Consider the following 56,643-nt stretch of genomic DNA (forward strand, 5'->3'; position numbering starts at 1 on the left):
TACATCACGCCAAAGGTGCCGATCAGCGACAGCGGCACCGCCACCGACGGAATGATCGTGGCACTGGCGCGGCGCAGGAACAGGAATGTCACCATCACCACCAGGGCGATGGCGATGAGCAGTTCGTGCTGGACGTCGGTGACCGAGGCGCGGATGGTCTGCGTACGGTCGGTCAGCACAGTGACATCAAGGCCGGCCGGCAGGTTGTCGGTGATGCTCGGCAGCAGCGCCTTGATGCGGTCAACCACTTCGATCACGTTGGCACCCGGCTGACGCTGGATGTTCAGCAATACCGCCTGATTCTGGTTGGCCCACGCGGCGAGGCGCTCGTTCTCGGCGCCGTCGACGATTTCCGCCACGTCCTTGAGCCGTAACGGCGCGCCGTTCTTGTAGGCGAGAATCAGATTGGCGTAGTCCTCGGGCGAGGTCAGTTGATCGTTGGCGTCGAGCATCGACACTCGGGTCGGGCCGTCGAAGTTGCCTTTCGGCTGATTGACGTTGGAAGCGCCGATCAAGGTACGCACGTCCGACAGGTTCAGGCTATTGGCGGCCAACGCTTCCGGGTTGACCTTGATGCGCACGGCCTGGCGCTGACCGCCGGCAATGCTGACCATGCCGACGCCGCTGATCTGGGCGATTTTCTGCGCCATGCGCGTATCGACCAGGTCATTGAGTTTGGGCAGCAGCATGGTTTTCGAGGTGATCGCCAGGGTCAGCACCGGGGTGTCCGCCGGGTTGACCTTGTTGTACACCGGCGGTGCTGGCAAATCGGTCGGCAGCAGATTGGTCGCGGCGTTGATCGCGGCTTGCACCTGCTGTTCGGCGACGTCCATGTTGATGTCGAGGCTGAAACGCAGGGTCAGCACCGACGCACCGCCGGAACTGGTCGAGGCCATTTGCGTCAGGCCAGGCATCTGCCCGAACTGGCGCTCGAGTGGCGCGGTCACGGCACTGGTCATCACGTCCGGGCTGGCGCCGGGATACAAGGTCATGACGCGGATGGTCGGGTAATCGACCTGTGGCAACGCCGATACCGGCAGCAAGCGATAAGCGATCAGGCCGGCCAGAACAATGGCCAGCATGCTCAGGGTGGTAGCTACCGGTCGGAGGATGAACAGCCGCGAAATGTTCATGCGCCCTTCTTGGCCTTGTCAGTGACCGCAGCGTCTGGCGTCTGGGCGGCGGACTTGCCTTGCAGGTGTTCGGTCGGGGTGGTTGGCACTTTATTGCTGTCGTTGACCACTTCCACTTCACTGCCTTCTTTCAGGCGGTCAGTGCCTTCCAGTACCACGCGGTCGCCAGCGGCCAGACCTTCAGTGACCACGGTGTTTTCGCCATCACTGGCGCCAATCTTCAGTTGGCGAATAGTGACTTTCTTGTCGCCATCCAGCGCATAGACGAAGGTGCCGTTGGTGCCGAACTGAATCGCTGCCGACGGTGCCAGTACCACGCCTTTCAGCGTGTCAGCGAGCAAGTGCACGTTGACGAACTGGTTGGGGAACAGCGCCTGATCGCGGTTTTCGTAGCGGGCCTTGAACTTCAGGGTGCCGGTGGCGACGTCGATCTGGTTGTCGAGACTTTGCAGTACGCCGGTGGCTTGCAGTTTGGTGTCGCCGCGATCCCACGCTTCGGCCGGCAGCTTGGCGCCGCTGCGATAACGCGCAAGCACGGTTTCAAGGCTGTTTTCCGGCAAGGTGAAAGCCACACTGATCGGTTGCGTCTGGGTGATCACTGCAAGGAAGGTGGTGTCGTTAGCGGTAACGAGGTTGCCGACGTCAACCTGACGCAAACCGACACGGCCGGCAATCGGCGCGCGGATCTTGGTGAATTCGAGATTGAGCTTGGCGTCGTTGACCGCGGCCTGATTGGTCTTGACCGTGCCCAGATACTGGCCGACCAGTGCTTCGGCGGTGTCCAGCGTCTGTTTGGCGATGCTGTCCTCTTTGTACAGACCGCGATAACGCTCGACGTCGACCTGGGCGTTTTTCAGTTGCGCCTGATTCTGCAGCAACGTGCCTTCAGCCTGCAGCAAGGCGTTCTGGTATGGACGTGGATCGATCTCCGCCAACAGGTCGCCGGCCTTGACCATCTGCCCTTCTTCGAAATTGATTTTCACCAGTTCGCCGCCCACCCGGCTGCGCACATTGATGGTGTTCAGCGCCGTCACCGTACCCAGCGCTTTGTAGTACAGCGGAAAGTCGCCGGTGACCGCCGGCGCCACGCGCACCGGAATCGGCCCGGCGCCGCCACCGAAGCCCGGCCGCATCATTCCCGAACGCCCGGTGTGCCCGGCTGCAGCCTTGTCAGCGCCCTCCTTGTGGGCTGAACCGGCGGGCCAGAATTTCCAGCACAGAACGGCGATCACCAACAAGACAAGCAGGCTGATCAGCCAGCGACGGGAATTACGGGGGGACGATTGCATGGAGTGATTAACCATTGGGCGCGTGGGCTTCTATTACGGGAGGCTGAACGATAAGCACTGATGGGGAATTAGCAAAGCAGCTTTACCGGCAATTTACTTACACCTTACGTTTCAAGGTGTGAGGCAAAACACTGATACACAAATGAAAACGGCCTGGACAGGGCCAGGCCGTTAACAATTGTAAAGCGTTGTGGCAGAGCTTACTTGAGGACGGCCAGAGCAGCGTCGTAATTAGGCTCTTCCGCGATTTCGTTGACCAGTTCGCTGTGCAGCACGTTGTCGTTTTCGTCCAGAACCACCACGGCACGGGCGGTCAGGCCTTTCAGCGGGCCGTCAGCGATGGCCACACCGTAGTTCTCGATGAACTCGGCGCCGCGCAGGGTCGACAGGTTCTGTACGTTTTCCAGGCCTTCAGCGCCGCAGAAACGCGCTTGGGCGAACGGCAGGTCAGCGGAGATGCACAGCACCACGGTGTTTGCCACTTCGTTGGCCTGAGCGTTGAACTTGCGCACGGAAGTGGCGCAGGTCGGGGTGTCGACGCTTGGGAAGATGTTCAGCACTTTGCGCTTGCCGGCGAAGTCTTTCAGGGTCACGTCGGACAGATTGCCGGCAACCAGAGAAAAGGCTGGCGCCTTGGAACCGGCTTGTGGCAACTGGCCGTTGACTTGAACCGGATTGCCTTTAAGGGTGACTTGAGCCATGACTTGAGTCCTTCTGATGTTTTGATTGGAAAGCATGCAAGAGGCCGAAGTTAACCACGAAATGTTTCAAGCACCTATGCCCTTTGATGAAATTGTTGGGTGCCTGCGCGAAAAATTGTATACAAAACTACCGCTATTCCCACTGTGGGAGCGAGCCTGCTCGCGAAGGCGCTGGATCAGTCAGCATAAATGTCGAATGTGACGACCTCTTCGCGAGCAGGCTCGCTCCCACATTGGATTCTGTGGTGTTACTGGTCTTTTATTTAGGATCCCTGTCGATTCACCGCTGGCTCGTTCGACTAAACAACGAATCCCCACAATCCTCGGAGTCACCGCCATGCGATTCATGATCCTTGTCAAAGCCAGCGCCGATTCGGAAGCCGGCATCATGCCCAGCGAAGAACTGATCACCGCGATGGGCAACTTCAACGAAGAGCTGGTCAAAGCCGGCATTCTCATCGACGCCGACGGCCTGCACCCGAGCAGCAAAGGTGCGCGTGTGCATTTCTCCGGTGACAAACGCACGGTCATCGACGGGCCGTTCATCGAGACCAAAGAACTGGTGGCGGGTTACTGGATCTGGGAAGTGAAATCGAAAGAAGAAGCCATCGAATGGGTCAAGCGCTGCCCTAACCCGATGCCGGGCGAGTCCGATATTGAAATCCGCCAGATATTCTCCGCCGAAGACTTCGGCGCCGAATTCACCCCCGAAGCACGTGCGCAAGAAGAACGCGTTCGCGAACAAGCCAAGAAAAACAGCTGAACCGGACATCCCATGTAGGAGCTGCCGAAGGCTGCGATCTTTTGATCTTGTTTTTCCAGATCAAACATCAAAAGATCGCAGCCTTCGGCAGCGCCTACAAAAGCAGTGATATTCAGATCGCCTGGATATTTGAAGCTGCCAGTCCTTTGGCCCACTGCGTAATCCCGAACGCAACCCTCTGGCCTTCTTTTAGCGTTTTAACTTCACTGGAACTAATCGCAGAAACGTGCGCATACAGATCCTCGCCCCCTCCATCTGGTGTAATAAAGCCGAACCCCTTTCCATCGTCGAACCACTTCACTGTTCCCGTAACCGTATTCATATTCGTCTCCTTTCATTTTTTTCGCGCATGCCAGATTTCTGCGCGTCACCCAGCAATCAAACGCCTTCCCTCTCACCACGACAACTGTCAAACCTGACAGGGTGTAAATATCACCAGTACTCACGTCAACTTCCAACCCGAACGCTTTAGTACACGCTCTTCTTGATGGTTTGATCGTTCCCACGCTCTGCGTGGGAATGCCTCAAGGGACGCTCTGCGTTCCAGCTTGCGAATTTGACGCAGAGCGTCAAGGGCTGCATTCCCACGCAGAGCGTGGGAACGATCATTCAAGAGAGATCAATTCTTGAGTTCGACGTGATCCAGGGCTTGATTCACCGCGAGTTCACCCAGCATTACGATTTGTCTTGATCGTTCCCACGCTCTGCGTGGGAATGCCTCAAGGGACGCTCCGCGTTCCAGCTTGCGGATTAGACGCAAATCGTCAGGCACTGCATTCCCGTGCAGAGCGTGGGAACGATCATTCAACAGAGATCAGTTCTTGAATTCGACGTGATCCAGGGCATGATTCACCGCGAGTTCACCAGCATTACGATTTGTCTTGATCGTTCCCACGCTCTGCGTGGGAATGCCTCAAGGGACGCTCCGCGTTCCAGCTTGCGGATTAGACGCAAAGCGTCAGGCACTGCATTCCCGTGCAGAGCGTGGGAACGATCATTCAAGAGAGATCAGTTCTTGAGTCTACGTGATCCAGGGCTTGGTTCACCGCTAACTCCCCCAACATGACGACCTGTGCGATCCCCAGTGCAGTCTTGCGGTGCGAGGTTTCCAGCGATGCGGCGAAGTTGATCAGCATTTCGCTGGCCGAGCCGAGGGTTTCGCTGGCGTTGGCGAGCAGGGATTCGGTGTTGTACCTGGGATTGGCGAGGTACATGGGTTCCGGCTCGTTGGCGCTGGACATGATGGGGGCGGAGGGGTTGAGGTAGAAATCGAGGGCGCGGTCGGCGGCTTCGTGGAGTTTTTTGCTGTCGACTGAGGCGTAGGGGGATGTAGTGTCGGCGTCTGATTCTGGGGGATTGGGTGTTGGTTTTTTCATGGTGTAACTCCACTGGAAAGTTGGAGCTGCCCCATTCGGTTTCCGGACGAAGAGGTGGCAGCTGTACGCAGGTTGGAAACCCGGGCAGCGGCGACCCGGTCGACCCGAAGGTCTCCCGCGCACAGCCGCCATAACGGAGTGCACACATTCGAAGTGCGCAAGGATACGTTATGAAAGGCGTGTACGCGCCACTAATACCCGTCGGGGTTTCCAGTCCCGGTCGCTGATTTGGCAGCGACGAACACAGGCTAGAGACCCGACGTCCGACGGACAACCTGAAAACCTTGTGGGAACGTTCCGCAAATTCCAAACAACGCTTAAACATCCCGAATTGAAATACGCACAGGTAGGAGCTGCCGAAGGCTCGGGCCGCGATCGGACGATCTTTTGATTTTGCATTTAAAAAACAAGATTAAAAGATCGCAGCCTCGTGTCACTCGACTGCTCCTGTCGCCAGTGCGCCGTCCCCTTGCAGAGTCAGTTGGCGGGTGATGCGCAGTGATGGTGGCAACCCCTATTTCCGCTGGTTCGTCGGCAAATAAACGACGGCTGAGGACTTTTCGACGCGAAACAGGTAGGGTGCGCAAAATCAAAGTGCCATCACTGGACCGCGTCGCAGGTTTTCAATGGAGTTGTACACGCAATGAGTTGCTGGACCGTCCTTGGCCTTACGGCCGACGCCGATACGCGCAGTATCAAACGCCAATACGCTGCCCTGCTCAAACAGACCCGTCCGGACGAAGACGCCGAGGGCTTCCAGCGCCTGCGTGACGCCTATGAGCAAGCCCTGAATTACAAGGAATGGGCGCAGGCCAACGAAGACACAGAGAGCGAAGACGACAGCTGGGATTTGACCGGCCTGACCGTGGTCGAAGTCGATGCCTTGCAACAGGCAACTCGCTCGCTGCAAGGCACCAGCCTTGCGCAGTTGCAACAACGCCATGCCCTCGCCGTTGAGCAGGGTTGCGCGCATATCCTCGAAGAAACCCTGCTGCAGCATTGCATCGAAAACCCGCAAACATCGGCGCCGATGGTCGATTGGGCGGTGCAGACCTATCACTGGTTCAGTGCCTGGCAGCGCCTGGAACTGGATGAGGAATCCATCGAACATTTGCTCAATCAGCAGCGCGAACGTATTACTCGACCGCTGCGTGATGCCCTCGATCTTGAGGACAGTGCAGCCTTTTTGCAGGCCTACGCACAGTGCGCGCAATGCCTCTGGCTCGACGCTGAAGTACACCGACTGTGGTTCAACCTGTTCCTGAGTCGATTGCTACTGGACAGCGAATACTGGTCTTGCGCTATTTTCGAACAGGTTTGCGCGGGCCAGGGCTGGCATTCCGGCCCGGCCAACCGTTGCCCGCAAGATGAATGGAAGCGTCTGGTCGCGCGCCATGAGGCACCGATTTTTATCGCGCAACAGCGTCAACTCGCGCAAGAGCCGCCCGCCACTGCCGAACATCGCGCCGCCCGCCTGTTGCTCGGCAGCGGCCCGTTCAGCCAGCGTCGCGCGCTAGCCCGGCGCCTGCGTGAGAAAGATTGGGAGCATTGCCGACATTTGAGTTCGGCGCTGTATGCCAATCATCCGAAGGTCTGCGCAGAGTTGCCCGGTGGCACCGCGTTCTTCTGGCGTGACTGGGAGCTGAGCCGTGGCGAATGGCCGACCTACCTTGGCGTGGTGCTGGCCTGTCTGATCGGTGCGTTTACTCATTTCATCCCGCTGGGGCTGCGCGTCACCGGGCTGTTCAATATCGTCATGACCTCAACGATCGTGTTTGGGGTGATCGCTGCGGGCATCAACTGGCTGACTCACGAATTGGCGCACACCCATTGGCTGCTGGATGACCGCCTCAGCGCACGGTTGTGGCCGGGGTTCGCCAAGGAGGCTGCACCGTTCGGCATACTGCGTGATCTGATTCCCTGCGCATTGATGGTGGCTGGGCTCAGCTGGTTTTTCGGCCCCATCGCTGGCGTCGTCTATGCTGCGACACTGGCCTGCGTGGGTTTGATCCGTCGCCGTCAGGTCAAGCCACACACGTCCTGGGAAAAGACTAACCTGCCGGCGAAAATCGGCCTGACGCTACTTGGGGTTGTCGCCCTGGTGCTGGTGCTGGGCGTGTTCAAAGTGGCCGCCAGTCAAGGCACGGTCAATCGCAATCAGGGGCTACAACCCTGGGCCGAGCGTTTGTGTAGCCGGTTGCCGGCGAGTTCTTTCGATTGCGGCGCTCCCGCCACCCGTGAGCAGTGGTATCCCGCGGAGGCACGGCCATGACGTCGAGATTCATGTTTGTCAGCGGCGTAGTGGTCGTTCTGGTGGTGATGGGGCTGTCGAGCGCGACCCGGCCGTTCCTGAAACTCGATCTGTGGCTTGATCAGCGCGAATCCCCGGTGACCGCCCAGGTCAACGCGTTGAGCCCGATCATTGCCTGCGTCAACCGTGTCGATGTGCACTGGCGCAACGCCTACGACAAATTCGAACGTCCGCGGCCAACAAGTGATGCATTCGGGCATTATCTTGCTGAGGCACGGGATTTCGACAACACGGATGCGTACACCGTGCAGGACATCCAAAAGGATCTCTGCCTCAGTCATATCAACGAAAAACTCGAACTCTTGGCCTATCAGCCAGTGCTTTCACAAAAAGTCCGTGACTACGCGCAAGCACTGCAGGGAGCAGCGGTGATCTTTACGCCGGAGCGACTCGACAGAAGTGCGAATTTTTATGCCACGCCGCTCGCCCGGTTGTCCCAGGGCTCGGGGCAAATCCAGGCCGCCAGCAATGCCTACATCAATGCATCGACAGCCTTGCGAGAGGAACTGCTGCCACTGGACGTGGCTCAGCGCCCCGAGCAGCTCAAGCTGCTGGAAGCGCGGGTAGGCAAGGAGATTCATTGGTCTCTGCTGGCGTACATGATTCAGGCCCGGGAGACACTGGACCTGCTCGAAGACGGGATGAAACACCGCACGCTGACCCCGCAAGCCGTGGCCGATACCACCGCCGATCTGCAGCAGGCGTGGGATCGCCACGAGCCGCTCATGGGCCTTCGTTTGGGTGGTTTGCGAAACAAGGACGATGACGCGCGTGACTTGTGGGATTACATCCGCGCGCCCTCGCAAACGTATCTCGACGCGTTGAGAACCCTGCACGAGGACTGGCAAAACCACGCCGAACCGCAACGCTTGAGCGACGACTACTACGCCGTCACTCGCGGTTACGACGTCCTGCTCAGTCACTACAACCGCCGGGCGCGCGCCGACTTCTGAGGGTGTGCACAGGCCGGAGAATCCTCGCGGACCTCCGGCCTCGTGCGTTTACTTGGCAGCCTTGAGCTTCAGATACGACTGACGCAGGTCTGAGGCCCAGCCATCGATCACAGGTTTGACATCATTGGCCGTCATCGCCTGCGAATCATTTTCCAGTGGCTTGCCGGTGCCTTTGCGTACCACTTGCGCGACGACCTTGTTATTCGCGCCATCGAGGAACACCGCTTCGGTGGCCAACGTAGTTTCCTGATCGCGAATACCGCTGGCCGTGCTGACCGCTGCTGCCACCAGGGCAATCGGAATCACCTCATACGCGTGCAGGCCTTCGGTCTTGCTGCTCACGGCGGTGATCGCCGCACGCACCACAATCACGCCAGGGCCTGGGCCGGTGGCCAACGGCAGGTCTTTGCCGATCTCACGCTTGAGCGCCTGATCGTAGTAGGAAGTGATGCCATTGAGGGTCTGCTGGGAGATCTTCGCGGTCGGCTGCGGTTTCGGGTAGAGCTGGGTCGGCTCGATATAAACGCTGGTGAATTTCTTGACGTCGACCTTCGGATCGATCCAGCGCATGACCTCGGCACCGGAGGGCGATTTGGCCTCTTTGAGCTGGCTGTAGTCCTTGAGGAAGCCGGAGTACTCTTTCGGGTCGACGGTTTTGCTGGAACAACCTACCACTGCGAGGGTGGCAAAACACAGTGTGCCCATCATCACTGCTAGCTTCATGCTGTAACTCCTGTCAGAAGGCCGAAAACTTTGCCCGGGGGAACTACAGGTATAGCTAAAACCTCAGTAATTGCGATTGCAAAGCACAATATTCACGCAACGCTGCGCGGCGCATCACAACGGTCATTTGACAGACACCGGTCATCCGGCAAAGCTGCACCGGGCTTGAACGCACGCCCGACGGCAAATGCACCTGGACTACGGAAGTCGCAATGCCCAAGCATAAAAATAAAACAGCACAACCTGACCCTGATTCGCCTCGATCTACACTCTCAAAATATCTGTTCCCGATCACCATTGGCGTGCTGCTGGCCGCCGTGGCAGGGATCGGCTGGTTTCTGTTCAGCCCTGCGCCCGCCCCCGTAAAACCTGCGCCAATAAGCGTGTCAGCAGCCGTAAAGCCGCAGCCTGTTGTGGTGAACAAACCGGCGACGATGGTCGATGAACAACAATGCCAGGGCTGCCACAGCGAACAGGTCAAGGACTGGCAAGGTTCACATCACCAGTTGGCGATGCAGCCGGCGAGCGCTGAAACGATGCTCGGCGATTTCAATAACGTCACATTCAAAGCCGAAAGCGAGACCACACGATTCTCGCGCAAGGGCGATGAATTCTGGGTCAATACCCCTGGCATCAATGGCAAGAACGCCGACTTCAAAGTCGCCTACACCTTCGGCATCGCGCCGTTGCAGCAATACCTGATCGAGGTCGGCGAAGGTCGTTTGCAGGCGCTCGGCGTGGCGTGGGATACCGAGAAACATCGCTGGTTTCATCTCTATCCCGGCCAAGGCGTCAACTTCAAGAATCCGCTGCACTGGAGCAAGCCAAGCCAGAACGCCAACTTCATGTGCGTCGAGTGCCACACCACCGGTTTCAAGCGCAATTTCGATGCGGCCAGCAACACCTTCAACAGTCAGTGGAACAGCCTCGGCGTCGGTTGCCAGGCCTGCCATGGTCCAGCATCGAACCATCTGGAATGGACGCAGAAAAAAACCGATCTGATCCATCAGGGTTTTGACGTCGACCTCAAGGACAAGAACGCCACCGTCGAGATCGAAACCTGCGCCCGCTGCCACGCGCGCCGTGCGCCGTTGGGCGATGGCTACACCGTCGGCAAGCGCCTGATGGACGACTACCTGCCGAGCATCCTCACCCGCGAACTGTATGCGCTGGACGGCAAGATCAAGGATGAGGTCTTCGAACACGGCTCGTTCCTGCAAAGCAAAATGTTCGACAAGGGCGTGCGTTGCAGCAACTGCCACAACCCGCACAGCAGCGAACTGAAAGCCCCGGGCAACGCGGTGTGCCTGCAATGCCACAACACCGCCGGCAAGACTTCGGTCGAGGGCGTTGATGGCAAGGGCTTGCAGGCGAAGAACTACGACTCCATCGAACACACCCGCCACACCATGGGTCAGCCTGGCTCGCAGTGCGTGGATTGCCACATGCCGGGCAAGTTCTACATGGGCAACGACTTCCGCCATGACCACAGTTTCAGCATCCCCAACCCGGAGCGAGCGCAGAAACTCGGCACCCCGGATGCTTGCCTGACCTGTCATCAGGGCAAGGCTGGCGACAAGGTCACCGCGCAGTTCAAGTTGTGGAGCGCCTCAAGCGCAACCCAGGCTCCGCGCTATGACGAAAGCCTGTGGCTGATCCGCAATGGCCAGCCGGGGGCTGCTGATGCGCTGTACGAGCAGTTGCAGCGCAGCAATTTGCCAGCGATTCAACGGGCGACGTTGCTCGCGGAGTTGCCGCTGTATCCGAGCGAACAGGCCTTGAAGCTGGCCACGCTGGATCTGAAGAACCCGGCGCCTCAGGTGCGCGAAAGTGCGGTGCGGGCGATCAGTGCATTCCTGCCGCCGCCAGAGCGCGCACCGTTGTTGGCGCCGTTGCTGGGCGATCCGGTGAAAGCCGTGCGCATCGTTGCTGCGCGGGATCTGTTGAGTGTTGCGCGCAATGGCGGTCTTGGCGCAGCGCAAGCCAATTGGGATTCAGCGATTGCCGAGTACGAGGCGGTGCAGAAGAGCCTGCTGGAGCGTGCCGAGGCCAATCTGAATCTGGCGATGTTGTATCAGGCCAGTGGCCGTGGTTCGGAAGTTGAAGGCTTGTTACGTTCGGCACTCAAACGCGACCCGGATTTCTACCCGGCACTGGTGACGCTGGTGCAATGGCTGGAGGCCAATGGTCGTGGCCAAGAGGCGCAGACACTGCTGGATGACAGCCTCAAGCAGCATCCAGAGGCCGCGCTGTTGCAGCACACTCGCGGTCTGTCGCTGATCCGCGCAGGCAAGGCTGCCGAGGCCATGTCCCCATTGAAGAAAGCCGCGCAACTGGAGCCGCAGAACGCGCAGTACGGTTATGTGCTGGCGGTGGCGCTGCATGAAAGTGGCAAGGTCGATGAGGCGTGTGCGGTGCTCGAAGGTTTGCTCAAGGCTCAACCGGCGAACCGCAATGCGCGGTTGTCGCTGATTCAGTGGTATCTCGACAGCGGGCAGGAGCCAAAGGCGCAGGTGCTGTTGCAGGGGTGGAAGAAGATGAACATGGGGGATCCGGCGCTTAAGTGATTGGCTGGAGATTGGCTTCCCTCACCCTAGCCCTCTCCCAGAGGGAGAGGGGACCGATTGGGGGATATTCAAGAGATACGCCGACGTGAACGATTGACGTTGAATCCATAATCGACTCGGTCTTTCACGTCGGTGTCACTCGCCAGACAACTCGGTCAGTCCCCTCTCCCACTGGGAGGGAACTGATTGGGGAATACTCAAGAAATACACCGACGTGAACGATTGGCTTTGAATCCATAATCGACTCGGTTTTTCACGTCGGTGTCGCTCGCCAGACAACTCGGTCAGTCCCCTCTCCCTCTGGGAGAGGGTTAGGGTGAGGGGCTTTTCAAGGTTCAACCGATTTACCAGGAAGAAGTCTCACCACTACGCAACGCCATCTCGCGCCGGCTGTTGATGTGCATCGCCTTGATCAGCGACACCGTGCCCACCAGCAAGATCGCCGCACCCAACAGGAAGTCGATGTTGTACAGCTGAAAATCCTGCACCGGCCCGATCAGCAGCACCCGCACGATCGCAGCGCCCAACAGCGTGGCGAGGAAGTCGATCCCAGGTTCATTACGGTAGAACACCAGCAACAACGGCAGGCACAGCACCAACAGCAGCAACAACACGACAACCTTGAACGAACCTTTGCGCTCGACGCTAAACGCACATTCGTGCGGGCCGTAAGCCTTGTAGTCGTCATCGCGGATCATCGAGTTGTTCTCGTTGATGTAGTCGACGCGGTTGTACTTCTGGATCGGTGTGAAGGTGTTGGACATCTCCATCAACGTGGTGATGTTCTTGAAGCGCAGGTCTACGCGCTCGCTGCCCTTGAGGTAATAGAGCACCGGTTTATAGCCGTAGCGATAGGTGTCGAAAGGGAATTCGGTGACCTGACCCTGCATGCCGATCGGGCGCGGTTCGAGTTCGGCGTAGGCGCTTTTGTTGGTGGCCGACAGGTTACGGCTCAGCGGTTGAACCTTGACCTGCTCAAGGAAGATCGGCGTGACGCCGTAGGACCACTGCAAGGGTTCCAGACGCAGGCGCAGTTCATTGCGACCCAGGTCGTAACGGTTGAAGGTGCGCTCCGAAACCACCAGGGAACCGCTGAGCATGAACTCGCCGCGCAGGTTATTGGTCACGCGCAAGGTCAGTTGGTCCTTGCCCAGCAACGCCGCTTCCGTGGACGGTGGCGTGCCGCACCACGCGGTGCTTTCGCCGACACCGCCGAGCTGGCCGCTGCGGTTTTCCTTGAATACGTAAAAGTAACTGGCCCACAGCGTCACCATCAACAGCAACGCTGTGAGGCCGAGGATTTTTTTGCCCGGACTCACTGATCAGACTCCCTTCTTCGGTTCCATCGTCCAGCCGAAAACCCGCTGGCGACGGCGACTCTACCAAAAGGCCACCATCGACCCAAGGGAAAATGCCTGATTCGTCAGGTTTCTAGGGGTTTCCCCGGTGTACATCGAAGATCAAAAGATCGCAGCCTGCGGCAGCTCCTACACGCGATCCACTGTGGAGCTGCCGCAGGCTGCGATCTTTTTTAACCGTCAACGCCGACGGAAAAGCGGACGCGGCTCGATCACCGAACGCCCATACAACACGCTCATGCCGGCCAACCCCTTCAGCGCATCCTCGGCAGATTTGTCCTCGCGCACCGCAAAACTGTCGAACCCGCACTGGCGCATATGGCTGAGCTGATCACGCAACACGTCGCCAATCGCACGCAACTCCCCTGCCCAGCCGAAACGACTGCGCAGCAGATACGCCTGGCTGTAAGCGCGGCCGTCGCGAAAACTCGGGAAGTCCAGCGCGATCAGCGGCAACGATCGCAACCACGGCACCAGGCTTTCAACGTCATCGTCCGGGCCCAGCCACACGGCGTGGGTCGACGGCGATTCCAGCCAATGCCCCAGCGGCAGCATCAACAAACCATCAGGCCTTGGCGTCGATGGCTCACGCACCAACGTCCACGGATCGTCTGTCACTATCCGCGCCACGCCCTGCTCCAGCCGCAACAGATTATTCATGCCGTGGCCTCCAGCGTCTTCGGATAGACCCGCTCCTTGAATGGCTCCATCCCGATTCGCGCCACGGTGTCGACAAACAACTCTTCGTGCTCGCGATAGCGCACAAACGTGCCGATGATCCGCTCGATCACCTGCGGCACTTCGGCAGCGCTGAACGACGGGCCGATGACTTTGCCCAGCGCGCTGTGCTTGCCTTGGGCGCCGCCGAGGGTGATCTGATACCACTCGCTGCCGTTCTTATCGACGCCGAGGATGCCGATATTGCCGATGTGGTGGTGACCGCAGGCGTTCATGCAGCCGGAGATGTTCAAGCTGATATCGCCCAAATCATGTAGGTAATCGAGATTATCGAAACGTGCCTGAATCGCCTGGGCGATCGGGATCGATTTGGCGTTGGCCAGTGCACAGAAATCGCCGCCGGGGCAGGCAATGATGTCGGTGAGCAGGCCGACGTTGGCGCTGCCCAGATCGTGTTTGCACGCCAGTTGCCACAAAGCAAAGAGGTCGGTTTTCGCCACGTCGGGCAGGACGATGTTCTGCTCATGGGCGATACGAATCTCGCCAAAACCGAAACGTTGCGACCAGTCGGCCACCGCCAGCATCTGCACACCGGTGACATCTCCCGGCGGCGACGCCATGCCCGGTTTGGTCGACAACACCACACTGGTGTAACCCGGCACTTTGTGCGTCTGCACGTTGCGCGCGACCCAACGAGCAAACGCCGGGCTTTCCGCCAGGCGTGTGCCGAAGTCCAGATCGGTGTCGGCCAGGGTGTGATAAACCGGCGGCACGAAGGCACTGGCGACCCGTTGGTATTCGGCCTCGGTCAACTGCGCCGGGCCGTCCTTGAGGTGCTGCCATTCCTCTTCGACTTCCTTGGCAAACGCCTCGATGCCCAGCGCCTTGACCAGAATCTTGATCCGCGCCTTGTACTTGTTGTCGCGCCTGCCGTGGCGGTTGTACACCCGCAAAACGGCCTCAACGTAGGACAACAAATGCTGCCACGGCAAGCCTTCGCGAATCTGCAAACCAAGAATCGGCGTGCGTCCCAGACCACCGCCGACGATCACTCGCAGCAACATCTGCCCGTCGCGACCGGGGTAAAGATACAGGCCGATGTCGTGCATCATGATCGCCGCGCGATCCTGCTTCGCCGAGCAAATGGCAATCTTGAATTTGCGCGGCAGAAACAGGAATTCCGGATTGATCGTCGACCACTGCCGCAGAATCTCGGCCAGTGGACGCGGGTCGATCAACTCGTCCGCCGCGACCCCGGCGAACGCCTCGGTGGTGATGTTGCGCACACAGTTGCCGGAGGTCTGGATCGCATGCATGTTGACCTGCGCCAGACGTTCGAGAATATCCGGCACGTCGCTCAGTTCGATCCAGTTGAACTGCATGTTCTGCCGCGTGGTGAAGTGGCCGTAACCGCGATCATAGTCGCTGGCGATGCTCGCCAGCGTGCGCATCTGCTTGGCGTTCAACGTGCCGTAGGGAATCGCCACGCGCAGCATGTAGGCGTGCTTTTGCATGTACAAGCCGTTTTGCAGGCGCAGCGGCAAAAACTCCTCTTCGCTCAGTTCCCCGGCCATGAAGCGCTCGACCTGATCTCGAAACTGCGCAACGCGCTCGAACACCAGCGCCCGGTCGTAATCATCGTATTGATACATGCCGCCACCTCATCAGTTATTCCTGTGGGAGCGAGCCTGCTCGCGAATGCGGTGTGTCAGGCAACTGCATTGTTGGCTGACACACCGCATTCGCGAGCAGGCTCGCTCCCACAGTTTTCTTCAGAGCACTATGACGAAGCAGCGCAGCACGTTACAGATTCACCTGAGGCGATAAAAACCATATCAGGGCGCGGCAGAACGCCGCAGTCAGCCCTTCAATCTGATCCGCACAAATCAAAGATTCCTGAGCCTGTTTTGTTTCTGGCGGGGTTTCTACAGTGCAGCTCATGCCAGACCGGGTGGCCTGGCAAGACTTTGCAACCGTGGATGAACTGACCATGAGCACAGCAACAATCGGACAGGCTTATAACTACAAGGTCGTCCGCCAATTCGTCATTGCCACAATTTTCTGGGGTGTGGTGGGCATGGCAATGGGCGTTTTGATCGCCTCGCAACTGGTCTGGCCAGAGATGAACCTGGATCTGCCGTGGACCACCTTCGGCCGCTTGCGCCCGCTGCACACCAGCCTGGTGATTTTCGGTTTCGCCGGCAGCGCGCAATTCGCCGCCAGTTACTACGCGGTGCAGCGGACCTGCCAGGTGCGGCTGTATTCGGACAAACTCGCCGCGTTCACCTTCTGGGGCTGGCAATCGGTGATTGTGATCATGCTGATCACCCTGCCAATGGGCTACACCACCACCAAGGAATACGCCGAGATCGAATTCTCCGGCGCAGTATGGATGGCCGTGGTCTGGGTCGCCTACGCCATCGTGTTTTTCATCACCGTGGTGCAGCGCAAGACCAAGCATATCTACGTCGGCAACTGGTTTTTCGGCGCGTTCATTCTGGTGATCGCCATGCTCCATGTGGTCAACCACCTGTCAGTTCCGGTGGACTGGTTCAAATCCTATCCGGTGTATTCCGGGGCTACCGACGCCATGGTGCAGTGGTGGTATGGGCACAACGCGGTGGGCTTCTTCCTGACCACCGGGTTCCTCGGAATGATGTATTACTTCGTGCCGAAACAGGTCAATCGGCCGGTGTATTCCTATCGCTTGTCGATCGTGCATTTCTGGGCGCTGATCACCCTGTACATCTGGGCCGGCCCGCACCATTTGCACTACACCGCGCTGCCGGACTGGGCGCAGTCGCTGGGCATGGCCATGTCGCTGATCCTGCTCGCGCCGAGCTGGGGCGGGATGATCAACGGCATGATGACCTTGTCCGGCGCCTGGCATAAGTTGCGCACCGATCCGATCCTGCGCTTCCTCGTGCTGTCGCTGGCGTTCTACGGCATGTCGACGTTCGAAGGGCCGATGATGGCGATCAAAACCGTCAACGCCCTCTCCCACTACACCGACTGGACCATCGGCCACGTGCACGCCGGCGCCTTGGGCTGGGTGGCAATGATCACCTTCGGCGCGACCTATCACATGGTGCCCAAAGTGTTTGGCCGCGAGCAGATGTACAGCACGCCGCTGATCAACCTGCACTTCTGGCTGGCCACGATTGGCACGGTGTTGTACATCGCCTCAATGTGGGTCAACGGCATCACCCAAGGCCTGATGTGGCGGGCGATCAACGAGGACGGCACGCTGACCTATTCGTTTGTCGAGGCGCTGCAGGCCAGTCATCCGGGATTCATCGTGCGCTTTGCCGGCGGGGTGTTCTTCCTCACGGGGATGTTGCTGATGGCTTACAACGTGTGGCGTACGGTGCGGGTCGCCGACGTCGCACTGGCCCAACGTGAAGCGCAGATCGCCTGAGGCAGGGAGCCGCTCGTGATGGAGATTTTCTTTGATGTGTTGGGCGTGGTGTTCCTGTGGCTGGCGGTGGAGTACTGCTTGCGACGGGAGACGGCGGACAGTCTGGATGAAGCGAGCATGGTGCCGTTTGCCGATGACCCGGAGGTGGCGCGGCGGGTGGAGCTGGCTACCGGAAAAACCGTGAAAGCGGTGGCGCCGGAGGTGGCGAAGCCGGGGTGGGTCAATCTGGAGATGTGAGGTGTGTCAGGTGGGTTGCCCTCACCCTAGCCCTCTCCCGGAGGGAGAGGGAACTGACCGAGTCGTTTGTTCGGGTTACACCGACCTGAAATATCAAGTTGAACTCAGGTTCTGAACAGCACTCGGTCTGCCCCCTTTCCCCCCCCTCGCCCCAGAGGGAGCGGGAACTGACCGAGCTGATTATTCGGGTTACACCGACCTGAAATATCCAAGGTGAATGCAATCTCAAAACCAATGAAGATCGGCTCCCTTTCCCCTCGCCCCCTTGGGGGAGAGGGCTGGGGTGAGGGGGTAAGCTCTTGATCTTAACCGCGTTCGCGAGGAATCAAGCTCTGCAACTGCTGGGCGAGAAAGTTAGCATCAAAGGCAAACGTATCCGGATCCTTCAAACCATTGGTCTTGCGCCACTGCCACTCACCATTCGCCAATCCCACCAGCGAAATGCTGCCATAACGCGCCGCCGTCAACCCCATCACCGCCAATGAAATCTGCCCGCCACTGCCCATCACATCCGGCACAAACTCCACCGGTTTACCGGCAATCACAATGCTCAGCTTCTCTGTCTTGAAGGTCGAGGTCTCCACCGGCGTGCTCGGCCCGAACGCGACATACGCCTCACGACTCACCTCCAGCAGATTCGGTGCCTGTACCGGTTCCAGCCATTGCTGAATATCACCGAACAACGCGGTAATCCGTGTAGCCCAAGCCGCCGATTGCGTCTCGAACAGTTGCTTCTTGTGCGCTTCGCTCTCGGCGTAATGACGAAGCATTTCGCCCAGTTGTTGTACATCGTCCATAGCGGTGTTCCTCGGAAAGGACCTGCAAAGGTCGATAGTGGCAGATACCAGCCCCGGCGTACGTTTAACCTGCACCCGCCCCGACAAAGCACCATGACACTTGCGTGAAAGATCAGCGGTACAGTCACTTGCTGCTGGTATCGAAGCATGAACAACAGGAAACTCCCGTCAGACCTGAACACTCGACACTGTCATTTGCCTGAGGACATCCAATGCGCACCATCGGCCTGATCGGCGGCATGAGCTGGGAATCCAGCGCCGAATACTATCGACTCATCAATCAGCAAGTCCGTGATCGTCTCGGCCCGTTGCGCTCGGCGCAATTGCTGATGCACAGCGTCGATTTCGGCCCCGTCGAACAGGCCCAGCACGCCGGGCGCTGGGACGATGCGGCGGCGATTCTGGTCGATGCTGCGCGCAGGCTGGAAGCGGGAGGCGCGGAATGTGTGGTGCTGTGTACCAACACCATGCACAAGGTCGCCGAGCAGATTCAGGCGGCGATCAGCATTCCGTTTCTGCACATTGCCGAACCGGCCGCGCAGGCGGCTTTAAACATAGATGCACGCACGGTCGGATTGCTCGGCACTGCATTCACGATGGAACAGGACTTTCTCAAGCAACGCCTGGTCGCCAAGGGTTTGACCGTGTTGGTGCCGGACGAAACAGAGCGCAAGGACGTGCACCGGATCATCTACGACGAACTCTGCGTCGGCGTGATCAGCGATCAGTCTCGGCAAATCTATCAACGAGTGATCGAATCCCTCACCGCGCGTGGCGCGCAGGCAATCATCCTCGGTTGCACGGAAATCGGCCTGTTGATCAAACCCGAACACAGCGCCCTGCCCCTGCTCGACACCACCGAACTGCATGCACAGTCGGCGGTGGCGTTTGCCTTGGGCGACTGATTCAGGTCTTCGGACGACTGCGCAAACGGGCCATGCTCAGGGTGTCCACCCACTGCCCGTCGCGTACCGCGTAATCGCGAAACAGGCCTTCGTCCTCGAAACCGAATTTGCGGTAGAGGCCGATGGCTGCCTCATTGTCGGCGTAAACCGAGAGTTCGACGCGGTGCAGATTCATCCAGTTGTCGGCGACGTCCAGCGCCGCCGCCAACAGCATCGAACCCACGCCTTTGCCTTGCCACGCCACGGCGACTGCCATACCGACACTGCCGGCATGACTGCGACGAATCCGCGAATAGTTTTCCAGCCCCAGGTGGCCGATGACCTGGCCCTGATGCAACGCGACCAGCTTCAACACCCGTTCATTTTCCACCAGCAGCCGTTGGCGCCAGACGTCGACGGACTGAAACGGCATCTGCAACACCTGCCGGGTGACAGCCCGCTCGTTGTAGAGCGCAGTGACAGCCTCGAGGTGCGACTCGCTGAAGCGTTCGATGTGAATGGCGGCGTTGTGATCGGGCATGGCGGATCCTTCCTGGATCGATGTGTGGCCGACCACTCTAAACCGCCGATTGTCTGTCTGGCGAGAGTAACTACTGTAGGAGCGAGCCTGCTCGCGAAAGCGATCTGTCATTCACCGTTTGCGTTATTTGACACAAACCTGCAACTCAGCCACTCCTCTACCGCCCGTCGGATTTGAGCTCGCACCTGTCAGATCTGACAGGTGCGCAAACTAACTTTTAGCCGTTCAATCACTCCGTCACTTTCCGCTACGGAGTCCCCCTCCCATGTCCGCCAAAGACCAGCCTGACAACGCCCCACTGATCCTCAATGAACTCAAGATCCCCGGCCGTACCGGGCCAGTGTCCGAAACGCCCAAGGTCTGGGGTATCAACCGCGCCGCGGCGCTGGACAATTTTCCGCGTCAGGGTCTGTTGTGCCAGGCCGGGCCTTGGGCGCCGATGAATCGCCTCGACAAACTGGTGATCTACAAGGACAAGACCCAGGAGATATTGCCAAAAACCGTTGATGAGAACGAAGTCGGCACCGAGCTGCAAATGTTCGTGGAGGCGCGGCATATCACCGAGGGCACATACACCTTGTCCTACAGCGTTACCCGCCTGGGCGGGACGGCCGAAGATTCGCTAGAGATGCAGGTGCTGGTCAAGCTCACTCGCCCAGGTGGCGAGGATCATAGCGAAGAGCCGGGGCATCCGGATCTGGTCATGACCATCCCTGAGGAGATTCTCAAGGATGGCATCGACATGGATAACGTCGCCGCTGGCGTACTGATCACCATCGGCAACGCCGATGGCAAGCCACCCTATCCATTCGCCGCGGCCGGCGATGTGATCCGGGTTAGCTGGGGCGGCGTATTTGTACTCAGCGCCCCGTTGACCCAAGCGCAGGCTGATGGCACGGACTTAATCACCGTGAAGATCGAGGAAGGCAAAATCCGCAAGGCCGGCGACTCCGACGACTCGGGTCTGGCTGTGGTTTTCGAGGTTTACGATCTGGTCGACAATCGATCGTCGGACTGGAGTGTCGAACAACGGGTGTTGGTGGCAGTGGACACAACGCGCTTGGTCGCGCCATTGCTCAAGGAGGCGCTGAACAATGTGCTGGACGTCGACAAACTGGGCGACGCCGACGGCACCGCGCAGGTCTGGGTGTTAGGCTCCTCGTTCAAGGTCGGCGACATCCCCATCCTGACAATCAAGGGAACACCACAAGAAGGCCCGCCGGTTGATATTGAAGTGCCGGGTGAAGCCTTGGTCAGCGTGCCGACCACCCATGAAACCAAAATCGCCAATAGCCTCCTGCGCCAATTGGCAAAAAGCCAGATCGCCCTGTCCTATCGCCTGAAAAAGGCCGATGGCTCTGCTGATCTACCTGCCAAAACCCAGTTCATCAGCGTCGTCGGCGAGGTGCAGCGGCTGGAGGCGCCCGTGGCTCTGGACGCGAAGCAAGGTGCACTGGACCCGCTACTGCCACAAGTGCGCATCGAAGTTCCGTTCGACGCCTCGTTCTCCGCAGGTCAGGTCATCAACCTGTTCTGGCTCGGCACCCGCCCGGACCTGGAAGCCTACCTGCCTACCCTGCCGCCGCGGCTGATTACCCAAGGCGATTACGACGCCAAGGAGCCGCTGCTGATTATCGTCGACAAGAAGCACCTGACACCGATCAACGGCGGCAAGCTGGAGCTGTATTACCAGTTGCTCGTTGAAGATTCGGTGTTCAACCAGATGGATCGGTTCCAGCAGACCCGCGCCATCCGCGAGTCGAAACATGCCGACATCCTGCAGATCGGCGAACCACGCAAGGAATTGCCTGAGCCGACAGTTGACGGGGTGGTCAACGGCGCCCTGCCAGCCGATACCAGCAGCACCACGCTGACCGTGAACTACCTCAAGACGTTCAAGGACGACATCGTCACCCGCTTCTGGGAAGGCTCGATCACTGGCGTAAGCAACGACTGGGTCAAACTCAGTGCCATCACCGCCGGCCAGCCTGTGCCGTTCACCATCAAGGCCGAACTGATCAAGGGCAATGAAGGCGGGACAGTGAAGGCGTATTACCAGATCGAGCGCGCGGCGGGCGGGACGAGTTATTCGGATACGTTGGAGTTCAGTGTCGGGGTGGCGCTGGACTTGAAGGTGCCCGGGGTCAAGGAGGCGAATGGCAACAGCCTCAACCCGCTCGCGGCCAGGGACACCTTGACAGGGGTCATCCCGGCTTACGACAACATGACCGGCACGTCCGTGAAAATGACCTGGGCGGGCACGCCCGGAGAGGGGAGTCATAGCACCGCGTGGATCCCGGTAACGGCCCAAGGGAGTCTGGAGGTCCCGCTACCGAATGCGCTGGTGGCACGTAACCTGGATAAGCTGGTCAACCTGAGCTACGGGGTCAAACGCGGCGGGACGGAGCAAGACTCGGACAAATTTGACCTGGCGGTGCTGCCGATTCGGGATGGGGACTCGGCCCTACCTAGCGCGATCATCAACGGTAACACCGGCCCTGAGTTGGAGGTCACGAACCTACCGGCCAACGCCCAGACCCTCATTGCCGCTTGGCCCTTGATTCGTGCAGGGCAAACGCTTTGGCTGCGTTACTTTGTGGACGGTAACGCCAATCCGATCAGCGAGACCTACAAGGCGACACCGGTGCCCGCGGAAGGGGTACCCGGTGGCATGTCTCCGAATACCCCCGTGACCGAACTGCAAGGGTTGGCCGATGGAGCCCGGCTGCGGATCGAATTCAAGGTGGGCTTTGATGGCAGTACCGATGAAAGCAAAGCAGTACGTTTTCAGGATCGCATCTATATCGTCAAGGCGGTGGAGGATCTGAAGCCGGTCATCACCTCGGTCAAGGGCTCTCCGAGCGGTGCCGAGATTCCCGATGGCACCTCCACTGAGGAAACGGCAGGCACACTGGCCGGCACAGCGAGCAAGGGATTGCAGATCGAGGTGCTCGATAACCGGACTGAATCCAAGGGAAAGGCCACTGCCGATGGGAACGGTCAGTGGAGCCATAAAGTAGCCGGGCTGCAGGAAGGTGCGCACAGTTTTACGGCCAAGGCGTTGTATGGCTCGGGGCAAGTCTCTGTGGCACGGACGTTTACGGTAGAGGCAGCGCAAGCGGATGTGCGGCCGGCAATTGTTTCGGTATTAGGCCAGAACGGTGAAATCAATAACGGTGCGGTGATTGAAGACACTTCTGTAGTGCTCAGTGGCACTGCGAAGGCCAATCATAAAATTCAGATCTTTGAGAATGAGCAACCCAAAGACGAGGTCAACGTCGACCCTAATGGTGATTGGGTACAGCCGCTAGCGAACTTGAGTAAAGGTACGTACGTGCTCAAGGCTCGTGCACTGTATGGTGCGGGGCTGGACTCGAATATTCGGTTCTTCACCATAAAGAGCCCTGGGTCTGATTTGGAATTTGACGAGCGACCGGCTTCAATCAGTGCATTCCGGCACATCTTCTCCGACCATCCAGATTTTGAGCCCGTTAACCCTTCCGCCGGTTCCTTTCTGGATCGCCCAGCCAAAAACGGCATACCGCCCTATCAATATAAATCCGACAATACAAACGTGGCTTCTGTAAACAAGGACGGGAGAGTTTACGCTTATAGAAACGGTGAAACTGAGATCAGCGTGACAGACAGCACTGGAACAACCAGGAAGTTTGAACTCACAACATCCGGGACTTTCTACGAGTGGAAATACATAGGAGGAAGACTAAGTCACCCAACCGCTAAGATAGAAGCGAGTAATGCTGGCGGAATTCTACCATCACTGGTTGAGTTGCAGAGCCTACGCCAAGTATATGAATCGGAACCAAACAGCGCTGGTGACACATGGACATCAACAGCAGGTAGTAGTGGTAGTGGTTACCACTACGTCCTTAACCTCAAAACCAACAACAGCTATTTGGAAGCGTCAAGTCTCGAACATAGCGCGTACGCCTTATTCAAATAATCAATAATAACCAGCAAAAACCGGAGCAGATTTAATTATCTGCCCCATTAAACAGCGGTGTGTAACAGACAAATCCAGACACTCTCGCAGGCTACAAACCCTTGCGCCATTACCTACAGCCAAGCCAGAATCCGCCGGCTTGTGCGCCTTGGAGTCGGGTTCTATTGTGGTGCGGTCGCTGACGAATCAGCGATCGGGTTTCGCAGCCCGGACCAATCAAGGCGCACAGCGCTCCCAATCGTTGCTATCAAGATTTATGCAACGGTGCTTCATGGCGGCTGTGCGCGGGATACCTTCGGGTATGCCGGGTTCCTTGATTCCCGGTCTGCGAACCTGCGTACAGCTGCCACCTCTCTTCGTTTCGCAGCGAAATGTGGCGGCTCCAACAATCAAGGAGCTTCACCATGATCAAACCAACACCCAACCCTCCCGAAACCGACCCCACCTCCCCCTACGAATCCCTCGATTCGAAAAAACTCCACGAAGCCGCCGACCGCGCCCTCGATCACTACCTCTGCCCACCCGGCTCCACGCCGCCACCGCGCAAGACCCGCCGGATGTACGCCGTCACCGCCGACTTCAAAAACGAAGAACTGCTGGCCGATGCCAGCGAAACGCTCGCTTGCGCCAGAACCATCGCCCATGACTTCGCCCACCTCATACCCGCGTCACAGCGCAGGACGCTGTTGGGGATCGCGCAACTGATCATGCTGGGCGAACTGGCGGTGAATCGGGTGATGGATAATCTGGAATTGCCGCAGTAGCGCCTCCTCCCGATGATCGTTCCCACGGCTGCGTTTGCACCGCCGAATGTGTGAGAACGGGCTTGCCCCCGAAGGCTGAATGACAGGCGCAGCAATCTTCAGACAAACGAAACCCGCCGTTCCGACTCATCGGGGCGGCGGGTTTTGTTTTTGTGTCGAGTTTGTCGATGCGGCGGCTGTCAGGCTGGCATCGCTGGCATCGCTGGCAAACCAGCTTCCACAGGGTTCGCGGTGTGCCCACATCTCATCAGTGATGATAGTCATCGCCAGCAGGCTGGTTTCCAGGGGAATCTCGTTCAGGACTGAAACCATTCGTGGCGTTCGTTGAAGGTGTGGTGGATGAGGTCGGTCAGGGTTTGGACTTCGCTGATATTTTGTGAGTCCGCGTTGACCGCCAGCCACGCCTGCAATTGCATGGGTTCGGCGAATAATCCGGGTAGCGCAATCAGACCACGATCAAACCGGCTCATATACGCCGGCAGCAAACCTATGCACGCGCTGCAGCGAATCATCTCCAGCATCAATTCATACGACTGCATCTGCACCACCCCGGCCAGGCGCTGTTCAACCAGTTCATTCCACGGACGAAAGCTGTCGATCTGCCGATCGTGCTGCCATTGCACGAGCATGAAATCGGCGAGGTCATCAGGCGTGTCCGGGCGGGCGGTGACGCGGGAGTAGCGTTTGGCGATGTGTGGCAGGTAGTCGAGGCGCGCCAGCGCTTGCGGTTCGCTGGTGGCGAAGGTCGGGCCGGGGTGTGGGGTGTCACCGTGGGCGAGCCAGAGGACGATGTCGGCGCTGACCGCGCGCAGGGACAGTTCGCTGTCCAGCGCGATGATTTCCAGGCGTACGCTGGCGTTGCGGCGCAGCAGTGCGATGAGGTCGCGGCCGAGGATGTCGTGGAGGATCGATTCGGCGACGGCGAGGCGAATCAATGGTTGTTCGATCACCGGGAGTTTGCGTTCGTTGGCCAGCGCCACGAGTTTGGCCTGCAGTTGCTGGCCTTCGCGGGTCAGGCTCAGGGCGCTGCCCTGGAAGCTGAACAGCGTGTGTTGCAGTTCATGCTCAAGCTGCGCGAGTTGTTTGCGCAGCAAGGTCGAGCGCACGTTGAGGCTGCGTGCGGCTTGCATGAAACAGCCGCAGCGGGCGCTGACCAGGAAGTATTGGGCGACGTCGGCGTCGATGGTCGCGGCGTGTGCGAGCCACGGTTCGCTGTTGTCGTGTGGCCAGTGGTAATCGGGGTTGCCCTGTCGTCCTGCGGGTTCGGTGAATGACATCGATGACTCCCTGTCGATCTTTGTATTTGTCTTACGCAGCTCCCTGTAGGAGTGAGCCTGCTCGCGATAGCGTCCGGTCAGTTGACATTGACTAACCTGACCCACCGCTATCGCGAGCAGGCTCACTCCTACAGGGGGTTTGTGGTGTAGGTGAAATCAGTGTTTTTCCTCTAGGACTTTGTTGAGTTCAGCGCCGTCGATGCTCAGTGTTGCGGTGTTGAGCATGCCGTCCAGATAGGCTTGGGCGATTTGCTCCTGGCGTTGCGCACGCAAGGCCTGGGTCAGTTGATCGCGCAGTTCATCGAGGGTTGCGGTACGGGCGGGTTGTTGCTCGGTGAGCTTGATCACATGGAACCCGGCGGCACTTTGGACGGGATCAGAGACGGCGCCAACCTTGAGCCGCGCCACGGCGCTTCGCACTTCCGGCACCAATTGCTGCAACGGTTGCAGACCGCTATCGCCGCCGCGTTCAGCGGTGACGCGATCCTGCGAATATTGAGTCGCCAGCGCGGCAAATTCCGCAGGCGTCGCCTGGGCTTTTTTGCTCAGGTCAAGCGCCTGCTTGCGCACCGATTCAAGATTCTGCGGATCATTGACGCCGAGGAAAATCTGACTGACCCGATACAACGCCGGGGTCTGCCAGCTTGCCTTGCCCGCGTCATAAGCCTGCTGCAATTCCGCTGCACTCGGATAATCCGCCGGCACTTGGCTGACCGAACGCAAGTAATCATGGAACACAATCTGCTCAGTCGCCGCACGGGTCTGCCGGGCAACGTCCGGGCGCTGCGCCCAGCCTTGGGCATCGGCCTGTTCCAGCACCGCTTTCTCGGCCAGACGCGTGCGAATCCAGCGCTCCAGCGCTTCCCGATTACCACGCAATTGTTCGCGGGTCTCTGGCGGGACTGTCGCCAGCAACGTTTGAAGTTCCGCAGGGGTTACCTGCTGATTACCCAACCGCGCCACCGCCGGCCCCGTTGCAACCACCGCCACAGACGACGATTGCTGGGCGGCGACCGGGTCACTGCCCGGCCGCACCACCAGCGCCACGGTCACCACCAACAGCGCCACTGCCGCAGCGCTGATCACCATGGCAGGCTTTTTCACAGCGCGACTTCCTCTTGCTCAGCGACGGCGACTTTGGCGGTCTGCGCGCTGCCGTTCTGGGTGAAGTCACGCAGATAAACGATAAACTCTTGCAGCAGGCGATCCCACAATTCCAAGTTGCCACGCAGGTGATCATTGCTCACGCCCGCCGCCACCACCACGTCCATTTCCATCACCAGAAACTCGCCCTGCAACGACAACCGCGCAAACCGGCGGCTGGCGTTCCACTGCTCGGCCACACCCTGTGGCAACTCACCCTGCACCCGCAGCGCACAGCTGAAAGTGAAATCGACGTAGCTGCCCTGCTCCACCGCCGGATTACCAAAGCGCACGGCGTAGCCGATGCCCTGGCTGGCGCTGAGCAACTGAACAATACCGTTCTGCTCGGTTTCGTTGACGCGATAACCCGCAGCTTGCAGGACTTCGGTCAGGGATTTTGGCGATACGTGGCTGATCAATTGAGTCATTGTTTCTTCCTTGTTCATCAGTGTGCGAGCGCGGCTTGCGGCGCGTCGAATTGAGTCTTGTAAAGGTCATCGCCGAACCCCTGGGCCAGTTCATCGAACTTGACCCGGGCGCTGCCCGCGAAGGGCTGGCGGATCTTCATCACCTCGGCCACGTCGATGTTTTCGTAGGCAGTGAGGATCTGCTTGGCAACGCCGTACATCTGCTGATTCTTGACTGAACATTGCTGCACTTGTGTGTCACGTTCAGCCAATTGCGCTTGAAGCTTAGACCGTTCTGCCTCTTTGGCACGGGCCATGACCAGCAACTCGTCATAGGCCTTTTTGAACTTGCCGGTCTGCTCGGCGCTGGCCGCCACTTGTGCCTGCGCCTGGCTGTGCAGGCTCTGTTGCTGTCCGGCCAATTGCTCGGCAACGCCTTTGACCTTGGCCAGCTCAGCGCTCAATTGCTTGATTTGCGCCTGCGCAGCCTTGGCTTCGTTTTGCGCCGCCAGTTGCGCGGCGCTGGCCTGGGCCTGCTGACTTTGCAGGGCCTGCAACTGTTGCGTGGTGCTGCGCAATTGCGTGCGCAGGCGTTCTTCCATGCCTTCGGCGTTCGCACCGGTAGCGCACAACAAGCCGAGGCTCAGCCACAACAAACGCGTTTTCATAACCCTCTCCCGGCGCCTTAGAAGCGCGTGTTGATCTCAAGCTGCAAGACGTCGATGTCGAACGGCGCGCCGTACACCGCTTCGGTGCTCATCCAGCGACCGGTGGCGTAAACGTTCTTCGCCAGACCGTAGTTGCCGCCGATGAAGTAACCCTTGGCATTGGTGCCGCCGAGGTGGAACGAGGAGTCGTTGAAGCCGTCCGGCAAGGCATCGGGCTGGATGTACTTGTAGCCAGCGAACATGTTCCAGTCGCCCTGCTTTTTCAGGTCCAGCGCGCTGCCGAGGGTGAACTGCACCATCCACGCATTGGCGCCGCTTTCGATGTCGCCGTTGCTGTCGAGGTTGTTGACGATCTGCCCGGCCGAACGCTTGCGCATGTCGCCTTCGTCGTAGGCGAGGTTGTGGATGTAGTTGCCCTGGCTGCGCAGTTTGAAGTCTTCCGGCAGGTCGGCGTCCCACACCACGTTCAGATCAAGCAGATTGAACTCCGAAGCGAGGCCAACAAACTGCGGCTGCGGCGTGGTGGTCGGGTTGAGCGGATTCGGCGTGATGTCGCGCAGCAAGAACACGCTGTTGCCCTTCTGCATGAACGCCGCGCGGCTGCCATCGCTGTCGCAACCCGGCGCGCCGGCCCACGGTTCGCAAGGGCTGGAACGCTGGCCTTGAATGTCGTCGAAACGGTAGTAAGCCAGCGCACCTTTCAAGCGGTTGTTACTGTTGATCGCCCATTTGGCGCCGATCTGCGCGCCGTACAGCCACTTGTTGTCGCTCTCTTCCTTGTCGAAGCCGTTGCTGCTGGCGGTGTCGTTGGTGTAGTCCACCGGGAACGCACCGACGGTGCCGAACACACCCCAATCGCGGTTGAGCTTGTGGTCGAAAATCGCTGCCACGCCGTCGAAATTCAAATCGTTGGAATAGAGCATGTCGGTGGACATGAACGGGTTGGCGAAGCGCCCGCCGGTCAGAGTCAATTCATCCGTAGGCTTCCAGTTCAGATAGCCCTGATCGAGCCAGATGTCCTTCTTGGCGAAACCGCCGCCGAGGCTTTGTGTGGTCGACACCGGGTTGTTGTCCGAGCCGGTGCCGATACGAATACCGGCGGTCCATTGCGGTGAAATCTCCGCTTTCATGCCCAACCGTGCGCGGATGCGGAACTGATTGGTGCGGTCTTCGCGGGTGTTGAGCAGCGGCGGCAGATTGGTGCTGCTGTTCGGATTGACGTCGTACGGGCCGTTGTTGTTGAGCTTGGCGAAGTCGACGATCTCGTTGCTGTTGCTGTCCGAGTAGTAGCGCGATTCGTTGCGCAAGCGAATGTCGCCGTCGAAACTGATGCGCGCCGCCCATTCCGGGAAGCTGTTGGGCGCGGCCCAGTTTTCCTGTTTGGCAGTGGCCATGACTTCGGCTTTGACCTGGTCGCGGATCTGGTCGCGCACCGCTGCCGGCACGTATTGCACACGGACATCGCCCGGCGCCGCCACTGGCCCGGCCGCCACGGCGGTGGATGCCGCAGCTTGTTTGGCCTGCGCCGCTTCGTTCTGCGCCTGAGCGATCAGCGCGTCGGCCTTGTCCTGTTTCAAAATGCCCTGCTCGACCAGCAAGCGGATCAGATTGATCGTGGCGTTCTCCGAGGGCGCGGGCGCTGCCACGGCCTGACCGACCAGGGTCGCAATGACCATGCCGACCGCCAGGGACAATCGATTCACGTTGGAAATCATCTGCACACAACTCCTTTTGGCAAAGCGTAAATAAGTGAATTAACCCGGACGCCGCCCTTGCAGGGACAGGCGCACAGGCAACGTGATGGAGGCCGGTGGCCGTTCACTCAGCGCCGGGGCACCGCGCAGCGCCGCCAGCACCTGAGTATCGATTTCGGGATTGCCGCTGGACTTGATCAGCTCGACCCGGGTGATCTCGCCAACGCTGCTCAGCCAGACATCGGCCTGCAGCGAAAACGCAAGGTTGCGCAGTTCGGGGTTTTCACGCAGCAAGCGCTGGAAGGTGAACGCCAGAAACTGGCTGTACGTCCCCGTGCCCAAACGTCCGCCGCCAGCTCCGGCCATGCCGCCACCCTTGCCCGCGCCGATGTTGAAGGCGTCGCTGCCGCTTTGAGCATCGCCGTCCATTTGCATCGGGTTGGCCAGATCGTCCGCCGGGGATGGCGGCGCTTCTTCCTCGGGCTTGACCTCTTCTGGCTCGGGCGTTGGCTCCGGCTCGACGACTTTTTCCTCCACCGGAGTTTCTGGTTCTGGCGGTTTTTCCGGCGGCGGAGGTGGCGGTGGCGGCAACGGAATGATCGTCGGCACCTTCGGCGCTTCGCGGCGGATGCCGCTCATGTCATTGGCCCACTGCCACAAAAACCACGCAGCGAGCGCGCCGATCAGCAAGCCGGCGCCCCACTTCGCATAACGCAGCACTGGCTTTTTCACCGGCAGCGGCTCGATCGGGAGTTGTGCGGTCATGACTCAGCCCTGACTCGGTTTGCCGGTGACGAGACCGACCTGGGACAGTTCGAGCCGGCGCAACAGATCCAGCACTTCGATGACTTTCTGGTACTGCACCGTCGCGTCGCCGCGCACGATCACCGGGAAATCCGGGCTCTGCGCCTTCTCGATGCGCAGGCGTTCTTCGAGCTCGGCGAGGGTCACCGGGTAGGCGTCGAGAAACACCTGACCGCCGTCGTTGACCGAAATCGCCTTGGTCTTGGCCTCGGACAGCGACACGGAAGCGCTGGCCTTGGGCAGGTTGATCTGGATCCCGGAGACCTGCGCGGTGGCGGTGAGGATGAACATCACCAGCACCACCATCAGCACGTCGACCAGTGGGGTGATGTTGATGCTGTCCACTGCTGCATCTTCGTCATCGTCGTGGGAGGCATTTACGGACGCCATGTCAGTGCTCCTCAGGCCGGTAGAGAGTGGTTGGCGTGATGGCCGCGATGCGACGACTCACTGAACTGACTCTCGCCGTGCATCTCCGCCAGACGGGTGATGAACTCATCGACGAACACGCGCATGTCGGCGCTGACTTCCTTGTTGCGCGTGATCAGGCGGTTGTAGCCAAACAACGCCGGGATCGCGACGAACAGGCCCATTGCCGTGGCCAACAACGCGGCGGCCATACCGGGAGCAATGGCGTTGATGTTGACGTCGCCGGCCATTGCGGTGCCGAGGAACACCACCATGATCCCCAGCACGGTGCCGAGCAGGCCGATGTACGGGCCGCCGGCGATGGCGTTGGACAGGGTCGAGAGTTTCGAGCTCAGTTGCTGGTTTTCGCGGGTGCGCACGCCGTCCATCGAGCAGCGGATCGCTTCGATGGTTGCGGCGGAAACCGACGAGGTATCAGCGCCCTGCTCGCGGCGGGTGCGGATCTCTTTGACTGCCACCAGATACAGGCGCCACAGCGACGAATGCTGCAGGCGTTGGGCGAGTTGCGTGTCGTCGGCGAACATCTCCAGACGTGTGCCGACCTTGGCGAACTGCACGCGGAAGTCTTCGTTGGCGGCAGACACGCGGCTGAGGCTGCGGTTCTTGCGCAGCATGATGATCCACGACTGGAACATCATCAGCACCAGCACGGCGATGATCACCCAGGCGTCGATTGGCACCGCATTGAGCAGGAAGCCGAGGCTGCCGAAACCGAAACCGGATTGTTCTTCGTCGACACCGTAAGCGACCAGTTTCGACTCGGCGCCTTGCGAGGTGGCGTCGGCGAGCAACAGCGCTGCCGGGCGCGAAACCTTCGACAGACGCAACTCATCGATAGCGCCCACGAACGGCTGGAACGGACCTTCGTGCACGTCAGCGCCGATGGCCATGACCGAGTTGAAGGCCGGCATCGCCTGGGCGAGCGTGGCCGCTTCGCGACCGTTGATGAACAGGGTCACTTTCGCGCCTTCAGCGGTCAGCGCGACGTGCTGCCATTGGCCGGGATTGAGCGCTTGCGTGGCGACAGCGCGTTGGCCATCGATTTCCACGAACGGCACGCCTTGGTTGGCGCCGATCAGCAAACTGTTGGCGCCTTCGCGACGGGCGAGAATCAGTTGCTCGCCATTGGCTTGATCCAGGCGCAGCCAGGCACTGAAGGTGAACGAACTGCCGGCGTTGTGTTGCAACGAAGGGCTGGCCGGCAGCAACAACGGCTGGCCGCTGAACTGCAAGGCGCGCCCTACTACGCCGTCAATCGCCGCGCCGGTCGCGCTTTGCGCAGTGTTGCCATACGCGGTGGTGTCTTTCGCCGGGGTGCCGGTGGCGCCGTCGAAGTGATACAGCGCGGTGTAATTCGGATCAAAGGTCAGTTGGCCGTTGCCGGTCGCCGGGGCCTTCTGATTGCCGTAATACATCCAGATGTCCTGGCGCTGACCGCCCTCGACATTCGGCACATCGACCCAGATCAGCGCCATGCCCATCAGCGCGTCGAAACTTTCGATCTGGTGGTTGAGCACGGTCTTGTCATCGGCGGCGACGAAGCGCAGATCCGCGCCGTCCTCTTTCACGCCATCGAAGGTGAAGTTGCCGGTGTGCAGGCGCACCAGTAACGCGGTGCGGCCGAGGGCCTGATTGATCGCCGCGCCTTGCGGCGTGGTGTCGACGGCAATCTGTTTGCGGTAGTGCCAGTCGTCCTGCCACCAGGCCTGAGCCGTGGCCGGGAGCACGAAGCCCAGGCAGATCAACAACGAAAGAAAGAGGCGCTGCATGAACGTGCTCCTTGTCAGAAAGTGGCTTGAAGGTTGAAGTGCAGGCGCGATTCCTGTTTCGAGGTGTTCGGCCCTTCGAGTAGCGGGTAGCCCCAGTCGAGGCTGCCGGATAGCCATTTGCTCAGGCTGGCGCGGGTGCCGAGGCCGACGCTGGCCAAGGCGTAATTGGCGTCCTGATCCGGCAGTTCGTCGCGCAGGTAAAGTTGTGCGCCTTCGGCGAAGGCATAGAAACGCCAGTCCTGCATCCACGTGCCGGCGTACTTGGCCAGCGACGGCGTGCGCACTTCCTGACTGAGCAGCAAGCCGTCATCGCCGGTGCGTTCGGCTGCCAGATAGCCGCGCACTGAAGTGGCGCCGCCGGCGGAGAATTGTTCGTTGGAAACCAGTGGCCCGGACGCCAACTGGAACGCCGCTTTGCTCGCGCTCTGCCAGTCGCTGTCGAAGGTCCAGGTGTAATTGGTGTCGCCCTTGAGCACGGCGAAACTCGGTTTGGCGCGGTAGCGTTTGTAGTCGAAATCTTCGTCGGAACTGCCGTAGCCGAAGATGCTACGGGTGGCGGCGACCAGGCTCAGGCCGAGGCCGAGCTGGCTCTTCTCGGTGTAGCGATAGCCGTTGTAGGCGAAGGTGAACGGTGCGTATTGCAACGGGACTTTGTCGCTCTCGCCGGACAGGGTCAGACGTTCGTCGAAGTCCTTGAAGTCGATGCCGGCCGACAGCGAGTTCGACCAGTTGCCACTCGATGGCAACGTGTAAATCGCCGACACGCCATAGGAATGGCCCTTGCCGAGCACGTTGCTGCCGCCGATGGTGGCGACGTTACTGTCGGACTGGTAACCGGAGAACTGCACACTCCAGCGATCGGTCAGCGGCGCGGTGTAGGAACCCGACCAGACCTTGGCGTTGTCGGTTTCCTGCGGCGCGGTGAAGTACGTCAGCGAGATGCTGTGGCCGAGCTGCCAGAGATTGTTGTAGCCGAGGCTGGTGACGGTGCGCAGCTTTTCCGTGTCGGCGCTGTAGTCGTTGTTGAGGCCGACGCTGGCGGTCCACGGATTCTGGTCTTCGACCTGCAAATCGACGTCCATGGTGCCGGGGCGCTGACCCTCGCGCACCAGCGGCATCACTTGCCGGCCCGGCGTCTTGTTGAGCTGCGCGAGTTCGCCCTGGACCTTGGCGAAGTCCGGTACCTCGCCTTCCTTCAGCGCCGGGACGTCGTCGCGAATATCCAGCGGCGAATAGTGTTTGGCGCCGACCACACGCACGCGGCCGACCTTGGTTTCGCTGACTTGCAAGTAGACGATGCCGTCGGCCACCGCTTGCTCCGGCAGCTCGACGAACACTGATTGATAGCCGCGCTCCTGATAGGCCTTCTGCAAGGCGTCCCGCGCGGCTTCGATATCGGTGAGGGCTTTTTGCGGGCCGAGGAACGGGTACACCGCTTCTTCAATCGCCCGCGCATCGAGCACGGTGTTGCCGCGCACGAAGTATTCGTTGACGTCGACCAGACGCTGGGCCGCCGCGTTTTCGGCAGCCTCTTCGGCCAATGCCGGCTGCGCGCCCGCCGTCACCAGCAGCCAGCCCCACAGCGCCAGCCGTGACTTGAAAATCGGTTCCACACTACCCCCTGAATTCGCGATGACCTGTTGGCGTTTCGAACGCCGCGTGTATGGCGTCAATTGCTGGCTGTCGAGGCGCAGGCGTGTTTGCCCAGCCACGTGTGCAAAAGCGCGAAGTTCAGCGAGAACTCGGGCATTTGCAGCAACGCGCCGCAGAACACTTCGCCAATGATTTTTTGAATGAGCAGCACCGCCCGTGGCTCGTTGAGCAACGTGGCAATGTCGCGACTGAGGGCATTGAAGCTCCAGACTTTCTGGTTCAGGCCAAGGCCAACGAACCAGCGGAACAGCAGGTTGTAGTTGAGCTGTTCATACAGTTGCTGTTCGCTGGGCACCGAATACAGCAGTTGCAGGAGCAGGATGTGCATCACCGTTTGCGCGGGGATCAGCATGCCGGGCTCGGCATTGAGGTCGTGCAGGAGCTCGCGGTGGGCATCGAGCAAATCGTCGATCTGCGGGCGCAGCAACACCAGCGAATGGCCCGGCGGAATGTAGCTGGAAACCTCTTTCAAGGCGCCCTGCCAGTCATCCTGCGAGACGATCCAGACCCACGGCGCTCCGTAGCGATACACCGAAACCGGCTTCTTGCGCGCGGCTTCGACGATCTTCGACAGGCGTTGATCGAGTTCCTGCATGCCCACTTTCGAGTAGCGTTCCATAGTCCCCATTGCCTCACTCCCGGCGTCCCGCCTCGGCTTGTGAAAAGCGCCCTGTTGGGCCCCTCAAGCGCGTTACATAGGCATGACCGGACTGGCGATGTGCTACCGAACTTTTGTCATAAAAGCTTCATTACAGAATTGATCGGGATTTAACAGACAACACAAAACCCTGTGGGAGCGAGCCTGCTCGCGAAAGCGGTGTGCCAGTCAATTAGAAGGTGACTGACGGGACGCTTTCGCGAGCAGGCTCGCTCCCACAAGGGGATTGTTTGTGGTTGGAAGTCAGGTGTAGACGGGCCAGGTGTCGACGATCTTGCCGTTGCGCACGGCGAGCAGATCGCCGAATTGCAGGAGCACGGCTTCGGTCTGGGTCGGGCGCAGGAAGACTTGATCTTCGATGGTCAGGCCGACGGCGCTGGAGCCATTGACCATTTCCTGATTGGAGCTGCGGCCATACACGCCGTTGCTTTGCAGACCAGCGGGCGATTCGAACTCGGCCATCCAGTTGCCGCCATAGATGAAGAAAGTCTGACGCTGATTCGCGTCCCACCACGAGAACAGTTTTGACTTGTCATCCAGCGCCGGGATGTTCACAGCCCCCGTGCTTTTTAGAACTGGCGTGGCGATGTAGGTCGCGGGCACATGCGCGGTGAGCGATGGCAAATCATAGTGCGTCGGTTTGAGCATCGCCGTGCCCACAGAAACCTCGGTACTCAGTTTCTCGTTTTCGTGAATGCGATAACTCGGGCTGCCCGCGGTGTTCAGGCACAAACCGTCATGCCACAACACGGGAAATTGCTGCCGGGTGAAATCGACGCAGCGCTGATAAATCACCATGACCTTGGCGAACAGCTCCTCGGGCGAGCCGAGAACTCCCGGCACGCCCATGCCCACGAATGGGTCGTAACCCATGAACCCGGCGAATTCCAGATGCTGCGGGTTGGCGCTGATCAGCGTGAGCATTTGCCCAAGGACATTCACATCACTGACGCCGCCACGATGCAGGCCGACATCCAGTTCGATGTTGATGCGCATCCGTGTGCCCAAGCCCTGCGCCAACGCAAGGTATTGCTGCAAACGTTCAGGACTGTCGAGCAGCCATTGCAGTTGCTTCGCGGGATCGAACGGGCCTTTGTGGGATTGATAAAACAGCTCTGCCGAACGCACCGGCAATGGCTTGCCGAGCAGAATGTCGGACTGCGGAAAAACCTGCGCATCGTGATTGAGAAACGGCTGATGAAACGACATCAGCTTCTGCGTTCCGGCACGTTGTGCGATGTAGCTCAACAGCCCCGGTGACGGCAGCGACTTCTCCACCAGACGCAATTGTTTGCCGCCGCGCTTGACCGATTGCATCACCACATCAATGTTGTGATCGAGACGATCGAGATCGATCAGCAGCACCGGGCGCATCGGGCCGTTTTCCTTTAACTCTTTGTTCAGTGCGCGGAAATATTCGCTGTACGGCGCACCGCGATCGCCCGGCCGCAGCCACGCGCCAACACCCACCAACAACGCGCCGACACCCAATGTACCGAGGAGAAAATTGCGTCGATTGACCGCCATCAACTCACCCCCAGAATCGACGCCAGATGCGCATTGAGAAAGCGTCCGCTCGGATCCAGCGCCTGGCGCACGTCGACAAACTCGCGCCAGCGCGGATACAGCGGTTGCAGGTTTTTTGCGTTGAGCGTGTGCAATTTGCCCCAGTGCGGCCGGCCGTTGTACTTCCAGAAGATCGGTTCGACCGCCGCAAAGAAGTTGTGATGATCCATCTGATAATGCTGGTGCACCGAGATCGAACAGCTGTCGCGGCCCTCGAACATGCTCAACGCAATGTTATCCGCCTTGACGTAGCGGTACTCGATGGGAAACCAGGTGCGCAGGTCCTTGTCCTGGATCAGCTTGAGAATTTCGCGCAGGCACGCCGGGCCGTGTTCGGCTGGCACGGAATATTCCATTTCGTTGAACCGCACGGTGCGCACGTTGGCGTAGATGTCGAACGAGTCGCCGACGCGGTCATCGAAACTGGCCAGATGGCGCAAGCTGTTGAGCAGCGTGCGGCGCAGGTCGGGTAAGTCGCTGCCGTACTTGTCGATCTTTTCGATCAGGGTGACGAACTCGTTGCCGCCCTCTTCTTCCGGACTGATCGGCGGCGTGGCCGGGTCGTCGGTTTCGTTGAGGGCGATGGACAAGGCGTAATCGGAATGGGTGACGACGAGCATTTCCCAGTGCTGGTTTTCACTTGTGTTCTTTTCGAGGTCCTCGAGCAACTCTTCGGTCTTGGCGATCCATTGGCGTTCGCGCAAGCGGTATGCCGGGCGGTTTTGCAGGCGAATTTTCGTGGCGACGCCGAGCGCACCGAGGGAGACGCGTGCGGCGTTGAATACTTCCGGATGCCGTTGGCTGTCGCAGTCCAACACTTCGCCATTAGCCGTCACCAGTTGCAGGCCGCAGACATGCGCCGAGTAGGACTGGAAGTTTTTTCCGGTGCCGTGGGTCGACGTGGCAATGGCTCCGGCGAGGGTCTGGTAATCGATGTCGGCCATGTTCTGCAAAGCCTGGCCGATGTCCTTAAGCGGCTGCCCCATGCGTGACATCGGTGTGCCGGCGGCGAATTCGGCTTGCTGGGTTTTCGCGTCATGATCGAGCAGACCATTGAAGTAGCTCAGCGACAACAGCGTGCCGTCGGTGGGCACCAACGCGCTGAAGGAATGCGCCGAACCGACCGGGCGGATCTTGCCTTGTGCCTGCTGGATAGCGGCCACCAGCTCATCAAGATTCTTCGGCGCCAGTCGCGCCGCCGGCAGGCAACTCTGCCCGCCCGACCAGTTGCGCCACGGAATCAACCGTGGCGCGCGCAGCAATTGGCCCAATGCCGGGTGACTCACCAGCGCACTGAACGCACCGACGATGCTTGCCCGTTGCAACAACTGACGCCGTGTCAGATCCATGGTCATGCCGGGCACCTTATTGTGGGAGGGGCTGGTCGGCCATGAAGCCGATCAATTGCAGGAACTGTTCTTCCGAGCACTCGACGCACTGGCCCATCGGCGGCATGCCGTTGTAGCCGTTGATGGCGTGGTCGAGCAGCGTGTCGGCGCCCTGCCGGATGCGCGGTTCCCAGGCTTTGCGGTCGCCGGTCAGTGGTGCGTTGGCCGCCGGGTTGGCGTGGCAGAGCTGGCAGCTGTTGGTGTAGATCTGCGCCAGTGCCGGGTCTTTGGGCATGGCGTTGTTGTGGATGGTGGCCGGGGGTTTGGGGTCTTCGCCGCAGCCGGGCAGCGCCACGGCCAACGCCAGCAGTAGAGTGAGTCGGATTGCCCGCATAACGGCCTCGCTTATTGTTGTGCTCACACCTTAAGGCAGCGGCTGCTACGGGTTGAGGGCATTGCGGGACAGCGAGGGGGGCAAACGGGGCCAGCCCTCTCCCCCGATGATCGTTCCCACGCTCTGCGTGGGAATGCCTCAAGGGACGCTCCGCGTTCCAATGGGACGCAGAGCGTCCCGGGCTGCATTCCCACGCGGAGCGTGGGAACGATCAGGCCAGCGGTTTCGTGCTCTCCTTAAAGCTCTGTTTTGCGCCTCTGCGTGACATTCGGGTGACATTTGCGGGTTTAAATTCCGGCGCATTCAGGCGTATAACCTGTGAAGGCTTTTTGATCTGCATACGGACATCAACACGGGGTAGCGACATGACCACAGCAAACATCCTTGGCAATCTGTTCCCTTCTGTCAGCGACATCCCGGAAAAATACCGCCTCGACGCTCAGGTCGAGCAACGCGAATATCTGGTCGACGGCCAGTTGCGCCGCTGGGACGGCCCGCTTGCCACCGTGCGCAGCCCGGTCTATCTGAAAGGTGACAACGGCGACGAACAAGTGATTCTCGGCAGCACGCCGCTGCTCGATGCCGACACCGCCCTCACCGCCCTCGACGCCGCCGTCCGTGCCTACGACCGTGGCCAGGGCCTGTGGCCGACCATGCGCGTAGCCGAACGCATTCAGCACGTCGAAGCCTTCCTTGGCCGCATGCGCCAACAGCGCGATGCCGTGGTGAAGCTGTTGATGTGGGAGATCGGCAAGAACCTCAAGGACTCGGAAAAAGAGTTCGACCGCACCTGTGACTACATCGTCGACACCATCAATGCACTCAAGGAACTCGACCGCCGCTCCAGCCGTTTCGAGCTGGAACAGGACACCCTCGGGCAGATCCGCCGCGTGCCGCTCGGCGTCGCCCTGTGCATGGGCCCTTACAACTATCCGCTGAACGAAACCTTCACCACGCTGATCCCGGCATTGATCATGGGCAACACCGTGGTGTTCAAACCGGCCAAGCTCGGTGTGCTGCTGATCCGTCCGTTGCTCGAAGCGTTCCGCGACAGCTTCCCCACCGGCGTGATCAACGTCATTTACGGCAGCGGCCGGGAAACCGTCAGCGCCCTGATGGCCAGCGGCAAGATCGACATCTTTGCGTTTATCGGCACCAACAAGGCTGCCAGTGACCTGAAAAAACTGCATCCCAAGCCTCACCGCTTGCGCGCTGCGTTGGGTCTGGATGCGAAGAACCCCGGCATCGTCTTGCCGGAAGTCGATCTGGACAACGCCGTCAGCGAAGCGGTCACCGGTTCACTGTCGTTCAACGGCCAGCGCTGCACCGCGCTGAAAATCCTCTTCGTCCATAAAGACGTGGTCGACAGCTTCATCGAGAAATTCAACGCCAAACTGGCCACGCTGAAACCGGGCATGCCGTGGGACAGCGGTGTGTCGCTGACGCCGCTGCCGGAATCAGGCAAGGTCGATTACCTGCATGGTCTGGTGGCGGATGCGCGCAGCAAAGGCGCCGAAGTGGTCAACCCGAATGGTGGCGAATCCCGCGAATCGTTCTTCTACCCGGCGGTGCTCTACCCGGTGAATCCGCAGATGCGTGTGTATCAGGAAGAGCAATTCGGCCCGGTCGTGCCGATCGTGCCGTACCGCCATCTCGATACCGTGATCGACTATGTACTGGAGTCGGATTTCGGCCAGCAGTTGAGCATCTTCGGCACCAACCCGGTGGCGGTCGGCCGACTGGTCGACACCTTTGCCAACCAGGTCGGGCGGATCAACCTCAACGCGCAATGCCAACGCGGTCCGGACACCTATCCGTTCAATGGCCGCAAGAATTCGGCGGAAGGCACGCTGTCGGTACACGATGCGTTGCGGGTGTTCTCGATCCGTACGCTGGTGGCGACCAAGTTCCAGGACAGCAACAAGGACCTGATCAGCGAGATCATTCGCGGACGTGATTCGAGCTTCCTGACCACCGATTACATCTTCTGATCGACTGTCACCGGAATCGTGAATAAGCAAAAAGACGACGGCATCCGCTTCTGATCCAAAGTCGCCAAGCGCCCGGCAAATCAGTGGCTACACTGATGCCAGCACTGTGCTGGATGCCGGGAGCTTGACCATGCTGGATTACTTTGCGCTAGGGGTTTTGGTGTTTGCCGGGCTCGTACTGTTTTACGGGATCATCGTGTTGCACGACATTCCCTATGAGATTGCCGTTCATCGTAAACACCCGCATCAGGATGCGATCCATGCCACTGGCTGGGTCAGTCTGTTCACGCTGCATGCGCTCTGGCCTTTCCTGTGGATCTGGGCGATGGCCTATCGAGAAGATCGCGGCTGGGGTTTCGGTGACGGTAAATCCGTGCAAAACCATGTCGTTCGCCTGGAGCAACAGGTGGTCGAACTGCAAGGACGCCTCGAACGACTCGAAGCGCTGAATGCCACTGCTCCCCACAACCGGGAGGGCTGAACACCATGGATCTGCTCCTTATCCTGACTTACGCCGCGATCTGCGTCGCAGTATTCAAGATCTTCCGTATCCCGCTGAACAAATGGACGGTGCCCACCGCCGTACTGGGCGGCATCCTGATGATCGGCGCCTTGATTTTTACCATGAACTACAACCATCCCTACTCTGAGGTGGCGCGCACGTACTTCGTGTCTGTGCCGGTGATTCCCATCGTCAGCGGCCAGGTGATCGACGTGCCGGTGAAGGGTAACGAGCCGCTGGAAAAAGGCGACGTGCTGTTTCGCATCGACCCTACGCCGTTTCAAAACCGGGTGAAATCGCTCAAGGCGCAATTGATCGCCGCCAAGGGTGATCGCTACCGGATCACCGAATTGATCCGACGCAACTTCGGCACCCAGCGCGAACTGGATGCGGCCATCGCCCGCACCGATGATCTGCAGGCGCAGCTGGACAACGCCCAGTTTGAGCTAGACAACACCACCGTTCGCGCGCCGAGCAAAGGCTTCGTCACTCACGTGTCCTTGCGGCCGGGGATGATGGCGAGCAAGTTGCCATTGCGTCCGTCGATGGTGTTCATTCCCGAGGAAGGCCAATATTTTGCCGCGTGGATGCGCCAGAACAGCCTGCTGCGCCTGACCGTCGGCGACGAGGCAGAAGTCGCGTTCGACGGCATTCCCGGCAAGGTGTTCGCCGGCCGGGTGAAAAACGTCATCGGTGTGATTGCCGAAGGCCAGGTGCAGCCTTCCGGCACACTGATCGGCTACACCGGTTCGCCGCCGGCCGGGCGTGTGCCGGTGATCATCGAAATCACCGATCCGGCCTTCGCCCAGTACAGCAAGCTGATGCCGGGCGGTGCTTACGGGCAGGCCGCGTTGTACAGTCAGCACTTCCATCACATTGGCACGATGCGCAAAATCCTCCTGCGTATGGCAGCATGGATGAATTACATTTTCCCTTTCCATTGACCTGAAGCCCAATCACGAGAGGCCCGCACTGAGTACTTACAGCACCCATCGACTTCCGCCCTTGCTGCGTCGTGTCCTGCGTCCGTTGCTTGATCCTTATCGACGCTACCGGCACGCACGGCTGATTCATGCGGTGCGCGTGGCCCTCGGCTTGCTGGCAACGATCCTGCTGACCACCGGCATCAACCTGCCCCACGGCGAATGGGCCTCGGTGACCATGCTGGTGGTCATCGGCGGTTTGCAGCACCACGGCAACATCGGCAAAAAAGCTGCCGAACGCGCCACGGGCACCTTGATCGGTGCCGGTGTCGGTTTGCTATTGGTGGCTCAGCAGGCGTGGCTCGGCATGCCGTGGCTGACGTATTTTGCGATGGCGGTGGTCTGCGGTTTCTTCTCTTATCACGCGATTGGCAAAGGGGGTTATACCGCCCTGCTCTCGGCGATTACCGTGTTCATTGTCGCCGGACATGGTGACAACCCGATCACCGACGGCTTGTGGCGCGGCGTCGATATTCTCATCGGGATTGCCCTCGCTCTGGCCTTCTCTTTTGCCCTGCCGCTCTACGCGGTGTATTCGTGGCGCTACAACCTCGCCGATGCCCTGCGTGATTGCGCTACGGTGTATGGGCGGATCATCGGCGGCCAACCGGTCAGCGCCGATGAGCATTTGAAATTGATGGGCCGTCTCGGCGCGGTGATGGTGCAGTTGCGTTCACTGATGCCGTCAGTGTCCAAGGAAGTGAAGATTTCCATGACCGAACTCGATGCCATCCAGCGCAATCTGCGCATGTGCATCAGCACACTGGAAATCCTCGGCAACACGCGACCGGATGCCAACGATCCAGAAGCCATGGCCCATCTGCAATCAGCGCTGAAGGCCGAGCACCGGCAGATTCGCGTGCAATTGATCGGCATGGCACGAGCGTTGAAAACCGGCGCTTCGCAACGCCTGGACAAGCCGCTGGAGTTGCCGGAAGCCCACCTCGATGCGCCGGTTTACAGCACGCTGGATGGCTACCGACTGTTGACCCGGCAACTGGCGGCGAACATCGGCGAGATGCGCCAGCGCCTGGCGAAAACCGCGCCGCACTGGAACATCTGAGGGTTACTGCGCGGCCAGTCGCCGGGGCTTCAGGCCCCAACCCTGCTGCATGCCGGCAGCGGCCAGCAGGATTGCCGCGACACCGACCCATTGCAGGGTTTCCAAGCGATGGCCGAACGCGAACCAATCGACGAAGATCGCCGCAATCGGGTAGATGAACGACAATGCGCCGGTCAATGCGGTCGGCAATTTCTGGATGGCGCCGTACAGCAGCACATACATCAGGCCGGTGTGAACGATGCCCAGCGTCACCAGACTGGCCCAGGCACTCGGTGCTTGCGGCAATGCGCTGAAATGCGCGAACGGCGCCAGCAGCAAAATCCCGGTGCACACCTGAATCAGCGCTATCAGATGCGGTGGCGTGCCGGTCAGGCGTTTGATGATCAGCGCGGCAATCGCATAGAGAAACGCCGCGCCCAGCGCCAACGCAATGCCCATCAGATAGTCGTTGCCGCTTTCACTTTGGGCGCCGTGAGCGCTGACGATCGCCAGCATGCCCATGAACGAGATTGCCAGCCAGAACAGTTTTTGCAGGGTGATTTTTTCGCCCAGAAACAGCGCCGCCAAACCCACCAGCATGAACGGCTGCACGTTGTACACTGCCGTACCGATGGCAATTGAGGCCTTTGAGTAAGAGGCAAACAACAGCACCCAGTTACCGACAATCGCCATCCCGCTCAGCACCGCGAGCAGGAAGGTGGTACGGGTCAGAATGCCCGGGCGCAGGAAGCCGAAAGCGGCACAGATCAGCAGCAAGGTGCCGGCACCGAACACGCAACGCCAGAACACCACGTCCAGCACCGGCTGCCCGGAGACCAGCACGAACCAGCCAATTGTCCCGGAAATCAGCATGGCAGCGGTCATTTCGAATGAGCCGCGACGGATTGTATTGTCCATCTTCAATCTCCTGTCTTTGTGACAAAAGTATGCCAAGCGAACCGGGAGGCGCTCCAGAGCAAAAAGCAGGCTAAACTCGAAATCTGCCTCTTTTATCGTGGGTAATTTTCACTAATTGCCTAATGCTGGAGTGTTTTTCATGACTGACGATATTGACCAGATCCTCATCGGCGCATTGATGGAGGATTCGCGGCGCTCGCTCAAGGCCTTGGCGCAAATCAGCGGATTGTCGTCGCCGAGCGTGGCTGAACGCTTGCGCCGGTTGGAAGAACGCGGTGTGCTCAAGGGCTATACCGTCGAGATCGACCCGAAGTGCTTTGGTTACCAATTGCAGGCCATCGTCCGGGTGCGGCCACTGCCGGGCCAATTGCAAGAGGTCGAACGGCAGATCCTGTCGATCCCCGAATTCACCGAGTGCGACAAAGTAACGGGCGAGGATTGTTTTATCGCGCGCTTGCATGTGCGCTCGATGGAACAGCTGGACACCCTGCTCGACCGCCTCAATACCTTGGCCGAAACCAACACCGCCATCGTCAAGAAGACGCCGGTGAAGCGTCGTTTGCCGCCGATGGCCTAAGTGCATTTGCTGCACGTTCAGCGTAGATTGAGGTTTTTCCGGCGAAGGATTGGCGGTATGAAAGTTCAGGCAATGATGCTGATGGCATTAGTGTTGAGTGGTTGCGGGACAGTGCAGACGGTCGTGCGCGACGACCAGGTTGCCATAGACGATTTGAAATCGAACAAATCCTATTGCGGGGCGGTACCACGAATCTACAGCGGCGTGATGTATGACTTCTGCAGTCTGCATGCACCGATAGACGAAGGTAACAAGTACAACGCAGCCCTGCCCGGCTGGGCGATTGATGCCGTGGCTTCCGGGGTGCTCGACACCTTGTTGCTGCCCTACACCATTTACAAACAACAGACTGACGGCAGCATCGTTATCAACTGAATAGTCCCGGGCACGGGACAGAACCGCTTTCCTGCAGACAACAAAAAACCCGCCGAAGCGGGTTTTTTGTTATTTCACAGCCAGCGATCAGTCGTCGCGGCTCATGATGCCGAAGATCTGCAACAAGCTGATGAACAGGTTGTAGATCGATACATACAGGCTGATGGTCGCCATGATGTAGTTACGCTCGCCGCCGTGGATGATGGCGCTGGTCTGGAACAGGATGCACACGGACGAGAACAGCACGAAACCTGCGCTGATCGCCAGTTGCAGGCCGCTGACCTGGAAGAAGAAGCTTGCCAGCGTTGCACCCAGCAACACGAAGAAACCAGCGGTGATGAAACCACCGAGGAAGCTCATGTCCTTGCGGGTGATCAGCACGTAGGCCGACAGACCACCGAACACCAGCGCGGTCATCGCGAACGCCGAGCTGACCACTTCAGCGCCGCCCTGCATGCCCAGGTAACGGTTGAGGATCGGGCCGAGCAGGAAACCCATGAAACCGGTCAGCGCAAAAGCGGACACCAGGCCCCACGCGGAATCACGGAGTTTGTTGGTGAGGAAGAACAGCCCGTAGAAGCCGATCAGCACCACGAAAATGTTCGGGTAGCCAACACGCATCTGCTGGGCAACAAAAGCCATGACGCCGCTGAATGCGAGGGTCAGAGCCAGTAGGCCGTAAGTGTTGCGCAGGACGCGGCTAACCTCTAGCTGCTCAGCCTGCACGCTGTTATTAACTGCGTAATCCTGTTCGCGCATGGCGACACTCCTGTTGGTTTGAAACGTTCAGTCGCAAAGATCATAACAGACGCTCTGTAACAAGCCATGCAGAGAGTTTGACAGTGTGTTTCATTCAGGTATTATGGCGCCCGCAACGCAACGGAGGTGTGGCCGAGTGGTTTAAGGCAACGGTCTTGAAAACCGTCGACTGTAACAGGTCCATGAGTTCGAATCCCATCGCCTCCGCCATATTTGGTACCGTCAAAGCCCTGATTATTCAGGGCTTTGTCGTTTCTGGCGTTCTGAAAAATTTCTGTCGTGCCAGATGCGTTCCCGCCTGTGAGTTGTAAAGGACTCCCACTGCGCCGTCCCACAAATCAGGCTGTTTTCCGAGGCTATAGGTCGGTGATTACACGTCACGAATGCCTACCGCGGCGCCTCGACCTATAACGTCGTTCAGATCGGCAACGGGAATCTGCTGGGCACTATCAGCCGGTCAATCTTCAACTTCGAAAGTGATGAGGTGAAGGTGTGCAACGGCCCATCAGCCCTCAATTCCTGTGGAGACGCTGTGCCCCTATAGGTTCAAAAACAGCTCACTGGCTCTGCATTGCGAACTCGTACGCTTTGAAAATCTTCTCTGCGGCGCCGTATCACAATTCAAGAGCCAGAGAATGAACATACGTTCATCGAAAACAAGGCTCGATGCGTCTAGGCTGCGGGTTCCGACATAGTGACTACAGGAGTAACCCACCATGTTCTCGCACGAAAGCGTCCCGCTAATCATCATCTTTGTCATCATGCTCATAGGCGTGCTTACGGCTTTTTTGCACCCGGTGCATGCGCTCTTTAGCTGGCTTCGGAGGCGCAGAGAAAGATCGACCGTCAAGATCGCAAAAGACATGAATTCGCGCTGAATCCTTCCATTAAGGGCCCGGATGCGTCTGGGCTTTTCCCGCCTGAGAAGAAGAAGAAAAAAACACAGCACAACAGACCGTTATTGCTTTAAGCATTCTGCTCTTCCTTGGCGTCATTCTTGAAAGTGTCCTGAAACACGGCAAATATCGGCCAGCCGCCGGCAAACAGCTCGTCAAAATTGCAGTCACTCAACCGACGTTTTTTTCTTGTACTCGACCAACACGATCGTCATTACCTGCGCGGGAGCAAGGAGCAAGACCTGATCCTCGCCAGCGTATTCAACCCGCCCAAGCGCGGGGATGAGCGGCATAATCTCAATGACAGCCTAGGATCGGCATACTGAAGCACAGCTGGCCGCGCGGCCTGACCGTCAATAACAAGGAGTTCACTTTGCGCAAGGATTACCTGGCATTTTTCACCTCGCTGTTCCTCTCGCGACTAGCGGATCAGATTCTATTGTTCATCGTGCCGTTGGTGGTGTTCCAGACTACCAACAGTGCTTCCTGGGCGGGTTTGGCGTTTTTCGTCGAATCGCTGCCGCGCTTTCTCGCGTTTCCGGTGTGCGGAGCCTTGTGTGACAAGTTTTCACCCATCAGGATTCTGCATATCAGCCAGGTCTACCGTGCGCTGCTTTGTCTGCTGGCAGTAGGCATGTTTGCCCTCTTCGGTGGTATCGCCTGGGTCGTCGTGCTGTCAGCGCTATGCGGCGTGCTGACCACCCAGGGCATCATGGCCCGCGAGGTGCTGATGCCGCATATTTTCCAGCACTACAGCTACACCAAGACCTTGTCCTATTCACAGATCGCCGATCAGACCGGGCTGGTGCTCGGGCCGCTGGTGGCTGCATTGCTGTTGGAAGTCTGGGCGTGGCATTGGGTGGTGCTGTGGGTCGCCGGGCTCTTCCTGCTGGCGGACCTGAGCATGCTGGTCTGGCAACGCCTCAGCCGCATCACGCTGGAAGTGTTCGAGCAGCATCAGGACATCTGGCTGCAACCGCTGCGTATCGCTTTTGGTCACATCCGCGAGCTGGCGGAACTGAAGAAAATCATCCTGCTGGCGGTTGGGGTCAACCTGATCGTCGGCGTCACTCTCGCTACTTCGGCAGCGATGGTGATCGGCGAGTTCAGTGCCGGCAAGGATGCCTATGCCGGGCTACAGGCAGCGGGCGCGGTGACCACCATCATCATTCTGTTCTTCCTCGCACGGGTTGAACTGCCGCAACGGATACTCGGCGGGCTCGCTTATTCAATGATTGCCGCAGGTGCGCTGGTCAGCGCCCTGAGTCCGAATCTGGCCGGCTATGTGCTGGGGTTCCTGCTGATCGTGGGCTTCGACAAGATGTTCAACATCTATATGCGCAGCATCCGTCAGCGGGTGATTCCGGCCAAGGACTTCGGCAAGACCGTGGGCGTGATCACCTTGCTCAACAACCTCTCGCAACCTTTGGCGGGGTTGCTGGTGGCGTTGCTGGCCTCAAGCGTGGGTACGCAAGGGGTGATCCTGATTCTGGCCGTGCTGACTATGCTGCTGGGTGCCGTAGCGGTATGGTGGTTTGCCGTCAGCAGAGGAACCCTGAATGCCGAAGAATCCACCGCCCCCTGAAAACAAAGCTACCGCCGCCGACATCGAGCGCTCGATCCAGGCTTTAAACAAAATGGCCGAGCGCCTCTGGGGCGAAGGTCGAGAGGCCGAGGCCAAAGCCCTGCTCGATGCGCTCGATGCGTTGAACCGGGCGCTCGACCGCATCAGGATTGGAGAAAGTCGCCGAGCGGCGACGCTCCATTGAGGTGTGGGCCTACGGTTTGAGGATCAGCAACGGCTCACTCTTCTTCACGATGTAAGTCGCCAACTCCGAACCCTTGTCCGCACCAACGTTTTTGGCGACATGCGCCACACCTTCCGGAATGAACAACGAATCCCCCGCTTTCAGCGTCACCGGCGCCCTGCCCTCCAGTTGATATTCGAAAGTACCGCTGATCACATACGCGACCTCAACACCGGGATGCGCGTGCCTTGGCGAGGTCACGCCCGGTTCGAAATCGACGCGTGCCTGAATCACTTCGCGCTCGGCGGCCCCGAGATCCTGGCGAACCAGGTCCGTGCGGCTCAAGCCTTGTTGCCAACTCTTGGCCGGTGCGTCAGCCGCATGGGTGATGCCGATCATTGAAGCGAGTATCGCGGCGCTGGCCAGTAACAGTGGACGATGCATGGTGTTGCCCTCTCGAACGTAGTGGTGTGGTGGCCTCTACTTTGAGCGGGTCATGTAGGGAGGATGTGTCGTAAACCCCGGGTTTATTGTTCACGTGTGTATCCACGGCAGATTGATACACGCTTATACAAAGGTTTCTCTGGCTAGCGGCTGCGCCAACAGCCATGCCCTGAAGGCGACGATTTTCTTCACCTGTGCCGTTTCACGCGGCGTCACCAGATAAAAACCCAATTGATCTTTCAAGCGCAGATCGAAGGGTACGACCAGACGCCCGGCCCGCAGATCGTCTTCGACATAGGTCGAGCGGCCAATGCATACGCCCTGCCCGTCAACCGCTGCCTGCACCGCCATCATCGCCAGATCGAAGGTCAACCGTGGTCCCTCGGCCAACTGCAGCGGTTGGCCCGCAGCGCTTAGCCAGGTGCTCCAGTCAGTGGCCGTCACGCCGCTGACTTGCAGCATTGTGTGCCTGGCCAGATCTGCGGGCGTGCTCAGCGTCTTCGCCAATGCGGGGCTGCACACCGGAAAGATTTTATCGGACATCAAAAAGTCGGCCCGCAAGCCCTTCCAGTCACCACGCCCGTAACGAATCGCCGCATCGATAGCGCCCTTGCGAAAATCGACCAGCTCAGTGGACGCACTGATCCGCACATCGATATCGGCAAACGCCTGCTGAAAGGACGGCAGTCGCGGCAGCAACCACTTCGATGCCACGGACACCAGGGTGCTGATAGTCAGTACGCTTTTGTGGCGTCCTTCAAGCAATTGCTCAGTCGAATAGCGCAGCTCCTGAAACGCCGCACGAATACCCGGCAGATAGGCCTGCCCTTCTTCGCTGAGCGCCAACCCTTCGGCGAGCCGCAGAAACAGATGCACACCCAGCTCCGCTTCGAGTCGGCGAATCTGGTGGCTGACAGCCGTTTGGGTGACGTTGAGTTCTTCGGCGGCTTTGGTAAAACTCATGTGCCGGGCAGCGGCTTCAAAGGCTCGCAATCCGTTGAGTGAGGGCAGTGAAACAGTCATGGAGTTGATGGTACTCATGAGATTTTGTCATACGCTAGCACCGTAAATGACCTTTGCGAAAGCTGCGCGGGTAAACGATTGTGGCGCCTCTCACATTGCCAGGAAGTGCCATGAAACTGTATTTCGCGCCGATGACTTGCTCGCTTTCCCCGCATATTGTGCTGCGGGAACTGGGTTTGCCCTTCGAACTGGTTCGCGTCAACAACCACAGCAAACGCACCGCCGACGGGCGTGACTTTCAAGAGATAAACCCGAAGGGCTATGTCGCCGCGCTGTTACTGGATAACGGTGAGGTACTGACGGAAGGCCCGGCGATCCTGCAGTTTCTGGTCGATCAGGTGCCCGGCAACACACTGGCGCCCGCGCTGGGCACCTGGGAGCGCACGCGTCTGCAGGAGCATCTGAACTTCATCAGCTCGGAGATTCATGGTGGTAGTGCACCGCTGTTCAATGCCGACATCGCGCAATCGGTGAAAGCGATCTTCCGGGACAGGCTGTTCAAGCGCCTGGACTACCTGAACCGGCAACTGGCGAATCAGGACTACCTCACCGGCACATTCGGCATCGCCGATGCCTATCTGTTTACCGTACTGACGTGGTTGCCAGTCTTCCACATCGACATCGCAGCCTGGCCCGCCCTTGCCGCCTATAGTCGTCGCATCGCCGCCCGCCCCTGCGTAATTGCAGCGACGGCGGCGGAAGCAGCGACGCTGCCGGTCTGAACATCATCAGGGCATCGAGCGGGCCATCTCGTCCCTGAAGCTGTAAACTGCCGCGATCTTCACTCTCTCAAACAAGGGATCAGCATGGCCAACCAAGACATCATTTTCACTCCGGACCCGGACGCAGACTCGATCTCTTCGGACGTCACCACGTTCAACGGCATCATGGTCTCCACGCAGATCCCGACCCGCGCCGACGGCAGCCTGGAACTGGGCGATATCACCCTGCAAAGCGAATGCACCCTGCAAGCACTGAAGCTTGCGCTGGAACGTGCCGGCAGCTCGATGGATCGGGTGATGCACTTGACCATTTACCTGACCGACATGGCCGATCGCGCGGCATTCAACGAGGTGTACAAGCGCTACTTTGCCAAGCCTTGGCCGGTGCGTGCGGCGGTGGGTGTGGCGTCGCTGGCGGTTGAAGGGATGCGCGTAGAAGTGACTGCGATGGCGGCCAAGGCCTGACTTCTCACTGCCAAACCCTGTGGGAGCGAGCCTGCTCGCGAAGGCTTCAGTTCAGGCGCCATTGATGCTGAATGTGCTGGCCCCTTCGCGAGCAGGCTCGCTCCCACAGGGGGTTGTGCAGTGTCAGCTGCCATCGGGCAGCACAGGCGTGCCGGGCGCGCGTTTCACGGGTAGAATGCGCGCCTAACCGTGACAGCCTGACTAAAAAAACTATGTCCTTGCCCAAGCATCATCTGGAATTGCTCAGCCCTGCCCGCGATGTGGCCATCGCCCGTGAGGCGATCCTCCACGGCGCTGACGCCGTGTACATCGGCGGCCCAAGCTTCGGCGCGCGCCACAATGCCTGCAACGAAGTCGGCGAAATCGCCGAACTGGTGGAGTTCGCCCGCAAGTATCACGCGCGCATCTTCACCACCATCAACACCATCCTGCACGACAACGAACTGGAGCCGGCGCGCAAGCTGATCCATCAGTTGTACGACGCTGGTGTCGACGCGCTGATCGTTCAGGATCTGGGCGTGATGGAGCTGGACATTCCGCCGATCGAGCTGCACGCCTCGACCCAGACCGACATCCGCACCCTTGAGCGAGCGAAATTCCTCGATCAGGCCGGTTTCTCGCAACTGGTCTTGGCCCGTGAGCTGAACCTGCAGGAAATCCGCGCGATCGCCGACGAAACCGACGCCGCCATCGAGTTCTTCATTCACGGCGCGTTGTGCGTGGCCTTCTCCGGCCAGTGCAACATTTCCCACGCGCAGACCGGGCGCAGCGCCAACCGTGGCGATTGCTCGCAGGCGTGCCGTTTGCCGTACACCCTCAAAGATGAAAAGGGTGGCGTAATCGCCTACGAAAAACACCTGTTGTCGATGAAAGACAACAACCAGAGCGCCAACATCCGCGCTCTGGTTGAGGCTGGTGTGCGTTCGTTCAAGATCGAAGGTCGCTACAAGGACATGGGCTATGTGAAGAACATCACCGCCTATTACCGCCAGCGCCTCGACGACGTGCTCGAAGACCGCCCGGATCTGGCCCGTGCCTCCAGCGGCCGCACCGCGCACTTCTTCCTGCCGGACCCGGAAAAGACTTTCCACCGGGGTAGCACCGATTACTTTGTCACTGATCGCAAGATCGACATCGGCGCCTTCGACTCGCCTACCTTCACCGGTCTGCCAGTGGGCACAGTCGAGAAAGTCGGCAAACGCGACATGCAGGTCGTCACCCAGGAGCCGCTGTCCAACGGCGACGGCTTGAACGTGCTGGTCAAACGCGAAGTGGTCGGTTTCCGCGCCAACATCGCCGAAGCAAAAGGTGAATTCGAAGAAGACGGCGAGAAGCGCTACCGCTACCGCGTCGAGCCGAACGAGATGCCGGAAGGCTTGTTCAAGCTGCGCCCGAACCACCCGTTGAATCGCAACCTCGATCACAACTGGCAACAGGCGTTGCAAAAGACCTCGTCCGAGCGCCGCGTGGCCCTGAGCTGGGTCGCGCGTTTGCGTGAAGAGCAGCTGGAAGTCACCGCCACCAGCGAAGAAGGCATCAGCGCCAGCGTGACCCTCAACGGTCCGTTCGGCGTGGCCAACAAGCCTGAGCAAGCGCTGGAACAATTGCGCGATCTGCTCGGCCAGCTTGGCACCACGCAGTACCACGCCACCGACATCAAACTCGATGCGCCACAGGCGTTCTTCATCCCCAACTCACAGCTCAAATCCCTGCGCCGTGAAGTGATCGAGAACCTGACCGCCGCCCGTGTCGCCGCTCACCCGCGTGGCGGCCGTAAAGCCGAAACCAGCCCGCCGCCGGTGTACCCGGATTCGCACCTGACCTTCCTCGCCAACGTCTACAACCAGAAGGCCCGTGACTTCTACCACCGTCACGGCGTGAAGCTGATCGACGCGGCGTACGAAGCGCACGAAGAGCCAGGCGAAGTGCCGGTGATGATCACCAAACACTGCCTGCGTTTCTCCTTCAACCTGTGCCCGAAACAGGCGAAAGGCGTGACCGGCGTGCGCACCAAAGTTGCGCCGATGCAGTTGATCCACGGCGATGAAGTGCTGACGCTGAAGTTCGATTGCAAGCCGTGCGAAATGCACATCATCGGCAAGATGAAAGGCCACATCCTCAACCTGCCGCAACCGGGCAGCGTGGTCGGCCATATCAGTCCTGAAGACCTGATGAAAACCATTCCGCGCGCACCGCACTGAGTGGACGGCGTGCGCGGCGCTTCGGCGCCGCGCACACCTTCTTTACCAAGCCTGGCCAAATCGCAGGCATAAAAAAACGCCAACTTCTTGCGAAGTTGGCGTTTTTTCGAATATGGCAGGGGCGGCTGGATTCGAACCAACGCATGGCAGGATCAAAACCTGCTGCCTTACCGCTTGGCGACGCCCCTACTGCTCTTTCCAGCTACTTCGTTAGGTTCGCTGTGAGAACGGGGCGCAATTTACCAAGGTTTTTTGCCTTTGGGAAGCGCGAAGTGAAATATTTTTTGTTTTAAAACAGCGACTTATTATTTTGGCCTGAATCAGGTCCAGGGGGAGTCGGTTTCGCCGCCGTGTATCACACTGTGTACCAACCCTCTCGCGACACATCGACTTTCGATAAAGCCGTTCTTCGACACAGGCCAGATACGTCCCAACGCTCAAATGCACTCAAGGTTTCAAGGGTTCATTCAGAACCCTTGGCCAAAGGCTCGCAAAGGAGACGTCACCATGAAGATGGCACTGCACACCCGCAAAACCGCGTTCGGTTTGTCGATTCTGGCTTTGTCGTTGTTCGCTTTTGGCAGCGCTCAGGCGCAAACCGCTGAGCCTGCGACCGCCAGCTATTCCGCGCCCTCGCCTTTCGGCCCGCTCAAACATGTGAAGGCCGGCGTGCTCGACGTCGCCTACGCCGAAACCGGCCCGGCGAATGGCCCGGTGGTGATCCTGCTGCACGGCTGGCCCTACGACATTCACAGCTACGACGAAGTCGCGCCGTTGCTCGCAGCCAAGGGTTATCGGGTGTTGATGCCGTATGCGCGGGGTTATGGCGATACGCAGTTCCTTTCGAAAGACACCCTGCGCAATGGCCAACCGGCGGCGCTGGCCAGTGACGTCATCGACTTCATGGACGCGCTGAAGATCAAGCAAGCGGTGCTCGGCGGTTATGACTGGGGTGCGCGTTCGGCGGACATCGTCTCGGCGCTGTGGCCGGAACGGGTGAAAGCGCTGGTCTCGGTCAGTGGTTACCTGATCGGTAATCAAGCCGCCGGGCAAAACCCGCTGCCGCCCAAGGCTGAATTGCAGTGGTGGTACCAGTTCTACTTTGCGACTGACCGTGGCCGCGCCGGTTACGAGAAGAACACCCACGACTTCGCCAAGCTGATCTGGCAAACCGCTTCGCCGCAGTGGAAATTCGACGACGCCACGTTTGATCGCAGCGCCAAGGCATTGGAGAATCCCGATCACGTTGATATCACCGTGTTCAACTACCGCTGGCGGCTGGGCCTGGTGCAGGGTGAAGCGAAGTACGCCGCGCTGGAGCAGAAACTCGCCACCGCGCCGTCGATCAGCGTGCCGACCATTACCCTTGAAGGCGACGCCAACGGTGCGCCGCACCCGGCGCCGGAGGATTATGCCAAGCGCTTTACCGGCAAGTATCAGTTCCGCTTGATCAATGGCGGGATCGGGCACAACTTGCCGCAGGAAGATCCGCAGGCGTTTGCCAAGGCTGTGATTGATGCGGATCACCTGTAGAAACTAAAAAGCAGTCAGCCGCGAAGGCTGACTGCTTGATTATTTTAGGGTGGGATTAAAGCTTGAGAGATGGTCACGTTTTGCAAATGCTTTGCCTGAACGGACGTGATCGCGAGCAGGCTCACTCCTACAGGGGGAACGCATTTCAAATGTAGGAGTGAGCCTGCTCGCGATGACGCCCGACCAGACACCCTCAACCCCGACTAACGTGCGCAATCACTCGGTTGGCACAACCAGATCCAACGCCTTGTTCACCGCCAATTCCCCCAACATGACCACTTGCGCAATGCCCAGCAGGGTATGTCGATTTGCGCCCTCCAGCATCCCGGCAAAATTGCCGAGCATCACCGACGCGGACGCCAACGATCCGCTAGCATTGGTCAGCAACGACTCGGTGTCTGCTTGCGGGTTGGCCATGAACAGAGCGTTGGGCGTATAGGGTTCGGCCATAATCGCGGCAGGCAGCAGGTAATGGTCAAGCGCACGCTCAGCCGCTTCGTGGAGCTTTCTTGAATTGGGCGAGGCGTACGGCGATATCAGGTCAGTGACCGATGGTTCGGGTGGCTGAGACATCAGCTGAAACTCCAGACAAGAACCGCTACAGGTTCTTTGATAGAAGGCGTGAAGCGCCGCGATCGCGGACGCTTCTGTGCAATGAGGGAGCGAGCCCCCTCACCCATCTGCATCGCGACTAGTGCGGCAAGCGCTGGTTATCTAGGACTCGGCCGACCACCAGTTCACTGAGCATGATCACCTGTTGCAGGATCAGCATCTTTTTGCGCTGTGAAGGGTCAATCGAATCGGCGAGATCTCGGGCCATGTCACTGGCGCAGGACAGTGTTTCAGTGGCTTCGACGAGCAGGGTTTCGTTATCCACCGTGGGGTCGATCAGGTAGATCTTGCCGGTCTTGCGGGTGGGGATTGAAGTCTTCAGCGCGGAGGGATTGAGGTAGAAATTGATCGCGCGGTCGGTGGCCTCTTTGATGTTCTGAGGCTCGAGTGCGGCGTCGTAGGGGATTGGATCGGTTTCTGGCGGGTTTGGCGTAATTTTGAACATAAAGGACTCTTTGTCTTAAAAGAATTGAAGAGCCGTCACTTTCGCTACCAAACGAAGGGTGGCGGCCACACGTGGGTTGGTAGACCGGTCAAGACAGAGAAAACCCCGGCGCCCCCGAAAGGGCCCCACGCATGGCCACCATATAAAGCCGAGTCCCGAAAAAGAGACCGCAATAAGGTGATGCAATACGGGCTGTCAAGAAACGGGCTACCAAACCCGATCACTGTTTTGCAGTGACAGGGAAACGATACAGCCCGCCTCAAGGCGCGTAAGCCGGCGGATTCTGGCGTACGCGTAGGCAACGGCGCAAGGTGTTGTAGCCGTTATGGCGTAACAGTGCGTGTAAGTTAAACGTGTGTGGGTGATGGTGTTTAAGAGCCCCTCACCCTAGCCCTCTCCCAGAGGGAGAGGGGACTGACCGAGGTGTTTGGGGGAGGTACGCCGACGTGGGATATTGAGGTGAATTCAGATGGGTAACGGCTTGGGTTATTTGACCAGTCGTTTTTCTTTGGAAGGTCTGTAGCCGAAATATGAGCTGTAGCATTTGCTGAAATGGCTCGGCGAGACGAAGCCGCACGCGACCAGCACTTCCACTTGTGAAAGCTCGGTGTGTTGCAGCAAACGCCTTGCTTCGGTGATGCGCAGTTCCAGGTAATAGCGCTGCGGCGTGGTGCCCAGTTGTTCCTTGAACAAGCGCTCCAACTGACGACGGGATCGGCCGGCATACACCGCCAGTTGCTCCAGCTCCAGCGGTTCCTCCAGATTGGCATCCATCAGTTTCACCACTTCACGCAGCGGCGCACTGACGCAGAGGTTTTCATCCGGTTTGATCCGGCGGTAGCGCGATTCCTCAAAAGCCAGAATGTCTTCGATGCCTTCGACCAAGGCTTTGCCGTGCAGGCTTTTTATCCAGTCGAGTGCCATGTGAAAGGCCCCGGACGGACTCGAAGCCGTCAGCCGGTCGCGATCGATCACGTAAGGCTCACTGCTGACGTGGGTGGCTTTGGCGATCTCGGTCAGCGCCGGGCGGTGTTCCGGGTGGATCGCGCAGCGATAGCCGTCGAGCAGCCCGGCCCGGCCGAGAAACCACGAACCGTTCCACAACCCGGCCAGACCGATGCCCCGCTCCGCCGCAGCCTTGAGCAAATGAATGAACTCATCAC

Annotated in this window: 54 protein-coding genes and 2 tRNA genes (2 of these 56 only partly in view); 23 read left to right on the top strand and 33 right to left on the bottom strand. The window is 59.2% G+C overall.

The annotated features are described in order from the left end of the window. The 3 genes from AB4N44_RS03905 to tpx form a co-directional block, all read right to left on the bottom strand. Positions 1-1,133 carry the 5' end (the start) of an MdtB/MuxB family multidrug efflux RND transporter permease subunit gene (locus AB4N44_RS03905; RefSeq protein WP_160040339.1) on the bottom strand. The gene continues 1,969 nt to the left of window position 1, outside the view, so only the first 1,133 of its 3,102 coding nucleotides appear in the window; the start codon lies at positions 1,131-1,133; the stop codon falls past the left edge of the window. Beyond that, entirely contained in the window at positions 1,130-2,437 is a 1,308-nt protein-coding gene (locus tag AB4N44_RS03910; protein WP_160040342.1) for an MdtA/MuxA family multidrug efflux RND transporter periplasmic adaptor subunit, read from the bottom strand. The genes AB4N44_RS03905 and AB4N44_RS03910 overlap by 4 nt, the downstream gene beginning before the upstream one ends. 185 nt (positions 2,438-2,622) lie before the next feature. Next, positions 2,623-3,123 carry a thiol peroxidase gene (tpx, locus tag AB4N44_RS03915; protein WP_460110142.1) on the bottom strand — a complete coding sequence of 167 codons (501 nt, stop codon included), beginning with the start codon at positions 3,121-3,123 and terminating at the stop codon, positions 2,623-2,625. A 337-nt stretch (positions 3,124-3,460) separates the two neighbouring features. Between tpx and AB4N44_RS03920 the strand changes: the two genes are divergently transcribed. After that, positions 3,461-3,886, top strand: coding sequence for a YciI family protein (locus tag AB4N44_RS03920; RefSeq protein WP_122597854.1), 426 nt, complete (start codon positions 3,461-3,463; stop codon positions 3,884-3,886). A 112-nt stretch (positions 3,887-3,998) separates the two neighbouring features. On the opposite strand, the gene AB4N44_RS03925 is transcribed toward AB4N44_RS03920, so the two are convergent. Then, entirely contained in the window at positions 3,999-4,208 is a 210-nt protein-coding gene (locus tag AB4N44_RS03925) for a cold-shock protein (RefSeq protein WP_127928012.1), read from the bottom strand. A gap of 676 nt (positions 4,209-4,884) precedes the next feature. Next, on the bottom strand, positions 4,885-5,262 hold the full coding sequence (locus AB4N44_RS03930; protein ID WP_460110140.1) for a DUF6124 family protein: 378 nt from the start codon (positions 5,260-5,262) through the stop codon (positions 4,885-4,887). 643 nt (positions 5,263-5,905) lie between these two features. Here AB4N44_RS03930 and AB4N44_RS03935 point away from each other — a divergent pair. Next, positions 5,906-7,534, top strand: coding sequence for a J domain-containing protein (locus AB4N44_RS03935; protein ID WP_460110138.1), 1,629 nt, complete (start codon positions 5,906-5,908; stop codon positions 7,532-7,534). Next, entirely contained in the window at positions 7,531-8,526 is a 996-nt protein-coding gene (locus AB4N44_RS03940; RefSeq protein WP_150776509.1) for a YiiG family protein, read from the top strand. The genes AB4N44_RS03935 and AB4N44_RS03940 overlap by 4 nt, the downstream gene beginning before the upstream one ends. A gap of 48 nt (positions 8,527-8,574) precedes the next feature. On the opposite strand, the gene AB4N44_RS03945 is transcribed toward AB4N44_RS03940, so the two are convergent. Then, positions 8,575-9,249 (bottom strand): DUF3313 domain-containing protein, encoded by a 675-nt coding sequence (locus tag AB4N44_RS03945; protein ID WP_160040348.1) that lies wholly within the window; start codon positions 9,247-9,249, stop codon positions 8,575-8,577. A 212-nt stretch (positions 9,250-9,461) separates the two neighbouring features. Between AB4N44_RS03945 and AB4N44_RS03950 the strand changes: the two genes are divergently transcribed. After that, on the top strand, positions 9,462-11,816 hold the full coding sequence (locus AB4N44_RS03950) for a tetratricopeptide repeat protein (RefSeq protein WP_460110136.1): 2,355 nt from the start codon (positions 9,462-9,464) through the stop codon (positions 11,814-11,816). A gap of 344 nt (positions 11,817-12,160) precedes the next feature. Here AB4N44_RS03950 and AB4N44_RS03955 read toward each other — a convergent pair whose 3' ends face one another. The 3 genes from AB4N44_RS03955 to AB4N44_RS03965 form a co-directional block, all read right to left on the bottom strand. Next, a complete protein-coding gene (locus AB4N44_RS03955) occupies positions 12,161-13,135 on the bottom strand; it encodes a hypothetical protein (protein ID WP_460110134.1) in 975 nt (324 codons plus the stop codon). Between the two features lie 219 nt (positions 13,136-13,354). Next, the gene (locus tag AB4N44_RS03960; RefSeq protein ID WP_127928050.1) at positions 13,355-13,834 is read right to left on the bottom strand and encodes a DUF934 domain-containing protein; all 480 of its coding nucleotides are present in this window, start codon (positions 13,832-13,834) and stop codon (positions 13,355-13,357) included. Continuing rightward, a complete protein-coding gene (locus tag AB4N44_RS03965) occupies positions 13,831-15,504 on the bottom strand; it encodes a nitrite/sulfite reductase (RefSeq protein WP_460110132.1) in 1,674 nt (557 codons plus the stop codon). The genes AB4N44_RS03960 and AB4N44_RS03965 overlap by 4 nt, the downstream gene beginning before the upstream one ends. 338 nt (positions 15,505-15,842) lie before the next feature. Here AB4N44_RS03965 and ccoN point away from each other — a divergent pair, with 338 nt between their 5' ends. Further along, positions 15,843-17,270, top strand: coding sequence for a cytochrome-c oxidase, cbb3-type subunit I (gene ccoN, locus AB4N44_RS03970; RefSeq protein WP_460110130.1), 1,428 nt, complete (start codon positions 15,843-15,845; stop codon positions 17,268-17,270). Positions 17,271-17,288: 18 nt separating this feature from the next. Continuing rightward, positions 17,289-17,507, top strand: a complete 219-nt coding sequence (locus tag AB4N44_RS03975) for a cbb3-type cytochrome c oxidase subunit 3 (protein ID WP_123375400.1) — start codon at positions 17,289-17,291, stop codon at positions 17,505-17,507. A 305-nt stretch (positions 17,508-17,812) separates the two neighbouring features. On the opposite strand, the gene AB4N44_RS03980 is transcribed toward AB4N44_RS03975, so the two are convergent. Beyond that, the gene (locus tag AB4N44_RS03980) at positions 17,813-18,304 is read right to left on the bottom strand and encodes a hypothetical protein (RefSeq protein WP_460110128.1); all 492 of its coding nucleotides are present in this window, start codon (positions 18,302-18,304) and stop codon (positions 17,813-17,815) included. Positions 18,305-18,516: 212 nt separating this feature from the next. On the opposite strand from AB4N44_RS03980, the gene AB4N44_RS03985 reads away from it, so the two are divergent. Beyond that, entirely contained in the window at positions 18,517-19,209 is a 693-nt protein-coding gene (locus AB4N44_RS03985) for an aspartate/glutamate racemase family protein (RefSeq protein WP_460110127.1), read from the top strand. Position 19,210: 1 nt separating this feature from the next. Here AB4N44_RS03985 and AB4N44_RS03990 read toward each other — a convergent pair whose 3' ends face one another. Then, entirely contained in the window at positions 19,211-19,729 is a 519-nt protein-coding gene (locus tag AB4N44_RS03990) for a GNAT family N-acetyltransferase (RefSeq protein ID WP_316916492.1), read from the bottom strand. 265 nt (positions 19,730-19,994) lie between these two features. On the opposite strand from AB4N44_RS03990, the gene AB4N44_RS03995 reads away from it, so the two are divergent. Both AB4N44_RS03995 and AB4N44_RS04000 read left to right on the top strand, forming a co-directional pair. After that, on the top strand, positions 19,995-23,690 hold the full coding sequence (locus tag AB4N44_RS03995; RefSeq protein WP_460110125.1) for a hypothetical protein: 3,696 nt from the start codon (positions 19,995-19,997) through the stop codon (positions 23,688-23,690). 404 nt (positions 23,691-24,094) lie between these two features. Then, entirely contained in the window at positions 24,095-24,454 is a 360-nt protein-coding gene (locus AB4N44_RS04000) for a DUF6124 family protein (RefSeq protein WP_460110123.1), read from the top strand. Positions 24,455-24,580: 126 nt separating this feature from the next. Here AB4N44_RS04000 and AB4N44_RS04005 read toward each other — a convergent pair whose 3' ends face one another. From AB4N44_RS04005 to AB4N44_RS04070, 14 genes are all read right to left on the bottom strand, one after another. Then, complete coding sequence (locus AB4N44_RS04005) at positions 24,581-24,766, bottom strand: hypothetical protein (protein WP_150751066.1); 186 nt, start codon at positions 24,764-24,766, stop codon at positions 24,581-24,583. After that, entirely contained in the window at positions 24,751-25,731 is a 981-nt protein-coding gene (locus AB4N44_RS04010; RefSeq protein WP_460110121.1) for a LysR substrate-binding domain-containing protein, read from the bottom strand. Before AB4N44_RS04010 ends, AB4N44_RS04005 begins: the two co-directional genes overlap by 16 nt. A gap of 156 nt (positions 25,732-25,887) precedes the next feature. Then, positions 25,888-26,835 (bottom strand): peptidylprolyl isomerase, encoded by a 948-nt coding sequence (locus AB4N44_RS04015; RefSeq protein ID WP_460110119.1) that lies wholly within the window; start codon positions 26,833-26,835, stop codon positions 25,888-25,890. Next, positions 26,832-27,302: a YbjN domain-containing protein gene (locus tag AB4N44_RS04020; protein ID WP_122595734.1), complete on the bottom strand. Its 471-nt coding sequence runs from the start codon at positions 27,300-27,302 to the stop codon at positions 26,832-26,834. The genes AB4N44_RS04015 and AB4N44_RS04020 overlap by 4 nt, the downstream gene beginning before the upstream one ends. 17 nt (positions 27,303-27,319) lie before the next feature. Beyond that, positions 27,320-27,949, bottom strand: coding sequence for a DNA repair protein (locus AB4N44_RS04025; RefSeq protein ID WP_460110117.1), 630 nt, complete (start codon positions 27,947-27,949; stop codon positions 27,320-27,322). A gap of 17 nt (positions 27,950-27,966) precedes the next feature. After that, on the bottom strand, positions 27,967-29,664 hold the full coding sequence (locus AB4N44_RS04030) for a putative porin (RefSeq protein ID WP_122608459.1): 1,698 nt from the start codon (positions 29,662-29,664) through the stop codon (positions 27,967-27,969). A 39-nt stretch (positions 29,665-29,703) separates the two neighbouring features. Next, entirely contained in the window at positions 29,704-30,408 is a 705-nt protein-coding gene (locus tag AB4N44_RS04035) for an energy transducer TonB family protein (RefSeq protein ID WP_127928074.1), read from the bottom strand. A 3-nt stretch (positions 30,409-30,411) separates the two neighbouring features. After that, positions 30,412-30,837: an ExbD/TolR family protein gene (locus tag AB4N44_RS04040; RefSeq protein ID WP_007915482.1), complete on the bottom strand. Its 426-nt coding sequence runs from the start codon at positions 30,835-30,837 to the stop codon at positions 30,412-30,414. An 11-nt stretch (positions 30,838-30,848) separates the two neighbouring features. Continuing rightward, positions 30,849-32,645: a DUF2341 domain-containing protein gene (locus AB4N44_RS04045; RefSeq protein WP_127928076.1), complete on the bottom strand. Its 1,797-nt coding sequence runs from the start codon at positions 32,643-32,645 to the stop codon at positions 30,849-30,851. A gap of 14 nt (positions 32,646-32,659) precedes the next feature. Continuing rightward, positions 32,660-34,258, bottom strand: a complete 1,599-nt coding sequence (locus AB4N44_RS04050; RefSeq protein ID WP_127928078.1) for a ShlB/FhaC/HecB family hemolysin secretion/activation protein — start codon at positions 34,256-34,258, stop codon at positions 32,660-32,662. 56 nt (positions 34,259-34,314) lie between these two features. Then, the gene (locus AB4N44_RS04055) at positions 34,315-34,926 is read right to left on the bottom strand and encodes a transposase (protein ID WP_007915478.1); all 612 of its coding nucleotides are present in this window, start codon (positions 34,924-34,926) and stop codon (positions 34,315-34,317) included. Positions 34,927-35,199: 273 nt separating this feature from the next. Further along, complete coding sequence (locus AB4N44_RS04060) at positions 35,200-36,408, bottom strand: DSD1 family PLP-dependent enzyme (RefSeq protein ID WP_177413906.1); 1,209 nt, start codon at positions 36,406-36,408, stop codon at positions 35,200-35,202. A 74-nt stretch (positions 36,409-36,482) separates the two neighbouring features. Next, positions 36,483-37,811, bottom strand: a complete 1,329-nt coding sequence (locus AB4N44_RS04065; protein ID WP_177413907.1) for a D-arabinono-1,4-lactone oxidase — start codon at positions 37,809-37,811, stop codon at positions 36,483-36,485. Positions 37,812-37,887: 76 nt separating this feature from the next. Further along, positions 37,888-38,244, bottom strand: a complete 357-nt coding sequence (locus AB4N44_RS04070; RefSeq protein ID WP_127928084.1) for a c-type cytochrome — start codon at positions 38,242-38,244, stop codon at positions 37,888-37,890. 365 nt (positions 38,245-38,609) lie between these two features. Between AB4N44_RS04070 and AB4N44_RS04075 the strand changes: the two genes are divergently transcribed. The 4 genes from AB4N44_RS04075 (at position 38,610) to AB4N44_RS04090 (ending at position 42,783) form a co-directional block, all read left to right on the top strand. Next, the gene (locus AB4N44_RS04075) at positions 38,610-40,235 is read left to right on the top strand and encodes an NADP-dependent glyceraldehyde-3-phosphate dehydrogenase (protein WP_127928086.1); all 1,626 of its coding nucleotides are present in this window, start codon (positions 38,610-38,612) and stop codon (positions 40,233-40,235) included. 130 nt (positions 40,236-40,365) lie between these two features. Further along, complete coding sequence (locus AB4N44_RS04080; RefSeq protein WP_038368661.1) at positions 40,366-40,716, top strand: DUF3302 domain-containing protein; 351 nt, start codon at positions 40,366-40,368, stop codon at positions 40,714-40,716. A gap of 5 nt (positions 40,717-40,721) precedes the next feature. Further along, on the top strand, positions 40,722-41,681 hold the full coding sequence (locus AB4N44_RS04085) for an HlyD family secretion protein (protein ID WP_127928088.1): 960 nt from the start codon (positions 40,722-40,724) through the stop codon (positions 41,679-41,681). 61 nt (positions 41,682-41,742) lie between these two features. After that, positions 41,743-42,783, top strand: a complete 1,041-nt coding sequence (locus AB4N44_RS04090) for an FUSC family protein (protein WP_177413863.1) — start codon at positions 41,743-41,745, stop codon at positions 42,781-42,783. 3 nt (positions 42,784-42,786) lie between these two features. Here the strand turns inward: AB4N44_RS04090 and AB4N44_RS04095 are convergent, their stop codons facing one another. Further along, positions 42,787-43,680 carry a DMT family transporter gene (locus tag AB4N44_RS04095; RefSeq protein WP_127928090.1) on the bottom strand — a complete coding sequence of 298 codons (894 nt, stop codon included), beginning with the start codon at positions 43,678-43,680 and terminating at the stop codon, positions 42,787-42,789. A gap of 139 nt (positions 43,681-43,819) precedes the next feature. Here AB4N44_RS04095 and AB4N44_RS04100 point away from each other — a divergent pair, with 139 nt between their 5' ends. After that, a complete protein-coding gene (locus AB4N44_RS04100) occupies positions 43,820-44,257 on the top strand; it encodes an Lrp/AsnC family transcriptional regulator (protein WP_064381847.1) in 438 nt (145 codons plus the stop codon). 57 nt (positions 44,258-44,314) lie between these two features. Further along, positions 44,315-44,632 (top strand): YceK/YidQ family lipoprotein, encoded by a 318-nt coding sequence (locus AB4N44_RS04105; RefSeq protein ID WP_127928092.1) that lies wholly within the window; start codon positions 44,315-44,317, stop codon positions 44,630-44,632. 87 nt (positions 44,633-44,719) lie between these two features. Here the strand turns inward: AB4N44_RS04105 and AB4N44_RS04110 are convergent, their stop codons facing one another. Then, on the bottom strand, positions 44,720-45,391 hold the full coding sequence (locus AB4N44_RS04110) for a Bax inhibitor-1/YccA family protein (protein WP_007915443.1): 672 nt from the start codon (positions 45,389-45,391) through the stop codon (positions 44,720-44,722). Positions 45,392-45,513: 122 nt separating this feature from the next. On the opposite strand from AB4N44_RS04110, the gene AB4N44_RS04115 reads away from it, so the two are divergent. The 4 genes from AB4N44_RS04115 to AB4N44_RS04130 all read left to right on the top strand — a co-directional run bounded on the left by AB4N44_RS04115 (position 45,514) and on the right by AB4N44_RS04130 (position 48,056). Beyond that, positions 45,514-45,601 (top strand) — tRNA-Ser (locus AB4N44_RS04115). 847 nt (positions 45,602-46,448) lie between these two features. Next, the gene (locus AB4N44_RS04120; RefSeq protein ID WP_224790123.1) at positions 46,449-46,613 is read left to right on the top strand and encodes an ectoine synthase; all 165 of its coding nucleotides are present in this window, start codon (positions 46,449-46,451) and stop codon (positions 46,611-46,613) included. 47 nt (positions 46,614-46,660) lie between these two features. Continuing rightward, a complete protein-coding gene (locus AB4N44_RS04125; protein WP_460110112.1) occupies positions 46,661-47,872 on the top strand; it encodes an MFS transporter in 1,212 nt (403 codons plus the stop codon). Beyond that, on the top strand, positions 47,847-48,056 hold the full coding sequence (locus AB4N44_RS04130; RefSeq protein ID WP_160040399.1) for a hypothetical protein: 210 nt from the start codon (positions 47,847-47,849) through the stop codon (positions 48,054-48,056). The genes AB4N44_RS04125 and AB4N44_RS04130 overlap by 26 nt, the downstream gene beginning before the upstream one ends. Positions 48,057-48,065: 9 nt before the next feature. On the opposite strand, the gene AB4N44_RS04135 is transcribed toward AB4N44_RS04130, so the two are convergent. Further along, a complete protein-coding gene (locus tag AB4N44_RS04135) occupies positions 48,066-48,434 on the bottom strand; it encodes a cupin domain-containing protein (RefSeq protein ID WP_446730740.1) in 369 nt (122 codons plus the stop codon). 168 nt (positions 48,435-48,602) lie between these two features. After that, positions 48,603-49,502, bottom strand: a complete 900-nt coding sequence (locus AB4N44_RS04140) for a transcriptional regulator GcvA (RefSeq protein WP_460111611.1) — start codon at positions 49,500-49,502, stop codon at positions 48,603-48,605. A 110-nt stretch (positions 49,503-49,612) separates the two neighbouring features. On the opposite strand from AB4N44_RS04140, the gene gstA reads away from it, so the two are divergent. From gstA to AB4N44_RS04155, 3 genes are all read left to right on the top strand, one after another. Further along, positions 49,613-50,224: a glutathione transferase GstA gene (gene gstA / locus AB4N44_RS04145; RefSeq protein ID WP_316916503.1), complete on the top strand. Its 612-nt coding sequence runs from the start codon at positions 49,613-49,615 to the stop codon at positions 50,222-50,224. Positions 50,225-50,308: 84 nt separating this feature from the next. Then, on the top strand, positions 50,309-50,689 hold the full coding sequence (locus AB4N44_RS04150) for a RidA family protein (RefSeq protein ID WP_460110110.1): 381 nt from the start codon (positions 50,309-50,311) through the stop codon (positions 50,687-50,689). Between the two features lie 212 nt (positions 50,690-50,901). Further along, positions 50,902-52,890 carry a peptidase U32 family protein gene (locus tag AB4N44_RS04155; RefSeq protein WP_460110108.1) on the top strand — a complete coding sequence of 663 codons (1,989 nt, stop codon included), beginning with the start codon at positions 50,902-50,904 and terminating at the stop codon, positions 52,888-52,890. A gap of 113 nt (positions 52,891-53,003) precedes the next feature. Here the strand turns inward: AB4N44_RS04155 and AB4N44_RS04160 are convergent. Further along, a tRNA-Gln gene (locus AB4N44_RS04160) sits at positions 53,004-53,078 on the bottom strand. A 319-nt stretch (positions 53,079-53,397) separates the two neighbouring features. Between AB4N44_RS04160 and AB4N44_RS04165 the strand changes: the two genes are divergently transcribed. Beyond that, positions 53,398-54,423 carry an alpha/beta fold hydrolase gene (locus AB4N44_RS04165; RefSeq protein WP_460110106.1) on the top strand — a complete coding sequence of 342 codons (1,026 nt, stop codon included), beginning with the start codon at positions 53,398-53,400 and terminating at the stop codon, positions 54,421-54,423. 216 nt (positions 54,424-54,639) lie between these two features. Here the strand turns inward: AB4N44_RS04165 and AB4N44_RS04170 are convergent, their stop codons facing one another. The 3 genes from AB4N44_RS04170 to AB4N44_RS04180 all read right to left on the bottom strand — a co-directional run. Beyond that, positions 54,640-54,996: a DUF6124 family protein gene (locus AB4N44_RS04170; protein ID WP_460110104.1), complete on the bottom strand. Its 357-nt coding sequence runs from the start codon at positions 54,994-54,996 to the stop codon at positions 54,640-54,642. Between the two features lie 118 nt (positions 54,997-55,114). Continuing rightward, positions 55,115-55,480 (bottom strand): DUF6124 family protein, encoded by a 366-nt coding sequence (locus AB4N44_RS04175; RefSeq protein ID WP_150774731.1) that lies wholly within the window; start codon positions 55,478-55,480, stop codon positions 55,115-55,117. 486 nt (positions 55,481-55,966) lie between these two features. Further along, positions 55,967-56,643, bottom strand: partial view of a GlxA family transcriptional regulator gene (locus AB4N44_RS04180; protein ID WP_150751049.1) — the 3' portion only. It continues 349 nt past the right edge of the window; 677 of the gene's 1,026 nt are visible here — the last part of the coding sequence; its start codon lies off the right edge, out of view; the stop codon is at positions 55,967-55,969.

This window comes from Pseudomonas sp. S3_C06, assembly GCF_054667675.1.

Coding starts and splice junctions, on each gene's coding strand:
- AB4N44_RS03910 (WP_160040342.1), bottom strand. CDS start 2,437: ATGGTTAATCACTCCATGCAATCGTCCCCCCGTAATTCCCGTCGCTGG.
- tpx (WP_460110142.1), bottom strand. CDS start 3,123: ATGGCTCAAGTCACCCTTAAAGGCAATCCGGTTCAAGTCAACGGCCAG.
- AB4N44_RS03920 (WP_122597854.1), top strand. CDS start 3,461: ATGCGATTCATGATCCTTGTCAAAGCCAGCGCCGATTCGGAAGCCGGC.
- AB4N44_RS03925 (WP_127928012.1), bottom strand. CDS start 4,208: ATGAATACGGTTACGGGAACAGTGAAGTGGTTCGACGATGGAAAGGGG.
- AB4N44_RS03930 (WP_460110140.1), bottom strand. CDS start 5,262: ATGAAAAAACCAACACCCAATCCCCCAGAATCAGACGCCGACACTACA.
- AB4N44_RS03935 (WP_460110138.1), top strand. CDS start 5,906: ATGAGTTGCTGGACCGTCCTTGGCCTTACGGCCGACGCCGATACGCGC.
- AB4N44_RS03940 (WP_150776509.1), top strand. CDS start 7,531: ATGACGTCGAGATTCATGTTTGTCAGCGGCGTAGTGGTCGTTCTGGTG.
- AB4N44_RS03945 (WP_160040348.1), bottom strand. CDS start 9,249: ATGAAGCTAGCAGTGATGATGGGCACACTGTGTTTTGCCACCCTCGCA.
- AB4N44_RS03950 (WP_460110136.1), top strand. CDS start 9,462: ATGCCCAAGCATAAAAATAAAACAGCACAACCTGACCCTGATTCGCCT.
- AB4N44_RS03960 (WP_127928050.1), bottom strand. CDS start 13,834: ATGAATAATCTGTTGCGGCTGGAGCAGGGCGTGGCGCGGATAGTGACA.
- AB4N44_RS03965 (WP_460110132.1), bottom strand. CDS start 15,504: ATGTATCAATACGATGATTACGACCGGGCGCTGGTGTTCGAGCGCGTT.
- ccoN (WP_460110130.1), top strand. CDS start 15,843: ATGAGCACAGCAACAATCGGACAGGCTTATAACTACAAGGTCGTCCGC.
- AB4N44_RS03975 (WP_123375400.1), top strand. CDS start 17,289: ATGGAGATTTTCTTTGATGTGTTGGGCGTGGTGTTCCTGTGGCTGGCG.
- AB4N44_RS03980 (WP_460110128.1), bottom strand. CDS start 18,304: ATGGACGATGTACAACAACTGGGCGAAATGCTTCGTCATTACGCCGAG.
- AB4N44_RS03985 (WP_460110127.1), top strand. CDS start 18,517: ATGCGCACCATCGGCCTGATCGGCGGCATGAGCTGGGAATCCAGCGCC.
- AB4N44_RS03990 (WP_316916492.1), bottom strand. CDS start 19,729: ATGCCCGATCACAACGCCGCCATTCACATCGAACGCTTCAGCGAGTCG.
- AB4N44_RS03995 (WP_460110125.1), top strand. CDS start 19,995: ATGTCCGCCAAAGACCAGCCTGACAACGCCCCACTGATCCTCAATGAA.
- AB4N44_RS04000 (WP_460110123.1), top strand. CDS start 24,095: ATGATCAAACCAACACCCAACCCTCCCGAAACCGACCCCACCTCCCCC.
- AB4N44_RS04005 (WP_150751066.1), bottom strand. CDS start 24,766: ATGGTTTCAGTCCTGAACGAGATTCCCCTGGAAACCAGCCTGCTGGCG.
- AB4N44_RS04010 (WP_460110121.1), bottom strand. CDS start 25,731: ATGTCATTCACCGAACCCGCAGGACGACAGGGCAACCCCGATTACCAC.
- AB4N44_RS04020 (WP_122595734.1), bottom strand. CDS start 27,302: ATGACTCAATTGATCAGCCACGTATCGCCAAAATCCCTGACCGAAGTC.
- AB4N44_RS04025 (WP_460110117.1), bottom strand. CDS start 27,949: ATGAAAACGCGTTTGTTGTGGCTGAGCCTCGGCTTGTTGTGCGCTACC.
- AB4N44_RS04030 (WP_122608459.1), bottom strand. CDS start 29,664: ATGATTTCCAACGTGAATCGATTGTCCCTGGCGGTCGGCATGGTCATT.
- AB4N44_RS04035 (WP_127928074.1), bottom strand. CDS start 30,408: ATGACCGCACAACTCCCGATCGAGCCGCTGCCGGTGAAAAAGCCAGTG.
- AB4N44_RS04040 (WP_007915482.1), bottom strand. CDS start 30,837: ATGGCGTCCGTAAATGCCTCCCACGACGATGACGAAGATGCAGCAGTG.
- AB4N44_RS04045 (WP_127928076.1), bottom strand. CDS start 32,645: ATGCAGCGCCTCTTTCTTTCGTTGTTGATCTGCCTGGGCTTCGTGCTC.
- AB4N44_RS04055 (WP_007915478.1), bottom strand. CDS start 34,926: ATGGGGACTATGGAACGCTACTCGAAAGTGGGCATGCAGGAACTCGAT.
- AB4N44_RS04070 (WP_127928084.1), bottom strand. CDS start 38,244: ATGCGGGCAATCCGACTCACTCTACTGCTGGCGTTGGCCGTGGCGCTG.
- AB4N44_RS04075 (WP_127928086.1), top strand. CDS start 38,610: ATGACCACAGCAAACATCCTTGGCAATCTGTTCCCTTCTGTCAGCGAC.
- AB4N44_RS04080 (WP_038368661.1), top strand. CDS start 40,366: ATGCTGGATTACTTTGCGCTAGGGGTTTTGGTGTTTGCCGGGCTCGTA.
- AB4N44_RS04085 (WP_127928088.1), top strand. CDS start 40,722: ATGGATCTGCTCCTTATCCTGACTTACGCCGCGATCTGCGTCGCAGTA.
- AB4N44_RS04095 (WP_127928090.1), bottom strand. CDS start 43,680: ATGGACAATACAATCCGTCGCGGCTCATTCGAAATGACCGCTGCCATG.
- AB4N44_RS04100 (WP_064381847.1), top strand. CDS start 43,820: ATGACTGACGATATTGACCAGATCCTCATCGGCGCATTGATGGAGGAT.
- AB4N44_RS04105 (WP_127928092.1), top strand. CDS start 44,315: ATGAAAGTTCAGGCAATGATGCTGATGGCATTAGTGTTGAGTGGTTGC.
- AB4N44_RS04110 (WP_007915443.1), bottom strand. CDS start 45,391: ATGCGCGAACAGGATTACGCAGTTAATAACAGCGTGCAGGCTGAGCAG.
- AB4N44_RS04130 (WP_160040399.1), top strand. CDS start 47,847: ATGCCGAAGAATCCACCGCCCCCTGAAAACAAAGCTACCGCCGCCGAC.
- AB4N44_RS04135 (WP_446730740.1), bottom strand. CDS start 48,434: ATGATCGGCATCACCCATGCGGCTGACGCACCGGCCAAGAGTTGGCAA.
- AB4N44_RS04140 (WP_460111611.1), bottom strand. CDS start 49,502: ATGACTGTTTCACTGCCCTCACTCAACGGATTGCGAGCCTTTGAAGCC.
- gstA (WP_316916503.1), top strand. CDS start 49,613: ATGAAACTGTATTTCGCGCCGATGACTTGCTCGCTTTCCCCGCATATT.
- AB4N44_RS04150 (WP_460110110.1), top strand. CDS start 50,309: ATGGCCAACCAAGACATCATTTTCACTCCGGACCCGGACGCAGACTCG.
- AB4N44_RS04155 (WP_460110108.1), top strand. CDS start 50,902: ATGTCCTTGCCCAAGCATCATCTGGAATTGCTCAGCCCTGCCCGCGAT.
- AB4N44_RS04165 (WP_460110106.1), top strand. CDS start 53,398: ATGAAGATGGCACTGCACACCCGCAAAACCGCGTTCGGTTTGTCGATT.
- AB4N44_RS04170 (WP_460110104.1), bottom strand. CDS start 54,996: ATGTCTCAGCCACCCGAACCATCGGTCACTGACCTGATATCGCCGTAC.
- AB4N44_RS04175 (WP_150774731.1), bottom strand. CDS start 55,480: ATGTTCAAAATTACGCCAAACCCGCCAGAAACCGATCCAATCCCCTAC.